The organism is Candidatus Paracaedibacteraceae bacterium, assembly GCA_019636055.1.
GTDB lineage: Bacteria > Pseudomonadota > Alphaproteobacteria > Paracaedibacterales > Paracaedibacteraceae > Paracaedibacter.
In genome coordinates, this window is sequence record JAHBYH010000001.1 from 57,672 (window position 1) to 115,342 (window position 57,671).

A 57,671-nucleotide genomic window follows, 5' to 3' on the forward strand; every position below is an offset into this window, starting at 1 on the left:
ATCTCGTCATCACTAACAAGACTTGCAGTCACATTTGTCAAAATCGGACAGCCAGGCGCACTTGATTGTACTAAATCCAAAGATTCAGTCATTGCTTCAGCAGCAGGATCCATCAACGGGCTGTGAAATGGTGCACTCACAGGAAGTGGAAGAGCACGTTTTGCCCCTCTTTCCAAAGCTAACGGAATAGCACGATCAATCGCATCTTTGTGACCACTGATGACAACCTGTCCATCAGAGTTGTCATTAGCAACAACACAAACTTGGCCTTGTGCGGCATCTTGTGCCAAGATTTCAACAGCCTCAATTGGCATATTCAGAATTGCTGCCATCGCCCCCTGCCCGACTGGCACAGCCTTTTGCATTGCTGCTCCTCGAATACGTAACAGTCTTGTTGTATCAGCCAAATTAAACGTACCAGCAGCGCAGTTTGCTGTGTACTCACCCAAAGAATGCCCAGCCATGAAGGCTGTTAGGCTGGACGCCTTAACACCAAGTTCTGATTCCATCGCCCGTATGATTGCCATACTCACAGCCATCAGAGCAGGCTGTGTATTTTCAGTCAACGTCAAATCTGCTTGTGAACCGTCAAAAATAATCTGGCTCAATTTCTGATTCAGTGTGCTGTCAACCTCTTCAAAAACCTGTTTAGATACAGAAAAATTATCATAGAAATCACGCCCCATACCAACGACCTGTGATCCTTGGCCAGGAAAAGTAAAAGCAATCTTCATTTGACTTCCTTTTTATTTATGATACTCAAGATACCATCTAACAAAATCTGGTACTCCATCGTCAATTGTTGTTTTTGGTAAATAGCCAAGATCTGCCTTAGCTTTATCGATATTAGCATAGGTTTCTTTTACGTCCCCTAACTGCATTGGCATTGAATTAATAATCGCTTTCTTACCGATCGTTTGTTCAATTAAGTCAATGACCCGTGGTAAATCTTCGCAACGATTATTCCCAAGGTTATAAATTGGATGACGCTCACCATGGGTATTCGTCGGATTACGTCGCACAGCGGCTACAACACCAGACACAATATCATCCACATAGGTAAAGTCGCGTTTCATCTTTCCGCCATTATATAAATCAAGAGGCTCACCCGCCAAAATTGCTTTAGTAAACTTGAATGCTGCCATATCAGGGCGCCCCCAAGGGCCATAGACAGTAAAGAAACGTAACCCTGTTGCCGGCATTCCATACAAGTAATTATAGGACTGAGCCATCAATTCATTCCCACTCTTCGTCGCAGCATACAAAGAAATCGGTGTCGCTGTCATCTGGTCTTCTGTAAACGGCATATTGGTGTTTGAACCATAGATTGAAGACGTACTCGCATATACAAGGTTTTCAAATCCCTTTTGATGACGACACAACTCTAAAACAACTAAGAATCCTGTGATATTGCTTGCAACATAAGCAAACGGATTCTCAATGGAATAACGAACCCCTGCCTGAGCTGCTAAGTTAATGGCACGCTTTGGCTCATACTGCGCCCATACCCTTGACATTGCCTCGCGATCACTAATATCAATTTCGTGAAAATGAAAATTTGGGTAGGCTGCAAGACGTTTTAGGCGATCTCTTTTAAGTTGAACTGAGTAATAATCATTAACATTATCAACACCAACAACTGTCTCACCTTCTTCGAGAAGGCGAACAGCCGTTGTCATCCCAATAAAACCAGCACAGCCAGTCAAAAAGATAGGAGAATTAGACATCTAATTTTTCTTAATTCGATTAAATATAAAAAAGTTTTACCACATTTGCCTAAATACAACAACTTGTTTAGTTTACCGACATCCGTGAAAGACTAAGCAAAAAATAGAAAAAATAAAAAAAAAGTATTGCATAGTATTTTTTAGCACCTATATCACATTTGTACTAAGAAAGACAGAAAAACTTTCTTAGAATAAAATACTGCGGATTCGAGATCATAACCCTCCGAAACCCTCCCCGAATCTGCAGTCTGGAAGTGGCTCGTCATAATCCCTCCTCCTTGAGAGTCACTTCCCCTCTAAAAATAAAATGGTGATGGAAATATTATAATTCCTCCTCCTTTAACCATCACCTAACTCAAAGCCCTCAGAAAAGAGGGCTTTTTTTATTTAATAACGGTAAAATTTAATTTAGTATAATTAATATTTCTGGAGGTATTTTAATGAAACTACATGTAATTATTGCAATATTTTCTTGCAACATTCTTTCTTATGCACATGACTTAACTCAAATGGTACATGATTCTACTGAAATACCAGAGGTTGCTAAAATTGGTTTAGGCACTCTGAGTTTTTGGTCAGAATTAAGAGAAAAATATCCAGATACAACAGTTATAGTCCCGGAACTCACCGATGAAGCCGCAAAAATAACAGCTGGTGCGAAAGAACAGATTGCTCGTTACTACCCTCTGGCCGATGCTGATTCTTTAACAAAAAAAATTATTCAGGTGTACGATAAATATAAGATTACACCTTATACACTGATGAAGTTTTATGAATTTATAGGCGAGTTATGTTGCGCTGCAAATCTATCTTATGAGAGTTCTTATAATGAAACTCTTGATTTTTGTAAAAAACTCCTAGATTCAGGGTACATTGTAGCCCCTATTTTCCCTGCACCCGGCACAGAAGATTTTGACGGAAAAATTGGGTATGCTGCTATTGTCGTAGGTTTAACTCAAAAGATTTGGCTAGCAGGCCTTTCATTCAAACCCAAAATTAGTGTTAGTGATTATTATATAACAAAACCCGAATATTCATCTCGACTCTACGCACCAACAACCCCTGCAACCCCCAGTCTATTTTGGTGGTATGAAGTAACAGCAGACGCATTCATTTTCATAATCCAACAAAAATTAACGCAAGAAAATACAGACCTTGAGACAATAAAGACTAGGCTAGCAGAATCGCCAACAACCGACACGTTTCAGCTATACTTTGCCCGATTTCGCAGGAATAATATCGGGGGAATCCCTTTTAATTTGCAATAAGATGACTATATATTGTATAGTCGCTATGATAATGCTGTACTGAAAACAATGACAAAAGAAACTATTCAATCCCCCGAGGTTGTCACCTTTGGCTGCCGTTTAAACACCTATGAATCCCAAGTCATGAAAGACTTGGCGATACAGGCTGGCCTCAATAATGCTATCATTATTAATACCTGTGCTGTGACTTCTGAGGCTGAGCGTCAAGCCCGTCAAACCATTCGCAAACTTCGCCGTGAAAACCCACAAGCTGAGATTATTGTCACAGGCTGTGGTGTTCAGATTAGTCCTGAAAAATATGCTGATATGCCAGAGGTTTCTCGTGTCATCGGAAACGATGAGAAAATGCAAGCAGCCAGCTATGCCAAAGACGTCAATCACGAACGCATTCTGGTCAATGATATTATGTCCGTCAAAGAAACGGCAGCGCATCTAATTTCAGGATTTGATGGCAAAGCCCGCGCCTTTGTCCAAATCCAAAATGGATGTGACCATCGTTGTACTTTTTGCACAATCCCTTATGGTCGTGGCAATTCACGCAGTGTTCCTGTTGGCGAGATTGTCAACCAAATCAAAATCCTGATCGAAAACGGTTATCCTGAAATCGCTCTAACCGGTGTCGATATCACAGCTTATGGTGCTGACCTTCCCGGAAAACCAACACTTGGCCAAATGGTGCGCCGTCTCTTGAATCTCGTTCCCGACTTAAAAAGATTAAGATTATCATCTCTAGACCCCGTCGAAATGGATGACGATTTATGGAATCTGATTGCAACAGAACCGCGTCTTTTACCGCATCTCCACATGAGCCTTCAGGCTGGTGATGACATGATTCTAAAGCGCATGAAGCGTCGCCATTTGCGTAATGATGCCATTGGTTTCTGCAAAAAAGCTCGGGAATTACGTCCTGACTGTGTTTTTGGCGTAGATCTGATCGCTGGTTTCCCAACTGAAACCGAAGAGATGTTTCAAAACACTCTCAACATTGTTGAGGATTGCGATCTTACATTCCTGCATGTTTTCCCGTATTCACCCCGCCCCGGAACACCAGCTGCTCGTATGCCTCAAGTTACCTCAAGTACCATCAAAGAACGCGCAGCATTACTCCGAGAAAAAGGCCAACACGCGATTGAGAAACATTTTGCTGCCATGGTTGGAAAAACCGTTAATTTCTTAGTAGAGAATAACGATAACGATCTCCTATCCGGCAAAACCGATCACTTTGCCCCAATCCAAGTCCAAGGTACAGGAAACGTCGCGGATGTCCTAACAGCAAAAATAACGGGCTATACAAAGGATTATTTGGTTGGTGAATTGGTGTAATTCTCCCCTGTATCTCTTCAGGGATTGCCCCCTCGACAACCCCAATATTCTCAGTTATAGTCAATGAATGCTAGCCTTATTATCCCGTCTTAATGCCATTAGTAAATGGCCTTTGTTCCTTGTCACGATTATTTCATCGATTGGCTTTGCTATGTTGTATTCAGCAGCAGACGGCAGTTTCTCACCGTGGGCCTATAAACAAATTATCCGCTTTATTGTTGGATTTCTCATCATGCTGGCAATTGCTTGCACCGATATTCGCACATGGATGTCTGTGGCCTACCCTTTTTATGCTCTATCCTTATTCCTATTAATTGGGGTGGAACTCATGGGGTTTGTTGGCATGGGTGCACAACGCTGGATCGACTTATACTTCATTCAGTTGCAACCGTCTGAACTTATGAAAATCGCTTTAATCATGGCACTCGCACGGTATTTTCACTTATCATCACTAAAAGATACCTATAAAATCAAAAACTTATTTATTCCAATTATATTGATTTTATTCCCGACAATCCTCGTGATGCGACAACCCGATCTTGGGACAGCCATGATTCTCATGATGTCTGGAGCTATCATTTTCTTTACCGCAGGTATCAGGATCTGGAAATTTCTTGTGGTTGGTGGTGGCGTCCTTGCTGCTATCCCTGTATTCTGGAGCATGCTGCATGAATATCAGCGCAAGAGAGTTCTTATTTTCCTTGATCCTGAAAGTGACCCCATGAAGTCAGGCTATCACGTCACTCAATCTAAGATTGCCTTGGGGTCTGGCGGTTGGTTTGGCCAAGGATTCATGCAAGGGTCCCAAAGTCACCTCAGTTTCCTACCTGAAAAACAAACAGACTTTATCTTTACTATGTTCAGTGAAGAATTTGGCTTCATTGGCGGACTTGTCCTCGTTAGCCTTTTTGTCATGTTGTTAGCCTATGGATTCCGCGTGGCCATCGACAGCCGCATGCACTTTGCACGTCTCATTGCTATCGGCATCAATTCAACATTCTTTTTATATGCCTTTATCAATATGTCGATGGTTATGGGAATGCTGCCCGTTGTTGGTGTTCCGCTCCCCCTCGTCTCTTATGGGGGCACAGCTTTATTAACCCTATTAATGGGGCAAGGATTGCTATTATCTGCTAGTCTTTACAACGAATCCAGAACAGGACGAATTTAATGACACACGGCTGGATCATCCTCGACAAACCCGAAGGAATTACATCAACCAAAGCGGGTTCTATTGTTAAACGTTTATTCAAACAAAAGAAGTTGGGGCATGCAGGAACGCTTGACCCCTTTGCCTCAGGTATTCTGCCACTAGCATTGGGCGAGGCAACAAAAGTTATGCCCTATGTCATGAGCGACACCAAAGAGTACGAGTTTGAAATTACGTTTGGTGAAGAACGAGACACAGGCGATCTTGAGGGGCAAACAACAATGACCTGCACGACAATTCCCACAGCGAACCAGATTCGATCAGTTTTACCTCAATTCACGGGACAAATTACTCAGATTCCCCCAAAATACTCCGCCTTAAAGATTAATGGTGAACGGGCTTATGATCTGGCGCGGCGCGGTGAAGTTATTGAGATGAAATCACGTCAAGTGATGATCTACGAACTCGAGTTTATGAAGAGCTATGATAACAAAGCGTATTTACGGGTTTTATGTGGAACTGGTACCTATGTCCGCACTCTTGGTCAAGATATTGCGCGTGCTGTAGGTAGTCTTGGCTACCTGAGCATTCTACGGAGAACAAAAGTAGGCAGATTTTCGTTGAAAGATTCAGTAAAATTGGATATTTTAAAGAATAGCGACTACATAAATCATGTAGACGATTATGTGTTGCCCATTAGGGCCGTTCTGGACGACATCCCGGCGGTTTCTGTATGCGCGCAACAAGCGATGTATATTCGCCAAGGTCGATCAATCGATCTTCTTGGTTTTTCTGGAACAGTTCTTGTTTTAGAAAATGGCATTGAACTTGCCTTGTGCGAGGGAGATGGCAAGGTATTACATCCAAAAAGAGTTTTTAATTTATAAAGAAAAGGAATAGTACGATGTCGATTACAGCAGAACGCAAGCAAGAGCTCATCAAAGACTTTGCAACAAAAGCCGGTGACACAGGTTCCCCTGACATCCAAGTTGCAATTTTGACAGAACGCATTCGCAATCTGACAGGACACATGTCCGATCACAAGAAAGACTTTCACTCTCGTCGCGGTTTGTTGATCATGGTTGGTCAACGTCGCCGCCTTCTTGACTACATCAAGAAGAAAGACGTAAAGCGTTATCAAGATTTGATCGCACGTTTGGGTCTACGTCGCTAAGGCGACACACCACCTCGTCGATGGATGGGGTGGTTTTTTATTAACATGGAGATAAATGGGGAACGCAGTAAGTTATAGTCATTCCATTTAACCTTGATACAGCTAAATTCGTCGCTCATCTAGATTTCTAGGCTTTACTCTTCAGTTAACTGTGTCAAACTTAACTAAAACGACTATAGATTTCGACAATCTACTTCCTCCGTTTTCCGTATCTTCAACATTTAGGAATTATATATGTCTAATTTTTTCTCAATCACAAAGGAAGAACTCGATTTTGGTGGACGCAAGTTAACACTTGAAACAGGTCGTGTTGCTCGTCAAGCCGAAGGATCAGTCCTTGCATCCTATGGTGATACATCTGTTTTGTGTACCGTTGTTGCTGCTAAGAAAGCTGCTCCGGGACAAAGCTTTTTCCCGTTATCTGTTCATTATCAAGAAAAAACTTTTGCTGTTGGCCGCATCCCTGGCGGATACAACAAACGTGAAGGCAAGCCGTCTGAAAAGGAAGTTTTGGCATCTCGTTTGATCGATCGTCCAATTCGCCCCCTCTTCCCCGAAGGTTTCTTTAATGAAGTCCAAGTTGTCTGTACAGTTTTAAGCCACGACTTGGTCAACGAACCAACCATCCCGGCAATGATTGGCGCCTCAGCAGCCTTGGCTTTGTCTGGTGTTCCGTTCATGGGTCCTGTTGCGTGTGCATCCATTGGTTATATTGATGGTGAATATGTTTTGAACCCAACGCTAGAACAATCCGCAGCATCAAAGCTAGACTTGATGGTTGCCGGTACAACCGAAGGCGTTTTGATGGTTGAATCCGAAGCAAAAGAACTTTCAGAAGAAATTATGCTCGGTGCTGTCGACTTTGGCCACAAAGCTTTCCAACCTGTTATCAAAGCTATTCTTAAGCTCAAGAAACAAGCCGGTAAGAAAGATTGGGAAGTAGCCGGTCTTGGTGATGATTATAAAGATCTACACAAGAAAATTAAAAAAGCCGTTGAAAAAGACCTTCAAAAAGCATACTCCATCACTACTAAAGCAGAACGCTATGCCGCCATTGATGCAGCCTACGACAAAGCCGTTGATAAGGTTGGCATTGCTGAAGGTCAAGAACTTAACTTTGATATGGCATTCGAAGCCTTGAAATCAGAAGTTGTTCGTACAGACATTCTTGACAAAGGAAGCCGCGTTGACGGACGCGATCTAAAGACAGTTCGCCCAATCGACGTCCAAGTTGGCGTGTTACCACGCACCCACGGTAGTGCCCTGTTCACCCGTGGTGAAACACAAGCCTTAGTTGTCTCAACTCTTGGAACAGCGCAAGACGAACAAATGATTGATGCGCTAGAAGGTGAATACCGTGAACGCTTTATGCTTCACTATAACTTCCCGCCATATTCCGTTAACGAGACAGGCCGTATGTCTGGCCCGGGTCGTCGTGAAATTGGTCACGGTAAGCTCGCATGGCGCGCAATTCGCCCATTGCTCCCAGCAAAGGATCAATTCCCATATACACTACGGACTGTTTCTGAAATCACAGAATCTAACGGTTCCTCTTCTATGGCGACTGTTTGTGGTACATCCCTTGCTCTTATGGATGCAGGTGTTCCAATGGCTCGCCCTGTTGCAGGGATTGCTATGGGCTTGGTCAAAGAAGGCAAAAAGTTTGCAGTTCTAACAGACATTTTAGGTGACGAAGACCACTTAGGTGATATGGACTTTAAAGTTGCAGGAACATCCGAAGGAATCACAGCCTTGCAAATGGATATTAAAATCACCAGCATCACCTCAGAAATCATGAAGGTTGCGCTTGAACAAGCCCGTGAAGGTCGCGTTCACATCCTTGGTGAAATGGCAAAAGCCTTGTCCGCATCCCGTGAATCTGTCAGTGACCACGCACCACAAATGATTTCCATGCCGGTCAATCGCGATAAAATCCGCGATATTATTGGCCCAGGTGGAAAAACAATTCGTGAAATTTGCGAAGTATCCGGTGCGCGCATCGACATCGATGATGAAGGTGTTGTCAATATCGCAGGATTCGACAGTAAATCTATTGAAACAGCAAAAGCCATGATCCGTAACATCGCTTGTGATCCGGTTGTTGGCGAAGTTTACACAGGTAAAGTTGTTAAGATCATGGAATTTGGTGCATTCGTTAACTTTATGGGCAATCGCGACGGTTTGGTTCATATCAGCGAACTTGCTGCTGAGCGCGTCGGCAAAGTCACAGACATCGTCCAAGTTGGCGACGAAGTCAACGTCAAGGTAGTTGGTTTTGACGACCGCGGTAAAGTTAAGCTCAGCATGAAAGCTCTTCTTCCCGCAAAAGAAGAAAAAGCAGATGTAGCTGCTGAAGCGTAAAACAAGCCTACAAAACAAAAACCCAGATCTTGCATCTGGGTTTTTTAATGGAATATTAACCTATTTGAACTAAAGTCTTTGTATCGTAATTAAAATATTCAGAGGGTGTTATGAAAAAAACATTGGGTCTTATATTCAGTATCGCATTATGGAATAGCACAGCAATAGCAGCAGGATCTGCTTGCCCGGTCTTAAATCTAAAAACATTACCGGCAGCCTCCTGCGCAACTCAGGGATCAGCCTTCAAAACGGGGCCTCTATCACAAATGAGTTATATATCCCAAACGCCTTGCCCTCGTCAAATTGGTATGAGAAAAAAACTCCAAGGAATTTTTAAAGGTAAAAAGGAATATCAAGGCAAAGAAATGAGACGTAATGATGGCGTCGTTGCCTGTGATTATAGACTAACCCCAGAGTGGCAAAAAGTGCTCGCAACAAAAAGCCCAATCTTGAGGTTGACTGCTCCCCTTCAATCAACAGCGCAAATTAATCATCTAGCCCAAGCCGTATGCCCAAAAATAACAAGCGATGATGTCAGTAACGTCGCACAGACAGGTGTTGTATCTGTAATGGAATCAACTCGTAATCAGGATGCTAAATTTACTTTTGAATCAGAACCGTTACAAAAAGCTGGGATTGGTGCAAACCTAAAATCCTTGTTTAGTAGCCATAAAAATCTTTCCGTCCTTCAAGGACAAATGTCTGTCGTTCGACCGTTCACACATTTATGTGAATATCAACATAATACAGGCGGATCACCTGTAAAGCTATTACTCGAAGGGCATCAGGACAATAGGCATATAGCTAGATAATTTTAATTCGGCTACAAAAAAAGGGACGAAGCGTACACTAAGTACGTGAGTGACACTGTTTTGCATAAAGAATCGGCTATAGTCAGCCCAATTGACTTGCTGATACGTAATGTTCTCCTGTTCTTAACCTCATTAAAATCCGTCATTCCCGGCTAGAAATTCTCGGTTTTCAAAGAAAACCGGAAGAGTTTCTTGATCGGGGATCCAGGAAACATACAGAAATGTTGGATCTCCAATCAATCATAGCCGGAGATGACGAACCCCCATACTTTTTGATGTTTTTTTACCTTAAATTAACAAATTTGGTCTATAGTCATAGAACCTATTCAAGATGGAGAAGTTCGTTCATGCAGAACAACATTAAATCAATCCTGTTCACAACCTTGTTGTTATCCACGGCAATAACCTCGCTGAATGCAATGGATCCGGCTTGGGCGTCATCAGCCTCGCATCAGCAAGCGCAGCAAGAAGCACAGTTGCCGCCCATATCTTATGATGATTTTATGGCATTTGTTTTGGCAGGACTTTATTCTGTTAAACTCAATGGGGAAGAAATTGCTACTCAAAGCCACTTTATCTCAGAGGGACTTCAGGGCAACCTTATTGATCTGTCACAAAAGGTACCTGCACTATATATGTACAATCAGCAAACAGTTAAAGAAAAGTTCAAAGTTCAACCAATAACTGGTTTAGTCCGTTTGAATCCTGGTCAAGAGCATAACGGGTACACGGCAGAAGGTAGAGAATGGGTGCAGTTGTATCATATAAACTTCCAAAATCCGTTTACTGATAGCGTATCTGATGAAAATGAACGCTTACAAGCCTTGCCTAATATAGACGGTTTTATGGCTCTGTCTTTCCCCAATACTGATCAGGACTTTTCACCACAGGCTCTGGCGGAGGAACCATTGCGTCTAACCGGACAAAATGTGCCGTTGCCGCTGCCTTCGGGTAGCAAGAAAGACGATTCGCGGATCCATCCGTTCGAAGGTGAGCTTGGGCTGAACACATTCTCAGGTTTCTTGAAGACATTTTTTGTGAAAAATGGTAATGCATTCCCAGAGCTTCGAGTCGAAGACAAAAAATCATTAAGGGATGGTTCAGATGTCATTCTAAAACTCGGTAATTCTGTGGGGGAAGGAATCCCTAACAATTTATTTGTTAGATTACGAGGAACGACGGCATTCCAGAATAGCTATGATATTCATAATCTTTTGCAAAATCCAGAGTATCATATGCCGGGAGATGATCCCGAGGTCCAGTGGGATGAGGCTCGCAAGCAATATTATGTAGATATTCCCGGTTTTGGGAACAGAGGTTATGCTGAAAGAGCTGGTCAAACCATTGGCTGGCCAGCGTTCCGTCAATACATCACTGTTGATGTGAAGGCATCTCCATCCTTTGATATGTTCATGAAAGCACGGAAGCTTGCGAAACAAGTTATGTCTCCTTCTATGGATTTAATCCTAAAAAAGCCAACAACAAATGAGAACAGAGAATCATTACGTAAAACTCTCACTCCCCTTTTAAACGATATTAAATCGGTAAAACTTAATGAACTTGAGAAAACATATGGTCGTTATGACATATTCGAGTGGTTAAAACAAAGAAAAGAAGCAATTGCAATGCGTCTCGAGGCGTTAGGGCCTGTTCCGGCGGAACCTCAGGCGCAGCAACAACCACCGCGCCAAGAACCTCAGGCTGGCCCGGCACCACAAACTCAGCCTCAACAACAAGGTGCATCCGATACCATGCCGGATATCAAAAATAATTATCCAGGGATGACTGTAATTGAGGACGTTTCCGGATTGTGGCAAGCAAAACCTGCTCAGATAACGGATGAGTATAAGAATGCCAGATACCAAAATGCTCAGGTTTTAGAACTCAACGGGAATATGAATTCTGGTGTTTATTATTCTCATTCAATTATTTTTCCTGAAAAAACTGAGGTCTTTAAAGTTAAATTATTCACTTCTAGCCTTTGGCAATCTTTTATATGCTCTTTGTTTGGGAGTCTGGGGAACAGTAATGGAGAAATCAATAATCCTAACTTAAAAGTTCTAGATATCCACGCATTATCTACTTTGAACGATATGCGTTGGGTTGCTCAGTTTATGAATGAACCTGAACAGATACAATATTTCCGGAATAGGAAGACACCATTCATTATCTATAATCACCCTAGTTTTAAGAATAGCCCTGAAAACGAACAAGTCCTGTACTTTGACCCGAGCACCAAGAAATTTAGTTTGATGTCTGTGACTACGTATATGACCCAGTACCGAAATACGATGTCTGGGACAACGCCTCCACAGTCAGGTCCGTCTCAAGAGCAAGCAAGATCTGAACGAGAGAGGTATGATCAAGAACAAGCGAGACGTGCTCAAGAACAGGCACGGCAAGCTCGAGAACGAGCTGAACGAGAGAGGTATGCTCAAGAACAAGCGAGACGTGCTCAAGAACAGGCACGGCAAGCTCGAGAACGAGCTGAACGAGAGAGGTATGCTCAAGAACAAGCGAGACGTGCTCAGGATCAAGCAAGGGCTGAGCGAGAGAGGTATGCTCAAGAACAAGCAAGACGTGCTCAAGAACAGGCACGGCAAGCTCGAGAACGAGCTGAACAGCAAGCAAGAGCTGAACAGGCAAGAGCTAATGCAGACCCTGCACCCGCACAGCAGGTTAATCTGGATGAAGCTCTAAATAAATTAAGCCCATATTTACGGGATGATATGAGGAATTTTACGATTAAGGGTATTAAGAATTCTTTGGCGTTAAAACTTGACCGTACTTCATTCAATGATACTGCCGTTGCTCAGTTCGGCGGCGCTGATGGTTTGCTTATAAAAGATGACGTATGGGCTATCATAGCACAGTTACCTCTTAAATCATTAACAATCGACCAATCAATCCAATTACCTAATGTTCAAGAACAGTATTATACTAGTGTTAATAGTATTTATCCCCCAATATACGAGGTACCACAGGCTATTTTACAGATGAAGACGCTTGAAAATCTCACGATTAATCGGAATGATAATGTGCTATTCCCAGATATTTCGGGATTGCCAAAGCTAAAGATTTTAAAGATAGGATCAAGCTACGAGGACACATCTATTTATCTGCTAAAGAAAAATGTGGATATCTTTATGACTAGATCAACGATGAATAAGGATCTGAACTTCTTAACAATCAAGGGTCCTATACATGGGATAAAGATATTTGGCCTTAAAAATCGGGATGATTTCTATGCTCTGGCTAGCTTTAAACAAAGATATGGACATAATACTTTTGGTATATTTCAGATTGTTGGTTTTGAATAATTGTGATTCCCTTCTTAAATGAAGACTTTTATTTGTCTATACTCTCAACTTAGCTAAAGGTACGGAATTCTCCCTGCGCATCTTCAACTAAGATGAGTATAGAATCCGTCATCCTCGACTAGAAATTCTAAGTTTTCCCCTGAAAACGCTAAGAATTTCTTGATCGAGGATGACGGGCGTGTCTGGTGTTTCTTATATCGAACTCACTTTAAAGATGCGGAATTCTGCAGACATTCCATTTGATAACAAGAAGGTGATTGAAAAATCACCTTTTTTTTATTAAATTATAAGCAAGATTAAATAACCAAGAGAACAAATATGCTAGTCGTTGCCGCCCTTTATCAATTTGCCAAGTTTGGCACCTATCAAGAGACTCAAAAACCCCTCCAAGATTTGTGCGACCAACATGGGGTCAAAGGAACGTTATTATTAGCAGAAGAAGGGATCAATGGGACAATTGCCGGGACTCGCGATGGGATTGATGCTGTTATTGGTTTTATTAAGTCGATTGGAATCTTTAATAATCTAGAATACAAAGAATCCCATGCCGAAGCTATGCCGTTTCACCGCATGAAAGTTCGCTTGAAAAAAGAAATTGTCACCCTGGGTGTACCAGATGTCAGCCCAACCAAAAAAGTTGGTACCTATTTAAATCCGGAACAATGGAATGAAATGATCCAGGATCCGGATGTGATTGTCATCGATACCCGTAATGACTACGAATATCATATGGGAACCTTTAAGGGGGCGCTAAATCCTGATACTCAAACCTTTACGCAATTCCCCAAGTTTGTTCAGGAAAATTGCGATGTCACAAAGCATAAAAAGGTTGCCATGTTCTGCACAGGTGGCATTCGTTGTGAAAAAGCTAGTTCTTACATGTTAGAACAAGGCTTTGAAGAAGTTTATCATCTTAAAGGCGGCATCTTGCAATACTTAGAAGACATGCCAGAGGAAAAATCTTTGTGGGATGGGGAATGCTTTGTGTTTGATGAACGCGTTGGTATTAAGCACGGCCTTGAAATTGGGGAATATGAATCCTGCCGCTCTTGCCGTTTCCCGGTCTCAAAGACAGATCGCATGAATCCAAAGTTCGAAGAAGGTGTCAGTTGCCCCCATTGTTATGATGATTTAACCGACAAAAAACGTGCTCGGGCACGCGCCCGTCATGAACAAGTTCAACTGGCTGAACAACGGGGATACAAACATATTGGACGATAGTCATAAATTACCCCATAAAATTACCCTCTTCACACGATCCTTAAACAAAGGCGGGGCGGAACGACAACTCTTGTATTTAGCACGTGGATTCCAAGAGCTTGGCCATAAAGTTACGGTACTAACACTCTATCCCCCTACCCTAGATTGGTACCCTCATGATGACCTTGACGTTCATCACTTGGGCAAGAAATCCCGCTGGGATATTATCGGATTCATCAAATCCTATTACTTATTCCTCAAACACGAAAAGCCCGATGTTCTGTATAGTTTTCTAACCGTACAAAATGTTATTGCATGCTTGTCAAATCCGTTTATACGAGCCAAAGTTGTGTGCGGTGTTCGAGCCTCTGACATGGACCTATCCCATTATTCTAAGGTTGATAAAATCCTAGATTGGCTGGAAAAAACCCTATTCAGCATCACAAACGTTCGCATCATCTCAAATTCCTATGCCGGTAAAAAATGGATTACAGATCATTATCCATCTCTGATTAGTAAAATTGATGTAATCCACAATGGACTTGACCTTAATACCTGTGTCTATTCTGAAGAAGGTCGATTAAAATACCGATCTCTATGGGACATTCAAGATGATGAAATTCTGATTGGCCATGTCGGACGCTATGATCCCATGAAAGATCACGGAACATTCATTCAGGCAGCAAAACTTGTCTTAGAGCAACTTCCAAAAGCCAGATTTGTTTGTTGGGGACATGGCTCGTCTGACTATACCAATCAAATCAAAGCACAAGCTGAACAGTTAAATGTCCCTATCATCTGGCATACAGAATCGAACAATCCCTGTTACAGTGCGTTTGATATCTATTGCTCCTCCTCAGCCTTTGGCGAAGGGCACAGCAATACCCTAACCGAAGCTATGGCCTTTGGCATCCCCTGTGTTGCAACGGATGTAGGAGATGCTCAGTATATTCTAGGCACCTTTGGCAGTGCCGTTCCAAAGTCCAATCCACAAGCTCTTGCCACTGAAATAGTTAACAAAATCTCAGCTGCGCCCAAAGAAATAAATACAAATCAAATCAATTGGATAAAAAATAAATTTGGTATAAAATCCCTTGTAAATTCAACTTTAGATAAAATTAGGTAAAATTTTATTTACCTTAATTAACGCTGTATTTTACCCTAAAAGAGTAACCTCAATTTTTCTTTTAGGAGAAAGTCATGGCAAATCTTTCCAAAAATATAACCCTCCTATTACTAACATGTTCGCTTATTACTCCATCTTTAGCGGCTGATACACGGAACTTTGACGAATCTTCTGAGGACTATTCAGGAATGGAATGCTATATAAAGAATCAACTATAGCCGATTCTTTATAAATCGGCTATGCAAAACAGTGTCACTCACGTACTTAACGTCAGTTTGACATAAGAAGGTCTATCCAGCAATAGAATCCGTCATCCTCGACTAGAAATTCTAAGTTTTCGTTAGAAAACGCTAAGGATTTTTTGATCGGGAATCCAGATAACCATAAAAAACGTAGATCTCCAATCAATCAAAGCTAAGGGTTTCTGGCGAAACCCTAGCTTTGCTAGTCGGAGATGACGAGCGTGTCTGATCTTTCTTATATCGAACTCACCTACTTAGTGTGCGCTTCGTTCCTTGTTTTTGTAGCCGAATTAAAATTATCTAGCTATATATTTCAGTATGCAATGGCGCCGCTACAAGTAAGTAATTTCCGAGCTACGCACTAAGTACTCATTCCCTAAGTCATCACAAATCACCACAGCACCATCTAAACTCAGCGTCAGAAAACGGCCATAAACTTCAAATCCGTTCTCTGCTCGCGCTGAAACAGGCTTACCCAAACCATAGGATACCATCAGCCATTCATTCCGAATTTTTTCAAACCCATCTTGAACCCAAAGATCATAAAGCAGATCGAATTCCACTAAGATATCCTTGGCAAAGGCCTCAAGTTCTGGCAGTTCTTTCGTAAATTCATATAAAGAACAAGCCGGGAAAATAACCATTTCCGGCGCAGACATAAAGTTAACGCCAATACCGATGATACAAGTCAGGTGATCCTGATTGGGGAATTGCTCTGTCTCAACCAGAATCCCACCAACTTTCATTTTATTTACCAAAATGTCATTCGGCCACTTCAGCGCGATTTGCCCTTTTTCACCTAAGATTTTTCTAACAGCCTTATAGACTGCCAGACCAACAACCAGCGAAATCTGCCCCAAAGAAGCCGGATTAACGGGGGGGGTTTTTGAAAACGAGAAGCATAAATTACCGGGCGGAGAATACCACCGTCTGCCTCGCCTCCCCCGTCCTTTTATCTGAGAACGAGCGATAACCACAACGTCTTGTGAGTTATCAACTGAGAATAAGTTTTTAACTTCATCATTTGTACTCTCTACTTGATCATAGTTATAGAACTGATAGGCCATTATTGAATAAACAGCGATGAAGCCGCCTCTGAATAGTAAGGAACAAAAACACCGGGTTTAATAAAAAATAAAATCAAAAGAACAACAGTTATCATAATAACGATTGATGCACCTGAATCGCGTTTATAAGAATCAGTTACTTTCCAGCGTGATTCATCCAAAGGATCCATCATAATAACTTTGATAATCCAAAGGTAATAAGCTGCAGAGACAACGGATGTTAAAACACCAACAATAGCAAGCCCAACCTGCCCCGCTTTAATCGCCTCATTAAAAACATATAATTTCCCAAGAAACCCTGCCAAGGGAGGAACCCCTGCCATAGAGAACAAGAGAAATGTCATCGCAAAAGCCGTTGTTGGAAATACACGATTAATCCCAGCAATGTCTTTAATATCTTCAAAATCAAAGCCTCGGCGATTTAAATTTGAAAGGCAAGAAAACATCGCAATCATTGCAATAATGTAAAGGGACACATAAATTAAAACTGACTGAACACCGCTTTGCCCACCAGCAATAAGCCCAATCATGGCATAGCCTCCATTAGCAATTGTACTGTATGCAAGGAACCGTTTGATGTTTTTTTGCGTTAAGGCTGCAAAGGAGCCAACCAACATGGATAGGATTGATATAACAACTAAGATTTGTGACCAAAATAAGTTTCCGTCTCCAAAAGATGTTATCAAGAGACGACTAATCAAGGCAAACGCAGCCAACTTAGGAACTGTTGCCAAAAATGTTGTAATACTGGTCGGTGTCCCCTGATAAACATCCGGTGTCCACATATGAAACGGTACAGAGGATATCTTAAATAACAAGCCAGCTATAATAAAAACCACACCGACAGATAAACTTAGAGTCATCCCATCTTTAGAAATCATAGCTGCTGTATCCGTAAATAACAGGCTGCCTGTTGCACCGTAAACAAAACTAATACCGAAAAGAAGTAACCCTGTTGATAGTGCTCCTAAAACAAAATACTTAATACCTGCTTCGGATGATTTGGCATCATCACGCTTTAAAGCTGTCATGATATATAGGGATAGGCTTTGTAATTCCAAACCGACAAATAGCGTTAGGTAACTATTGGCCGAAACCATTAACATCATCCCAATCACAGATAATAAAATTAGTGGGCTATATTCAGTTTGATGAATATGATCTTGATAGAGTGTAGAGCGGGTACTCAGCAAAACCAAGGCAGCACTGCCCAGTATCGCAATTTTAAGATACTGACTGAATGAATCGGTAATCAGTTGCCCTGAAAATAAACTTTCAGAATTATGAACAGAGCTTAGAGTCATTCCCAAAGCAAAGCAAAGGATAACCGCTGTAAGATTTGACGAGCGAATCACGGACAATTGCTTATTGAATGCACCATACATCAACATCAATAGCGAGCTTAATGCGATAAAAATTTCAGGTGTTAAGTAAATAAGGTTTGATAAGATCATGATAACTTAACCTCTTTAGACGAATCAATTTGTGCAATTTGAATAAGATCATTCTTAAGCGCCAACTGCTTTTTGTGCTTAACTAATAAATTCTCGACAGCGGGATTAATGATATTGGTAAATGTCGTTGGGTAAATCCCCATCCATAACACTAAGCCCCCTAAGAGGGCAAACGAGTATTTTTCACGGCCTGATAAGTCTGCCAGATTTTTTAAATCTTCATGGATTAATTCACCAAAAATAACGCGTCGATACAACCACAAAGCATAGGCAGCCCCTAAAATCATCCCAGTAGCCGCCAAGGTTGCAAAAATTGGACTAACTTTAAAACTGCCAATAATAACAAGAAATTCGCCAACAAACCCGCTTGTCCCAGGCAACCCAACAGACGCCATGGTAAATAGCATAAAAAATGCGGCATAAAATGGCATAATTTTGACAAGGCCACCATAACGAGAAATTTCACGGGTATGAAGACGGTCATAAACAACACCAACACACAAGAAAAGAGCCGCAGAAATAAGACCATGACTTAACATTTGGATCATGGCTCCTGTCATGCCTTGCGGAGTCATAACAAAAATACCAAGTGTTACAAACCCCATGTGAGCGACGGATGAATAAGCAATTAATTTCTTCATATCGTTTTGAACTAATGCCACAAGGGATGTGTAAATCACCGCAACCACACTTAAGATCATCACATACGGCGCAAACGTGATAGTTGCTTCTGGAAACAGTGGCACTGAAAATCGTAAAAAGCCATAGCCCCCCATTTTCAAAAGAACACCGGCAAGGATAACTGATCCTGCTGTTGGTGCCTCAACGTGGGCATCAGGCAGCCATGTGTGTACCGGCCACATTGGAACTTTTACCGCAAAAGATGCAAAGAAAGCTAACCACAGCCAATGTTGCAGATGGTTCGTAAAGGTATGCGCTTCGACCATTCCCAAATCTGTAGTTCCAACTTGTATGTACATGGTGATCATGGCCAATAACATAAGAACTGACCCTAAAAATGTGTACAAAAAGAATTTAAAGCTTGAGTATATGCGCCGTTCCCCACCCCATATACCAATAATGAGGAACATCGGAATCAAGACCCCCTCAAAAAAGACATAAAACAAGATAAGGTCCAAAGCACAAAACATGCCAATCATCAACACTTCTAAGACAAGAAATGCAATCATATATTCACGAATTCGTTTTGTGATACTGGTCCAACTTGCCAAAATACAAAGGGGCATTAAGAACGTTGACAAGAGGATAAATAACAAAGAAAAGCCATCAACCCCCATCTTGTAGACAATGCCCAACCCTTTAATCCAGGTATGTTGCTCGACCATCTGATAACCCAATTGATTCGGGTTATACTCAATAGCAATACCAAGGCTCAGAACAAACGTCAGGATTGTCGTCCATAATGCAACATATTTAGAATTACGGGCAACAGTCGCTTCATCACCCTTTATCAAAAGGATAAACAACACCCCAATCAAAGGAAAGAAAGTCGTTAACGACAATATTGGCAGTACAGATATCATTATTGACCTCTTACATAGTTGTGTAGATGACCCAGCTGACGAGTCCAAGTATTCCTAGAATCATCATCGTTGCATATTGGTAAACAAAACCGTTTTGAAAGGCACTCAGAACACGTGAAACGCCAATCGACACAGACGTAATACCATCTGGTCCATAGCGATCAATTAGTCCTGCATCTCCCCTTTTCCAAAGCAAACGCCCAATACCAAGGGCACGATTAACAAAAGCCACATCGTACAGTTCATCAAAGAACCATTTTCTGAATGATAGCGTGTATAAGGGGGACATAGCTTTTTTCAAAACATCAGCCAATCGACGTGTACCCCCATAAACTAAATAGGCAAAAAGAATTCCGCTTACAGCTGCGATTAATGGTGAATAAACAACCCATTGTGGAAGACTATGATGCTCTCCTGTTTTAAGGGCAATCGCCCCATTCCAGAATACCGACGCTAAATCACCAATAAAGTACGAATGCGCAACATATCCACTAAAAATTGCCCCCAAAGATAAGACAAACAAGGGGATCAGCATAATCATAGGAGATTCATGAACATGCGCCATTACCTTATCATCAGCTTTGGCTTGACCATGAAAACTTAAAAGCAACAGACGCCAAGAATAAAAGGCTGTTAAAAATGCAACGATTATACCAATCCAATACGCATAATCACCAATCCGAGTCCCTAAAAGAAAAGCTGATTCAATAATCGCATCTTTAGAAAAATACCCTGCAAACAGAGGTATTCCTGCCAAAGCTAGGCTTCCAATCCACATGACGGCATATGTCGTCGGGATCATTTTATAAATTCCCCCCATACGATTCATGTCTTGTTCATCAGACAAAGCATGAATGACTGACCCGGCGCCCAAGAATAATAACGCCTTAAAGAAAGCGTGCGTTACTAAATGAAACATCGCTGCATCATAAGCAGAACAACCCGCAGCAAAAAACATGTAACCTAACTGGCTGCAAGTAGAGTAAGCAATTACACGCTTAATATCAGTCTGAGTCAAGGCAACCGTAGCAGCAAAAAATGCTGTTGTCGCACCAACAATCGTAATTAAATCACGCGCCAATGGCGCAACTTCATACAATGGAGAAATACGACAGACCAGAAATACCCCGGCAGTCACCATGGTAGCAGCGTGAATTAAAGCAGACACGGGTGTCGGTCCTTCCATTGCATCAGGCAACCACGTATGAAGCCCCAACTGAGCAGACTTACCCATAGCGCCGACAAACAATAAAATACCGATCAGGGTGATTGCATCAAAAGAATGTCCCCAAAACATCATTTCAGGACGATTTTCGAGTGACAATTGAGTTATCATCGGCAAAAACGTGTCAAAATCAACCGAATTAGTCAGCATAAAAACCCCGGCAATACCAAGAGCTAAGCCAACATCGCCAACGCGGTTAACGATAAAGGCTTTCATCGCAGCAGCCCCAGCACTCTGCTTTTCATACCAAAAGCCAATAAGCAAATAAGATGCAACGCCAACCCCTTCCCAACCGAAAAACATTTGAACAAGATTAGATGATGTAACTAACATCAACATGGTAAAGGTAAAAAAGCTGAGATATCCCATAAATCGAGGAATTGAATTATCATGACTCATATATCCGACAGAATATAAGTGCACTAAAAACGAAACAACAGTTACGACACAAATCATTGTCGAACTGAGTGTGTCAATTTTTAAAGCCCAATCAGCCTTAAAACCACCAACATCGATCCAACTCAAAAGTTGATATGTCCCTGTAATGTGATCAAACGCGGTTAGTTTAAAGAGAAAAGCACCAGCCAACGTGGCAACACCCATCAGTAAACAGGTGATAATCTGAGCATAACGATCTCCCAAGGGTTTTATCCCTAGAGACGACAACAAAAAACCCACAAACGGTGAAAAAACCGCGATTAGCGCCAGCTGAAAACTCTCCATAACCCTGCCCTAAGTATTTAAGACTTTGTTAAAAGTTAACACGGTTTTAAGAATCACACTAGAGGGTATTTTTAGATTTTAAACACGCCAAGCACAACCTCACATCTTGAGACGTACCCCAAGCTCAACAACTCTTTTGTAAGGAATTTTATAAAACTCTGTGGCATTCATCGCATTTTTAGCAAGCCAAATAAAGAGTTTCTCTCGCCAAACACTCATGTGTGCTGTTGTGCTAGAAATAGGAATTCCTCGACTCATAAAAAATGATGTTTCTTGCAAATCGACACATAACCCTAACTCATCACAATGCTCAAAAATATTAGGAATATTAGGTTTTTCCATATAACCAACATGAACTATAACTTGATACACATTCATTCCAAAGTCAGCAATGGTTGTTCGCGAACTTTTATGTACTCGAGGAATATCCATCGTCAATATAGATAGCAGGACCACCTTTTCATGCAATATCTTGTTGTGTTTAAAATTAATTGTTAAGGATGTTGGTTCATTATCAGGACTCGATGACATGTAAACAGCTGCCCCCGGAACGCGCAGGGGCGGATCCTCTTTAATTTTTGCAACAAAATTTAAGAGTGTCTTTCCCGAGTTATGGATTTGATCGTTAAGGACAATCTTCCCCTGAACCCAAGTTGTCATAACCATCCAAAGGAATATACCGATCGTGAACGGAATCCACCCACCATCCGCAAACTTTAGCAAGTTAACACCAAAAAAACTTAAATCGACCAAGCCAAGAGTGCCAAAAACAAGGAACATGCGGCCCCACGACCAATTCCATGCGTTCTTTGCAAGGTGTGCTGTCAAGATTGTCGTAATCACCATAATCCCTGTCACTGCCATTCCATAAGCAGAGGCCAGATTTGTTGAGGATTTAAATGTCGCAACAAGCAAAATTGCGCATAACATTAGGGACCAATTCATGGTCGGAACAAACACCTGTCCTATGGTTGTTCGCGATGTGTGATTCACCAACATACGTGGCAGATACCCCAATTGAATTGCCTGCCACGTCATTGAGAAAATACCGGAAATAACTGCCTGAGAGGCAATAATTGTCGCTAAGGTTGAAACGCAAACAAGAGGGAGAGTTGCCCAAGACGGAACTAAAAAGAAAAAGGGATTTGATGCTGCATCCGGGTAATTCAGCAAAAGCGCGCCCTGCCCAAAATAGTTCAATATAAGCGATGGAAAAACAATCCACAGCCAAGCACGTCGAATAATACCTTTACCAAAATGCCCTAAATCTGTATAGAGCGCTTCGGCCCCCGTAATTGCTAAAACGACAGAGCCCAATATACCCATGGAATAGAAACCATGATCTATAAAAAAATGATAGGCATACCAAGGATTAAGAGCCATTAATATCGACGGCGTTTTTATGATTTGAATCCCCCCTAAAATGGCAAGCAATACAAACCAGAGCAGCATAGCCGGTCCAAAAAGATTACCGATTTTTTCCGTACCATTTTCTTGTAAGCAAAATAAAAGAACTAAAATAATAAGGGCAATAAATAAAATGTATGGCGCAAGCGCATCAGAAACAACAGCTAACCCCTCAACTGCACTCAGAACTGAAATTGCAGGAGTAATAACCGCATCGCCATAAAACAAAGCCGCACCAACAACACCCAAGCCGAATAAAAATCCTTTGCTCTTGGATGAGGCCGAACGCAAATTCAATGATAATAAAGATAGAACCCCACCCTCTCCATTATTATCTGCCATTAAAACAACACAGACGTATTTTAAAGTAACGACCAATGTAATTGCCCAAAAGATAAGCGAGAGAATTCCCATAATTAGTACATGATCCATGGGATAATGCGATTCACTTAAACAATCTTTTATTGTATAAAGCGGACTTGTACCGATGTCACCAAAAACAACACCAACTGCCCCGATTAGCATCATCTTTAGGCTATCTTGATTGCCTGAATGACCTGTCACTTTCATCTCCTCCTTATGGATTAAGACTAACAGACAACTCTTGCAAAATCATTAATGGTTCCCTTTCTGTCCAAATCGTTAAAATCTCACTCGACTTTATAAAAAGTATTTAAATTTTAACTGATTTCAGTATAATCTAGTACCAAGGTTATCTTACGAGTATGAACATTATGGCGAACAACTCTTCTGCACACAAACATCCGTTTCACCTTGTTGACCCAAGCCCGTGGCCTTTGACAACATCACTAGCTCTGTTCCTTGTGACGTTTGGTGCTGTTCATTTCTTTCACGATGGTTCGCCATTGACAATGATTATTGGCCTATTAATGGTTCTTACATCGGCGGCTTTGTGGTGGCGAGATGTTATTAAAGAATCAAACACCAAAGGCGTTTACACAGACAAAGTCAAAATTGGCCTTCGAGTCGGCATGGTTTTGTTCATTTGTTCTGAAGTTATGTTTTTTGTGGCATTTTTCTGGGCCTATTTTAATGCAGCCCTATTCCCAGTGGAAGCAACAGGTGGCGTTTGGCCACCAAAAGGCATTGAGACCATTGATCCATTTCACCTTCCCTACTTCAATACCCTATTGCTTCTTGCATCCGGCACCACAGTAACATGGGCACACCACGCTTTACTAGAAGGTGATCGCAAAGGCGTCCTTCAAGGGTTAGGGCTAACTATTATACTCGGATTAATTTTCACTTGTGTCCAAGCCTTAGAGTATTCACATGCAGCGTTTTCTTTAAATGGTGGGATCTACCCAACAACATTTTACCTAGCAACAGGGTTTCATGGTGCACACGTTATTATAGGAACAATATTTTTGATTGTTTGCTGGTTCCGTGCGTATAAAAATGAATTTACCCCAGAAGCCCATATCGGTTTTGAAGCTGCTGCTTGGTATTGGCATTTTGTTGACGTTGTTTGGTTGTTCCTGTTTGTATCAATTTATTGGTGGGGATACTCACCGTTTATGGGGTAATAACAATTGGTTTAGTAATAAGTCGCGACATTTGTCGCGTCTTTTTTATTGATTTTATACTGACACGACTATTGATTTTCAGTTAAATCAACTGTAACTTAGGGTGAAAGTTCTGAAAAATATAAACTATAATTGAGGAGAACCCCTAAATGACAAGGTCTGAATTAATTTCTAAATTGTCAAGTTTACACCGTGATTTAACTCAAGAACAAATTGATGCGATCGTCACCCAGATATTTGACGACATCGCAGCAACATTAAAAAACGGTGGTCGTGTGGAATTAAGAGGGTTTGGGACATTCTCACTCCGCCATAGAAGTCCACGCACTGGGCGCAACCCCAGAACCGGTGAATCTGTTTATGTTGAGGGTAAGTCAGTCCCCTTTTTCAAAGCTGGCAAAGAATTAAAGCAACTATTAAACGCAAGTTAGAGTTTTACTATGAATTGGCTTACAAATTTTGTCCGTCCTAAAATTAAGGCATTAATGCGAAAAGAAGAAGTGCCGGATAATTTGTGGGCAAAATGCCCTTCTTGTGATCACATGTTATTTCACCGTGACCTAACGGAAAACATGCACGTTTGCCATCACTGTGGGCATCACATGCGTATTGGCGTCTCTAAACGACTAGAATACTTGTTTGACGATGGTGCCTTTACTAAAGTCCCCGTTCCCGATGTCGCAACTGATCCTTTGAAATTTAAGGACACAAAAAAGTATACAGACAGGTTAAAGGAATATCGTACAAAAACCGGAGCCCAAGATGTTATCGATGTCGCCTATGGCCAAATTGGCGGGAAATCTGCAGTTGTTGCGGCATTTAACTTTGCATTTATGGGCGGATCTATGGGGATGGCTGTTGGAGAAGCAATTCTCACCGCAGCAGAACTTGCAGTGAAATCCCGTTGCGCACTCATTGTGATACCTGCTTCGGGCGGAGCACGCATGCAAGAAGGCATACTATCTTTGATGCAAATGCCACGATCCATTATTGCCGTTGAGAAAGTTAAAAAAGCAGGACTGCCTTATATCACCCTGTTAACAGACCCAACAACGGGCGGTGTTTCTGCATCCTTTGCAATGCTTGGTGATGTATCGATTGCTGAACCCGGTGCAATCATCGGTTTTGCCGGGGCTCGCGTAATTGAAGAAACGATTCGCCAAAAACTTCCCGAAGGGTTCCAAAAGGCTGAATACCTCCTTGAACACGGAATGATTGATATGGTCGTCCCACGCAAGGAACTTAATGAGAAAATTGGGATTTTATTGAATCATTTGGGATAAATATAGATCAAAGCAATTTTAAACACCCCATAACGAGAGCCGGCTAAAAAAATCGGCTCTCGTTTTATGTATAGCTAGATAATGTTATTTCAGCTATAAAAACGAGGAGCGAAACGCGCAGTAAGCACATTTTTGACACTGTTTTGTATAAGCTGATTTATAAAGAATCAGCTATACAACTCGGTGATAACATTGATCCCCTTAGAGATCAGCTGCTCAAGGTCCTTCTGATTCCCCCCTCCCCCAACAATCTTAAGGGTTACCAAAGACTCAAACATCATAAGTGGGGTAAGAGATTTTATATGATTACAGAATATAAGCTCTAGGGTTTCTAAATGCGGCAGCAAAGCAAGACAACTGATGTCAACAATCATTGTGTTTTGCAGCGATAAATGGTGGAGTTTAGAGAGCATTGTAATTTCACCAACACGGGTAATCTCCCGTCCGGCTATTTTTAAAACCTCTATATTGGGAAAATTATAAGAAATAAAAGCAATATCATCATCAGAAATTGATTTAAAATCAAACTGCTCAGAACTTACCCCTAACACAAGTTTTCGCAGTTTATTTCGAGATCGGGTAGTGATCATAAAATTCAATGCCAAGTTATCAGATAATGGTATTGGCAATTCTAATTCACGAACCCTGAATTTAAACATAACGCCACTCTGAAAAATACTGCCAAGTCTTAAGCCCATATTATTAAAATCGATAGGTCGATAACTATGTTTCAACGTACAAATACTACGCCCTAAACTTTCAATTCGAAAAACTGAGGTTAAATGCGAAAGTATCCCTATATATTGATTGCGAAACAAAACATCAAGGCAAGCATCCCCGTGATAAGTCAGACAAAATAGGCTCAACCCCTTTATAAATAAATCCTCATCTATACCTTTTAAACGAGGCAGAATCTCTTCTAAAAATGATGATGTTACGCCTCTTAAAACCAAATCAAATCGCCTCCCTTTTAGAGTTTTACCAATATCCGATAAAACACAAAGCATCGGGTAAAAATCTGAGCGGGAGATTGGCATCTCTAAAAAATTTCCAGATGATGGATCACCTAAAGCAGGATTAATTTTTGCCAGCAAATTAAAATAGATTCCTCGCCTCGCCCAATTACTCAGTACCCTTGGATAGATGTTATCATTCATTAAAGCATCTGGATTACCAAATGCAATTTTAAGGTTTATAAGATCTTTGGAGTCCAAATATGAGACAATAGGCGTCTCTCTTAAGCAGAATAAAAAATGACTAGGATTATTATTTTGCTCAGGTATATCAGAAGCAGCTAGGGGAAGAATATAAACATAAAATAAAAACAGTCGAAATAAGACTATCACTGACAAGTATATCCAATAGAAATAAATATTAATATATAATTAAATATACAGATTCTATATTCAATATTTTTATACATAAAATATTTATAGTTATTCGAATTGGAAATCAGGCATTTATAGTCATAAACAAATCTGGCTGAAGTATGTGATCGTCATCTCCGACTAACAAAGCTAGGGTTTCGCTAGAAAGCCTTAGCTTTGGTTGATTGGAAATCCACGCTTTCTTATGGTTTCCTAGACCCCCGATCAAGAAACTCGTACGGTTTTCTTCTAAAACCGAGTTTCGAGCCGAGAATAATGGATCTTGATAAAGAAAAAAGCATACACTCAATAAGTATCAGAAATTCAATTTGAACAACTATAATTATAAGACAATCGCCGTTTATTCACTAAAAATCTTGATATAGATTGCAATACATTTAAACTAGGCAGATTCCTTTGCAGACTCTTCAGCAAAATTATCTCGCCACCAAGGGCGAATCCCCAACATAACGACAAGCAATTTGGAGTATTCAAGAGCGCATTTTCCAAAGATCTCAAAGTTTTTATACCAATGACGATGATTAAATCGCTTTACGTTAACGGGATGAGGGATCACCTTAACATCAGGCATAGCTAAACGATATTCAACCAATGATCTGGGCAGATGAATAGAAGTTGTCACCAAACGGATTGATTTCACGTTATGTTTCTGCGCCCAAATTGATGTCTCAATTGCATTGCCCATGGTCGATAAAGCAGCATGACCATAGTTAATTTTATGCCTTAAACGCTCAAGAGTCTCGGGCGATAAGTCAGACTTACACCTCTTCCCAAGCAAAGCGGGTTTTGCCGCCTGTACCCCGGAAACAAACAATCGATCACTCAACCCCACGGATAAAAGCTCAACGCCTGTCGTAATCCGACACGGTCCCCCTGTCCACACAACAATAGCGTCAGTTTTGGTAATCGCATCCGTCGGAATCTTGGGAATACCATAGATAAAGATTAAAAAACCTAAAAACCAGGCTGACATAAGCACACCGAAAAACTTAAACAATGATTTGAGAGATCTAGTCAACACTAAGGGTTCTCAATACCGCAAAGCGTGATACACAGATACTTAACAAAACAACGAACAAGGGAACAATAGCCATAGCAAGCATAAGGATTGGATCAATTTGTGGGCGCAACATTTCAGGAACCCCCAAACTGACACTGGCCAAATTTAAAAGCCATGCAACGGGAATTGCCAAAACAAACCCCATAATTGCCCCGCGCGTACTCAATCTAAACGCATGATTTTGGAACTTGGTTGCGATATACCCGTTACTGGCACCAATCAACCTAAGAATCGAAATACTTTCATGGTGAGCTGCAAGACCAGCCTTTGTAATCAAAGTAATCATAACAATGACTGTAAAAGCAATCAACATAACGAAAATATAACCAATAATCTGAAGTGATTTTCTCAACAGTTGAAGCATATCGTGCCACTGGCCATAGGTTTCAATACGAACCCCCGGTGACACCTGTTGTAATTGACTCAATATATTCGAAACAGAATCGACTTGGTTTTGTTTCAGATCAGCCTCAATAAGAATCGGCAGAATATAATCGGGGTACTGAATTGCTTGCTGAGGTGTCACACCAAAGATAGAAAACAACCGCGTTTTATCTGCAACTTCGATATGATCAATAGCTGGATTCACCTGTAAATACTGGGCAACTGCTGTTGTGATACGATCCCGATCCAATTCATGCTGCAATGGAATTTCAATGGTAATTCGATGGCTAATCCCCACTTGCCAGCGTTGGACAGACATCCCGATTGAAGATGCGCCGACAAGAACAAGACACAATAAAAACACAAGTAACGCAATAATCCACGGCACTATCCGTGTCATCGGATCTTTTGTGATTGGAACTTCTTCGATATCAGTACGTTCAGCCATGGGTCACCTTAGAGTGTTCGGAAGTAACATTGACTAATCGCCCTTGATACAGCTCTAACTCCGGATACGGAAATTCAGAAATCAAAGCCTTGTTGTGAGTCGCAAGGACAACTGTCGTCCCGATTTTATTAAGTTCTTCAAATAAACGCAACAAACGATAGCCTGCTTCATGATCCAGATTTCCGGTTGGCTCATCAGCCAGCAACAAAAGCGGCCGCGTAATCACAGCCCGAGCAATTGCAACGCGCTGTTTCTGCCCATCAGATAATGTATAAGGCATTTCCAGCAAATGTTGCCCTAGACCAACCCATTGAAGCAATTCTTTTGCATGCGTACGTGCCGTTTTAACATCTGTCCCCGTAACCTTAAGAGCCAAAGCCACATTGTCCAATACATTTAGATGGGGGAAAAGTTTACAGTCTTGGAAAACAATCCCAATACGCTGACGGTATTGAGGGAGTTCGTTATTGGATATGCGGTTAACATCCTTACCGAATACACGCACTGTACCCTCAGTGGAACGAACCCCGCGGTAAATAAGCTTTAAAAGCGATGTTTTACCAGCACCAGACACCCCAGTTAGAAATGTAAATGACCCAACGGTAAAGGATTGAGTTAAGCCATGCAAAACTCGATGCCCTCCCGAATAGGAAAGTCCCACCTGATCAAAACGAACTATTTCAATAGGTTGTCTACGCTGGGTAACCAATGAGCCCTCACTCTATAAGAAATCCCGATGCCCCTTAAAGCATCTCTTAAAATAATATTGCCTGTTTTTTCCAAACAATACTAGTCCCTCTTAATTATTTTTTGGCGCAATCCAGTCTGGCTCCCACGGGAAAACAAGCCATTCTCCCTGAGGAACCTTCTTAGCAAAGATATCTGCGGCAGACTCACCTGCTGGTTTTGCATACAAAACTGCAAATTTTGCCTTAGGGTACATCACCCTAATTTTACGCAGAGTCTCACCTGAATCCACTAAATCATCAATAAAGACAAATCCTTCGCCCTGATTTTCCAACTTAGGATCTGTAATAATCTTAAGCTCGCCGCGTTTGCAATCCTCACCATAACTGGAAACGCTGATTGTTCGAATATCTTTGACGGGTGAATTTTGCGAAATAAGTAATGTAGGAGCAAGCCCACCACGGGTAATAGCAACCAACCCTTTGACTCTTGCAAAATCAATTTTATCCGCAATATCCCTGGATAACGTTCTTATTTCATTATCAGATAAATAGTTCTTAGACACAACAGCCCCTTCTTTCACAAGCACATCCGCTGGCAAACACGTTCTTTTCTCAATCTTAGCGTCAGCCTGATTAAAATTCAAAGAAAACACGGCTAATAATAATAGTTTTTTCATGCCCCCCTATCCCTAGTAAAAATTATTTCGACCACATTACTTAAGGTAAAGCCCTAAATCAAGGGAAATTAATCTATTTTTAACCTATTTTCCCTAGAATTAATTACACCATGAACGAGGAGAACTCATGATGAGGACAATTCGATATATCACCCTATTGGTTTTAGGCTTAATCAGCATTGAAAAATCAGAAGCCAGAACGAAAGATCAACAAATCCAGGAAAAACTGGCCATGATCGATCATTTTGATACGCCAAACATAAGCCTCAAATATAAAATCGGAATGGATGCCCTCAGAAAAATGGTCACTGAAGTCTATATTCATATTATGCCGGATTTAGATGAGAATGATCCGAATTATCCAGATGCCCTTTTTGATAATTACAAGAACAAAAAAATCCCCATACTGACAGAGTATGTGAATCGCGATCTCACCCGATTCAGAGGCGGTATTTGGAAAGCTTATGAGAAGTCCCCCGAAATTAGAGATAGAATTCAAAAGCGTCTCGTTGAAATTTCTAAGAAATATAGCAATAAACAACTAACGTTATTAGAGTATCTAGAATTCACGGCAGAACTTACGATGGGTACAAACGAAGGAAAACAAACGGATAAAGATTTTCTGACCAGTGAAATTAAATACATTCGAAATTTTCAATCATCTCCGGATAATGTTTTTGGCTTTATGGTTCCAGTCCCCCTTCACACAGGTCAATTTAATTTTGATGGTATGTTTGGCGAGGCAACTATTACTGCAGCCATGCTGATTGGATTGATGCCTATAATGTACGTAACAAAACCGGATGTCATGGCAGACAATGTTTTTTGCGGGCCAGATGCATGTTATAAACATGATATAATGGCACATTACTCTCAGTACCGAGACTTCTCTTTGCGGAGCTATTTTGTCAGTCACGATTTACCCCAAATCATAAAAGAAATTCCCCTGAATGATTGGTATACGGAAAAATTCTTCAAAATCATCCATGAACGAGACATGATTTATTGGAATATAACCAACAAGGATGACCTAGAAAAACTGGCACCAATTTATTTAAGTTACCTCAATTTGAACTTTAAATACCTAAGCAAAAAACTAAACAGACCTTTAAGCAAAGAAATTGTTTTATCTGACATCAGATCATTATTGCAAAGCCCAGATTTGTTAAAGTTTTTTGAACTAATACCAGGATATTTTTATCTAGACAGAATTGCATTAGCCTTAATCTTAGATATTTCAAGCAACCCGGAAAACTTAAACGTCTTAGACCAAGTATTCACGGATTATGATGACACAGCTAATAACATTAAACTGCATCCCAGCATGGATATTCCAAGTATTTTTGGACCAATCAATTGGGAATTAGCTTATAAAATCAAGAACTGGCACTTGTATATAAAACCTAAAGAGTTTAAATCTCTAATTTACGAAAACCAAGGACAGAGGACTCCCCCGAATCTACCTCAGTTTTAGTGTCGACAGTCCAATAAGAGCCAAGATTGTCGCGATGATCCAGAATCGGATGACAATGGTTGGCTCTGCCCATCCTTTTTTCTCAAAATGGTGATGGATAGGCGCCATTAGAAAGATACGTTTCTTGGTCAGTTTATAGTATCCGACCTGCAAGATAACAGAAACCGCCTCTAGGACAAACAATCCACCAATAATTGCCAAGACAATCTCATGCTTTGTGATAACAGCAATAGTCCCCAAGGCACCCCCTGCCGCAAGAGATCCTGTATCCCCCATGAATACCTTGGCGGGCGGCGCATTATACCACAAGAACCCAAGACCAGCCCCGATCATCGCCCCACAAAAAACCGATAACTCGCCGACATTTGCAATATGATGAATCTGGAGATAATTGGAAAAAACCGCATTCCCCACAAGATAGGCAATCAAAGCAAAGCACGCACTCGCCAGCACCACCGGCACAATAGCAAGACCGTCCAACCCGTCTGTCAAGTTCACGGCATTCGACGCTCCAACAATCACCAGAAACGTGAACACATAGTAAAACAACCCCAGATCAAGCACATAATCCTTAACAAACGGGAACGCCACGCCTGTCGCAACGGCGTCCTTGGTATTGACCTGAATGATATAAGTCGCAAGAATTGTCATCCCACCCTGCAACAGCAATTTAGCCTTCCCCGACAACCCCTTAGAGGACCGTTTCGTCAATTTCAGGTAATCATCATAGGCACCGATACAGCCAAAGCCTAAGGTAATCCCCAAGACAACCCATAGATATGGATTCGTCAAATCCCCCCATAACAAGGTACTGAATGTCAGTGAGATCAGAATCAGAACGCCCCCCATGGTCGGCGTCCCCTTTTTCGTCAACAAATGCCCTTCTGGACCATCCTCTCGAATTGGCTGACCATGGATTTGAACACTCTTCAACCAACGGATGAACATACCCCCAAAGGCAAAGCTAATTAAAAGAGAAGTGAGAATTGCACCACCTGTTCTGAATGTTAAATACTTAAAAACATTCAAAAAACCAACTTGGGTCGCCAAATTTGGCAACACGTGATACAACATAGTTAACCTCTCTTTTGATTTTGTTTCAATATAGATTCAGCCACACAACTGACCCGACTTCCTTTGGACCCCTTCACAAGAACAATGTCCCCATCGCCCACATCCCTCAAGACGATAGGAATAAGATCTTGCGCCGTTCTAAAATAGGCACCCCGATTTTCTTCCGGGACAATAGCATAAGCTTGCTCCATAACTGAACCACCACACAAATAGATTTTATCAACATTCATTGAGAGGCAAGATTTAATTAACTGAGCATGATGATCTAGCGCAAAACTTCCCAATTCTAACATCTCTCCCAAAACAGCAATACGGCGCCCCTCCTTATCCGGAGATATCGTCGATAGTGTTTTAACGGCTGCTAAGGCAGAACTCAAGTTTGCATTATAAGAATCATCAAACAAACTTACCTCACGGTTTTCAAGAAGCACCTTATGGATACGCCCTCGACCTTCAATCTGCTGAATCTCAGATAATTTTGCAATCGTTTTCTGAACATCTAAACGCAGAGCCTTGCTAACAGCTAAGGCAATTAAGGCAGAATTTGCCAAGTGCTGCCCCAGCAAAGCAAAATTAACATTCACCTTATCTTTTTGCCCTAAGCCAATCGTAAGTTTAGCCTGCCCATTGACAAGATCATACCCCACTAATTTAACATCAGAGCTATCTTGATTCCCAAAAATATAAACGCGTTCGGGATGACGCGCCATGGCCTTTTGCCTTAACAACGACGTAAATTCAGATGAGTCTGGGATAATAGCAACACCGTCTTCTGCTAAGCCATCAAAAATACAAGCTTTTTCCTTGGCGATATTCTCAAGATTTCCCATCTGACCAATATGCGCAGGAGCGATGGCCGTAATAATAGCAACATGAGGATTAACCATCTGTGCAAGCGGTGTGATTTCACCCGGATGATTCATCCCAATCTCAAAGATTCCAAATTTTGCATCCTTGGGAAGACGCGCCAAACTTAAGGGCACCCCCCAATGGTTATTATAGCTCGCTACAGAGGCAGATACTGAACCAAATGCAGCCAGAGTTTGGAGCAAAACCTCTTTAGCCGTTGTTTTACCCACACTGCCTGTAATAGCGATAATTTTTGCCTTAGACCTTAAGCGACCATAACGCCCCAGATCATTAAGCGCTTTAAACGTATCATCAACCAAAATCTGAGAGCACGGGCAATTTGGAATCAAGTGAGAAACAACAACAGCACTTGCCCCTTTTGACGCTGCATCCAAGACATAATTATGCCCATCAGACTGCCCCGCTTTTAACGCAAAAAACAGATCCCCAGAAACAAGTGTCCTTGAGTCAATCGAAATGCCCTCGACTGAAAAATTATCCGGTAATTTACAGGTAAATATTTCTTGTAATTCTTTTCTTGACCAAAGACTCATAAAAACTCAATACATAACAACAAAACATATATCCAAGTATGTCACAAAACCCCGACAACACAAAAGAATTTAATATTGCATAACCCCCTAATTTTAGTATATCATGTGATTCATGCGAACGTTTTGACGTGAGGTATACCCATGTCAACACTGTTGTTTAAACCATACACGGAGAGTATAAATGAGTTCTATTCACGCTATTGAAGCACAGAACCGCACAGCAAATGGTACGGGTGGCGCAAGAGCAACACGTCGCGAAGGTCTAGTTCCAGGTGTCGTTTACGGGAACAAACAAGAAAATCAATACATTTCTATCGACCCTCGCTCCATTTCAAAAGAATTGTACAAGCCAGGTTTCTTTAGCCGCTTGTTCGCCCTTGTTGTTGACGGAAAAACCCAACACGTTTTGGCAAAGGATATTCAGTTGCACCCAGTAACAGATGCACCAATGCACATTGACTTTTTGCGCGTTGCTAAAGACGCCAAGATTCACGTTAACATTCCAGTTCATGTTATCAATGACGATAAAGCACCTGGCGTTAAAAAAGGTGGTATCGTTAACATCGTTCACCATACATTAGAAGTTATCTGCCCAGCAGATTCTATCCCAAGCGAAATCACAGTTGATTTAGCTGGCCTAGAAGCCGGTCACGCTGTTCACTTGACAGACATCAAATTGCCAAAAGGCGTTTCTGCTGCTCATCCTGACCGCGACAATACACTCGTTTCGATCGTTGCTCCTGGTGGCGGCGTTAAAGAAGAAGCTGAGGAATCAGCAGAGTAATTTAGGTGGAATCCAACACCTACATATTTGTTGGTTTAGGGAATCCTGGATCCCAGTATTCCCTAAATCGACATAATATCGGATTTATGGCGATTGATCTGATCGCTAATGAGCAGAATTTCCCCTCCTTCAAATCTAAATTTTCCGCCCACGTATCCGAGGGTCGCTTTGGTTCAAACAAAGTTGTTTTAATTAAGCCTCAGACCTATATGAATTTATCCGGCCGCTCTGTTGCTGAGGCCATGAAATTCTATAAAGTACCACTTGATAATATTTTTGTCTTTCATGACGATCTTGATTTGCAACCCGGCAAAGTCAAACTAAAACAGGGCGGTGGTGCCGGCGGACACAATGGACTCAAAAGCCTCGATCAGTGTATAGGCCAAAACTATTGGCGTATTCGCTTAGGTATTGGTCACCCGGGTTTTAAAGATGCAGTCAGCGGCTATGTCCTTGGGAATTTTCACAAAGACGACGAAAATTGGCTTATTGATCTATTATCCCGCCTCAGCAAAACTATCCCTGACATCCTTAAGCAAGAACCAGCAGATTGGCTAAATCAGTATTATAATGGGTGAGATTAACGATTTCTGCCCACAAATATGAACAGAAATCGTTTTATGGATAGTTTTTACATTCCCATACTAAAGAGCGTTATCATCGTAGCAGCCATAAAATCGCCCTGCGCAGCAGCCTTATTCAGATATTCTAAACCACGATCTTTGTTAACAGCCAACCTTTGTCCTTTGTATAATCTCACCCCCAACACACGCTGAGCCTCTGCACTCCCAGAGTCCGCCGCTGCCGTCAGCAATTGTTCAGCACGTACTAAATTAGGCTCCCTCCCCTGATTATTAAAAAGAATCTGCGCTAAATTAAGTTGGTACTGAAAATGTTCAGGCTCCTTTTCCAGCGCTTTTTCATAATATTTTTCAGCCTCTAGATAATTTTGTACCGTTCCCTCACCACCGTGATACATAACAGCAACCATACCATCAGCATAAGAATAATCTCCTTCATCAGAAGCTTTCTTAAAATAGTTAAAAGCACGAACCAAGTCAGAGTCGATAAAATCAGCTTCCCTTAAAAGAATTGCGTAGTAATAATATCCTGCTAGATCTTCGGCTGCTATTGACTTCTCTAATAAATCAACGACAACGTTGGGCTGATCACAGGTTAAATCGTCAGAAACTAATTGTTGAGCTAATCTTGCATAGGCATTTGCGACCTTTTTATCCACAGCACGCTGAAAGTATTTTTTTGCTTTCTCTTTATCAACTTGAACCCCATAATGCCCCTCTGCATAAACAATACCAACCATCAGACAAGCATCCCCTTGCCCTGCATCAGCAGCCTTTATCAAGTAAGCAACTCCCTCAGCATATTTCTCCCTCCCTTCTGTAGGATTAGCAACAAAGCCTACAAGGTAACTTCCATAAGAAAGACAAGATCCAATATCTCCTCCGTCAGCTTTTTCTTTAATTTCATTAAAAATCATATCACTAAAGCTTAGCTGTTCAGACGCCATTGGGTTAGAGTCAAGAGCAGGAGCTTCTGCCGAATACAATCTAGCCGACAACACCAATAGGCTCAGGGTTAATCTCTTCATATTATTTCCTTTCAGTTCAAAATAAAAAATATTCAACAAAATATCGTTTTCTAAATACTTCGTTTAACGTGTTATATAACGTTTTTATTTAAATTCCCACCAAAATTTAAGATAGATAGCTTTCATTTTAGCTAAAGCCTCTTGAATCACAAGCAGATCAATGTCAGTATTGGTCTAGGAGGATCGTCGTGCTCACTATTCCAAACATACTTACATTCATCAGAATTCTATTAATCCCAGTTGTTGTCTTGGCCTTTTATCTTGATACAACTGTGTGGAAATGGATTGCAGTCCTAGCATTTTCCAGCGCCTGCGCCACAGATTATTTGGACGGATACCTCGCACGCGTCCTTAAGCAAACAAGTAAGCTAGGAACATTCTTAGACCCCCTTGCAGATAAATTATTGGTCGCAACGACTCTGTTGTATATGGCAGGTTTTGATAAAATATCCAGAATATCCCTCATCCCTGCAGCTATTATTCTCTGCCGTGAGATTATGGTATCCGGCCTTCGCGAACATCTCAGCGATATGAACATCGGCCTTCCCGTGAGCAATCTAGCAAAATGGAAAACAGCTACCCAAATGCTGGCAATCACTATTTTATTAATTGGTGACGTTTCAAAGCGCCCTATTGCTTGGGTTGGTGAATTATTTTTATGGGCAGCCGGCCTACTGACAGTTTTAACAGCCTACTCTTATGTAGCAAAAACAATCAAAAACTTTGAGGATTGAGGGTTTCGCCATCTCTCCCCTTGTGGGAGAGGTGAAAAATCTACCGTAGCGTATCCCACTTTCCTTCGCCGGACACATCAACGATCACATTGGCAAACATGTCGATAAAGTGACGGTTGTGCGATACAATACAGCAAGTTCCTTTATATTCCTCAAGCATTTTTGCCAGAATTTCACAAGACAACATATCCAAATGGTTTGTTGGTTCGTCAAATACCAATAAATTAGGGCGTTGAGCAATTAAACCAGCCATTACTAAGCGAGATTTTTCACCGCCGGACAACACCTTAACTTTCTTCATCGGGTCTTGCCCTTTAAATAAAAAGCACCCCAGAATACCACGATGTTCTTGCTCACTTAAAGCCGGAGCATAATGCTGGATCGTCTCAAGTACCGACAGCTTTCCATCAAGAAGCTCAGCACTTTCCTGAGCATAATAGCCAATCTGAATCCCCTCACCCATCTTACACGCGCCAGACAAAGTCGGAATCTCACCACAAATTGTCTTAAGGAATGTTGTTTTACCAATGCCGTTCCGCCCAACGATAGCAATCTTTTCCCCCTTATTAAACTTAAGTTTAATCTTTTTAGACAAGGGTTTATCATAACCGATAACCATATCATCACAAACAAGGACATCTTTAGGCGAATTCGGAATTGTAATCCGCGGGAAATGGATTTTATCAACACCTTGATCCAATGTTACGCCTGACAATACCTCATCCAAACGTTCAATCATCTTCATCCTTGATTGCGCTTGCTTTGCCTTACTCGCCTTAGCCTTAAAGCGATCGACGAAACTTTGCATATGAGCCTTTTGCGCCTCAATCTTCCTGACAGCGGCCATGGTCGTTTGTTCTTGCTGTTCTTTCTGTTTGAGGAAATCATCAAAGTTCCCAGCAAATTGACGCAAGACACCTTTATTCAGATACAATGTAATCGTTGATACATTATTCAGGAATTCCTGGTCATGGGATACAAAAACAATAGTACGGGGATACGATTTCAAATATCCTTCCAACCATTCAATACTTGGCAAGTCTAAATGGTTTGTCGGCTCATCTAAGATCATAAAATCTGGGTTACTTAATAATATCTTTCCAAGCTCGATACGCATACGCCATCCACCGGACAACGACAAAGGATCTTGATCTAACTGTTCACGAGAAAAACCTAAGCCCAGCAAAATTTGTTCAGCTTTTCCTTCAAGTTCATAGCCACCAAGATTTTCAAATTGAGTCAATGAATTAGTATACTCTTCAAGATCATGCTCGTTATAATCTGTTTCCATTTTTTTAAGCAACGCATCCATTTTGACCTTTAGTTTATGAGCTGCTTCATGTCCTGACAGACATTCAGTCAAGATACTATCGGCGGGTTTAGAATTCGGCGATTGAGGAAGATAAGCAATCACTGCTTCTTTGGGTTTTGTAATCTCACCTGAATCAGCATAATCACGCCCTGTCATAATATTAAGGAGTGTCGTTTTCCCTTGACCATTTGCCCCGACAAGAGCCACCTTCTCCCCTTCAGGGAAATGGTAAGATATTGCATTAAATAGGACTTTATCTCCAAATGCCTTGGATAAATTTTGAATTCTTAACATTTTTGAAATACCATATATTATATTGCGAGCAATGCTCAAACAAACCGCGCAGAAATCCATAAAGAATGGGGATAGGTACGCGGCGGATCATTTAACTATAGAGCCTAAATCCACCGACGCTACCCGCATCTGAAAAAAAATTTTTTAGTTCTGTATATCATAGGCATATAATAAGGCTGATTTTCTGCGATCGTCAACAATGTTTACAACAAAAACATTATTATTTTTACGATTCTACTTGCTCTTTTAGACAAAATAAGTTAGAAAAATTGTAAGGTATTTTTTTTCTATATAATTTTTTGAGGTCTTTAAAATGGCAGTTCCAAAGAAAAAAACATCGCAATCACGCCGTAACATGCGCCGTGCGCACCACGCACTCAAGCCAGTTAACAGCAATGAATGCTCTAACTGTGGTTCACGCAAACTACCACATCACGTTTGTCCATCTTGCGGTCACTACAATGGTCGACAAGTATTTGCTCAGGACGTAGCTACAGAAGAAACGACTGCTGCTGAATAAGCTATTAGGAGCACGAGAGATGTCTTTGTGTGTATCCCTAGATGTTATGGGGGGCGATCAAGCCCCCTCAATCGTTCTTGATGGCGCAGAACTTGCCCTTCAGGAAGTAAAAGATGTTCGCTTTCACTTGTATGGCGATAAAAATCTAATTAAGTCTCAGCTTTCTAAACACCCCTTCCTTTCCAGCAAATCAGAAATATTCCATTGTACTGAAGTTGTTACCAGCGACACAAAACCTGTTGATGCGTTACGACGACTTAAAGATTCGAGCATGCGCCGAGCCATTGAGGCTGTAGCAGAGGGCAAATGCGATGCAGTGGTTTCAGCCGGAAATACAGGCGCCTATATGGCACTGTCCAAAATCACATTAAAATCACTTGATGGTATTGATCGTCCGGCTATTGCTGCACTGTTACCGACAGTTCACGGATATTGCATTGGTTTAGATATGGGAGCAAACCTTGAATGTACAGCCGAAAACCTAATGCAGTTTGCCGTTATGGGCGATGTTATGGCACGTCGCATGCTTGGCGTTAAAAATCCAACAATCGGACTTTTAAATGTCGGAACAGAAGAAGTCAAAGGACACGCAATCGTCCAACACGCCTCCCAACTCATGAAAGAAATCCCAGACATCAACTATGTTGGCTTTGTCGAGGGCGATGACATTAATCATGGTGTTGCGGATGTTGTTGTAACAGATGGGTTTACCGGTAATGTTTCCCTAAAAACCCTTGAAGGTGCTGCTCAATTTATCTTCAGTACAATTCGAAACACGATGGAATCCTCTATACTCGGGAAATTGAGTTATCTTGTTGGTCATAAATCATTCAAAAATATTAAAAATAGGCTTGACCCACGTAAATATAATGGCGCCACGTTTCTTGGCCTAAAAGGGATAGCCGTGAAAAGTCATGGCGGGGCAGATGCCGTTGCTTTTGCCAACGCCATAAAAGTTGCCATTAATCTTGCAAAGAATTCAGACACGCTCAATCTTGGGCAAGAAATTGAAGAAAAAATCAAAGAACTATAGGAATAGTATATGACCGTAAGCTCTGTTATCGTCAGTACAGGTGGATATTTGCCTGAAAAAGTTGTAACAAATGCCGAGCTTGCTGCTCAGATTGAAACGACTGATGACTGGATTACAACCCGTGTTGGCGTCAAAGAGCGTCGATTTGCACAAGATGGTGAAATGGCCTCTGATTTAGGTGCAAAGGCTGCGCTCGATGCCCTGAGCAGAGGAAAAACCTGTGCCGAGGATATTGACTTAATCGTCGTTGCGACAACAACAGCAGATCAAACTTTTCCATCAACTGCCACAATTATCCAAGCAAAAATCGGCGCAACTAAAGCTTTTGCTTTTGATGTTCAAGCTGTGTGCAGCGGGTTCTTGTATGCACTAGATGTTGCAGATTCAATGATTAAAGCTAGGAAGATCAAAAAGGCACTCGTCATTGGCACAGAAACCATGTCTAGAATCGTTGATCCAAAAGACCGGGCAACGGCTGTCATCTTTGGAGATGGTGCCGGTGCTGTCTTAGTCGAAGCTCAAGAAAATACCAACCAAGGCATTTTATCCACCCACCTGTTTTCCGATGGAACGTTTAAAGATCTGCTGTATGTCAATGGTGGACCCGGTTGTGGCCAATTCGGTTATATGTACATGGCCGGCAAAGAAATCTTTAAACTTGCCGTGGAAAAACTAGGATCTGCAATTGAAACAGCACTGGATCATAATAAAATCGCAAAAGACCAAATTGACTGGTTCATCCCTCACCAAGCTAACTATCGTATCATTAATGCCCTTGCAGAACATTTTGATTTGCCCCCTGAAAAAGTTGTCGTCACCATTGACACTCATGGCAACACATCCGCAGCGTCGATTCCCCTAGCACTTCACACAGCCGTGAGCGATGGACGCATCAAACGTGGCGACCTGCTGGTCTTTGAAGCCATGGGTGGTGGATTAACCTGGGGATCAGCCTTAATTCGCTGGTAACAATACCCCTCCTCTATAGGAGAGGGATGAGAAGCTGACATACAATACAGGTTCCCGCCTAAACTTTATACTCTCTCCCCCAAAACTTCACGGTAATATCGTGTGTTGGCCCTGTATCATACGGCAACTCAAGATGCTCATAAATAGCACGACGATATTTACGATCGTCATGGGCTTTTGGCCATAAATACCAAGGATCGTCATAATGAGGTAAGGTTATCGTATCACCCAAGTATGTCAAGCCATAACCGGATGGATTTGCAGGGCTCAGATCCGTCTCACGCATAAATGATTTAGTAGTAACAGCTCTATCCTTCAGCCATTGGTTATAATCTTCACCCCCAACTTTTGGTGAACCAAACATTCGCAAGGACATATATTGAAATGGAAAGCGTTGACGCATAAAGGGGATTGAGGTAGCAGCAACAGATCCACCCAAACTGTGACCAGTAATCGCAACATGGACGTCATCTTGGATGGAGATCGGCAAATCCTCTGTTAACTCAGTTATACATCTTGCTAAGGATTGAAGACTGCTCTCAAACACATCCAGATATCCTGCATGAAGATTGATTCTGTCGTCCATATGTTCTGGTTTGCGTCGATTGAAATTAGCATTGTTCCACCAATCTTGGTACTCACGCGTACCTCGGAACGATACAACAAGCAAATTCTCTTGGGGATGATAACCAACCATCCCCAAGAAAGTTTCTTGTCTTTGATCCCCTGTCCACGAATGATCAAGACCTGTTTTCCCATAAACTGGTAATAATTCCCCCCAATCTTTAAAATAATCAGGCGTTGTAGACCGATCGATTCGAACAGGGACAGCCCTAAAAAAACACCCATCATACGTTGATGATTTATTTAAATCAATTCGATAAGCGTCAGGTCTTCCATCATTCAAATAACTTTGATGTGCCTGAAAAACAGCAACAGACATATCAATGCAATGTTTATCAATGCTATCAACTTGTGCTGCATTGACTTTAAAGATTAACAGGTAAAATAATACTATACGCTTAAACACGATGCCTCCTTTTTCAAGAGAGACATCCTGTCAAATAATATTATAGTCAATTTGAATGGCTCTAGTCATTTAGATTAGTTATTGGATAAGCAATTAGGCGCAAAGCGTATACTGAGTACGTGAGCAACGCAGTTGTGATGCCTAATGACTAAAATGACTGTATATTAAGCAACGGCACGTTGTGGATCTAAGAACTCTACACCTAAATCACGGGCAACCACCGGATGAGTGATCTGGCCTTGGTAAACATTAAGCCCATTACGCAAATGCAAATCATCACGCATCGCTTGGAGCGCACCTTTTTGAGCTAATGCCCCAATAAATGGCAAAGTTGCATTATTCAAAGCTAATGTTGATGTACGAGCAACAGCACCCGGCATGTTCGTCACGCAATAATGGACAATCCCATCTTCAATATAAACAGGATCTGTATGCGTTGTCGGGCGGCTAGACTCAAAACACCCTCCTTGATCAATTGCAACGTCAACAAGGACAGCTCCTTTTTTCATATGCGTTAACATCTCTCGGGAAACTAATTTTGGCGCAGCAGCACCCGTAACTAACACAGCACCAACCACAAGATCAGCCTGAGTCACATATTCTTCGATGGTATCCTTTGTTGAATAAATCGTTTGAACACGCCCATCAAACAACCAATCGAGCTCATTCAGACGACGCGGGCTTTTATCAAAAATGGCAACCTTTGCGCCAAGGCCAACAGCCATCTTTGCAGCATTAGCACCAACAACACCCCCCCCAAGAATGGTAACTTTGGCCGGTTCAACCCCGGCAACCCCACCCAACAGAACGCCGCGTCCCCCTTTTGTTTTTTCCAGAAAGTTTGCCCCCGCTTGAATTGACATTCGTCCTGCAACCTCACTCATTGGAGCCAATAGTGGCAATCCACCAAAGTTGTCTGTTACAGTTTCATAGGCAATGGCCGTACATCCAGACTCCATCAAGCCACGTGCTTGAGCCGGATCTGGAGCCAAATGCAAAAATGTAAACAAAATTTGATCAGGGCGCAACATTTTCCATTCTGATTCTTGTGGTTCTTTAACCTTAACAACCATATCAGATTCCGCAAAAACATCCTTGGCAGAAGGGAGAATTTGTGCACCAGCTTTAATATAAGCCTCATCCGTAAAACTAATAGCCGTACCAGCTTGCTTTTCGACAAAAACTGTGTGACCATGAGAGGTCAATTCTCGCACCGAAGATGGTGTCATACCAACTCTATATTCATGGATCTTAATTTCTTTTGGTACACCTATTTTCATAGTGACTCCCCCCTTGCACGAAATAAAATTACCCTTCCACCAACCCTAAAGACACATTAACGCACTTTTTTACAGATAGCACGAAATTTTTGTACCCTTAAGAAAGTTTAAACGGCAGGCTTTGTCCCCCCAATTCCTAGAAATCGCATCAAAGCAACTAGATCTTCGGGCGAGGAACCAAGTTCATTAAAAATTTCCATCAAAGATTTATTTTGCCAAGCAATGACTTTCCGCAAAATCTGAGGCGCTGGGCTATGGGGTTCAATCTTTTCAAGTGTATCCGCAATACCACTCAGTTGGCGGTAAATTTGCTCCCGATCTTGCCCCGCATTGGGTTGACTTGCCAATCCCGGAATTACAGGAGCAGATGTCGCATGCCCCCCACCCCCACTTTGATCGGCAAGGCCCGGGATCTCGGGTGCAGATGTTGAATGATCACCAAAATTATCCGCATGGGAATTATCATCCGGTAATGCCGGATGCTGAGGCACAGTCAAGGTCAAAGAATCATCAGAGACCATTTCTTGAGGACGTTCTCTTCCTGACACCTCTGTTTTATAAATTCGGGACATCTCATCCAAATAGTTCCCCAACTCATCAAAAGCTAACGTATTTTCGGGGTAATGATTGTCCAGAACCTCTTTTAGATCATGCAAAGCATTTTGTGCGGAATAGATGCTCTGAAGGTAATTATCACCAAATTCTGTTGTAATTCGTGACAACAAAGTATGACATTGCTTAAAACTTACTTGACCTCGCTCTTCGGCCTTTTTAACCCATTTTTCCGAATTGGGCGTTCGCTTTACAGTATCCAATCGCTGTGCAGCCAACCAATCCGCATAGCTTATCCCCTCGCCTAATTCATTCGGCACAAACTGTAATTTGACCAGACGATCAGCTACAGCTTTATTTAACCAGTCAAAAAATTGTGACCGATACTCCAGATCACCTGATCGAATAGTCGGATGAATTCCGGACCAAAAAGTATCAGTCAACTTTCGGATCAGACTAAGTCCACGGCTAAGTCCGTCAATACCATCAAGTTGAACCCAAGCTTCAGTCAACCATCCTGCAATCTGGAGATCCTTCGTTTGTTGGGATAAAGCTTCGCAGCACAAAGCCTCAACCTTAAACCAATCAGCCCGTTTTAAATCATGCTGCCAAATCCCATACGAAATCGTATCATCGTCTTCACGGCGCGCATCGCGGATTTGATCATAAATCTGTTCATATCTCAACGAGATTCCACACGGATTGTCCCCTGCTATTGGATTGATAAGGTTATCAATATCAAGAAAACCATTACGATTTGGATTATCAGACATCATGACCCCACTGTTACTGTTGTTGCGCCAGAATTTATAATCGAAATTGTTCCAGAAGCGTAATTACACGTAAGTGTTGAAGAACTTGTCAACGCACCAATACTACTGATTTGCACTGTTGTTGACCCTGGCGTCCACGGTGACCCAAAAGTTGGGGTACAACCTGTTGAACTGACTGTCCCACCGCTTCCCGAAATTACAGGATTTGACGGGCTGGTACACGTAGAAAAACCAGAAATATCAGAATAAGCTGTGTCGGTTAGAATGTTCGCAGCCATATTATTAACACCTTGAGCTGTTGTTACATTTGTGACTGTTAACGAACAAGGTGACGCCCCATAAGAACATTGAAGGGTCGCCGTTTGGGTTGTCATGTTAGCCATTGTTCTTTTCCTCTTGTGCATTTTAATTAATCTTTGCATACTAAAAAGGAAACGTAAATTTTTAATTAACTTTTTTGAGGATTTTAACATGTCGCGAAATCTTCGTTTGGTGCCAGCAATCCAATGGTATGAAGGAATGCTGCTGTCTCCACAACATTTTCAGCAACTCGAGTTAAGATCTCAGCAACTCTTAACAACACATATGCACGCCCTATCTCATCACCACTGGGGCGTGCTCAGTCTAGAATTTGATCAAGTGACTGTTGCAACAGGACTCGTCACCGTTTTACAAGTACACGCAATCATGCCGGATGGTTTGGTCGTTGATTATAGCCAAGCCCCTGATTCAACACCACTTTCGCTTGATTTAACCCCTTATACAGATGCTCTAGAAAATCGGGTTCACACACTCTACCTGTGTGTTCCGGAGTTAGTTTCAGGAACATCACCCATAACTGGTGACTGGCAACGCTATATAGCGACTGATGGCGATGACGTAACAGATGATAATGTTGCCGACAATGTTATCCATGTTCCACGCCTTCAACCAAAAATAATGCTTATTCTGAGCGACTCTCCACCGCCACGTTATAGTTCCATCCCAATTGCAAAACTTGAGTATATTGATGAAGTTTTTGGCTTTGTCTCTTATATGCCACCTTGTTTTGAAGTTCATGGAAAAACCCCGCTAGCTGATGGAATAACTAAACTCCTTCGTCGGTTCCGTGAGAAAGCGGGATTCTTAGCCGAAAAGTGGCAAACACAAATTGGCACTCCCTTGTTGATGGAAACGTCCCAACAACTCAAGCCAATCGTTGAAAGCCTGCCGGTTCTTGAACCTATATTTCACACAGGAAAGGCGCATCCGGCTGAAATTCATCGTTTACTATGTGTTGTCGCCGGTAAAATGTCAACCTTAAGACTGGGTCAGGTACCACCTGTGTTTCCAACTTATAATCATAACGAAATCATGAATTCGTGTCTTCCTATGCTTGATTGGATTCATATGATCACGGATAGCATCGAAAAGGCATTTAGCGTCTTAATGTTTTCCTTTCAAGATGGATATTTCTCGGTAAAACTTCAGCCAGAAATTATAACACAACGCGTCATGATTGGCCTTAGAACCAGCGCGACCATGACCGAACCTGAAATGATTGACTGGATGAAAGATGCAATCGTCGTTAGTGAATCCATGTTAGAGGCCGTTCGTGTACGACGCATCACCGGTGCCCCGCGTCGCCTCATGGATGAAGCTGAAACCTTAGATTTAATGGCTGGCCGTGGTGTTTGCCTCTTTGCTATAAAAACGGACAATGCCTTTATCAAACCCGATGAACGTTTATACATATTTAACCCCGCAGATACTCCAGACAAACGCCCCATGGAAGCCGTTCTATACCTGCGCCATGCGGAACTTGAAACATCTGTTGTTGAATCACTTAAAAGAGATGATTAATTATGGCCATTGATGCTTCTGCTGCTACATCGACATTCCTAATGCAATACTTCCAAGAGTTTTACCGTGAACTCTTAATCCAAAAGGAAATCGCCCTTAGAACGCTGGAAGACGGGATTGCATTCACCCCACCGCCCGAAGTTCATACAGAAACGCAATCTGACAATATTGTCGAACAAGATCAAGCTGAACATGATGAGGCACAGGGCCAAGAAACTGTTGAAATTACAACAATTACGGATACAATTCAGCATAAATTTCGCAGTATGTTTGAGCGTTTCTCACTTGAGGCTCAAAACCAGGTTGGCGAATTTGCCGTGAGTCATTTTCAGGATGCTTTGTATGCCATGGTTGCCTTACTCGATGAAACGTTTCTATCTTTTAGCTGGGTCGGCAAAACACGCTGGGAAAATAACCTAATCGAAAAACAATTTTTCCACACCCAAATCGCGGGTGAACTTGTTTTTCGTAAGATCGATGATTTACTCGAAAACAATGATCCAATGCGTAATGATGTGGCTAATATCTATATGATGATCTTGTCCCTAGGATTCAAAGGACGATACCGTGATCTCGGTGAAGACCAACAGATTGATTGGTATCGTCATGAACTCTATAAGATGATCAACCGTCATGCGCCTCTTCTCTTTACAACAGGACGAGAATATTTAGTTCCTGAATGTTATGACCATATTATATCCATACCCGCCGGCAAAGGTATTCCTGATGTCCGCAACTGGGTAACTGCCTTTGCAGCAATCCTATTCGTGTTCATTACTGTATCATCATTTTTATGGTTTAAACTTGTACGCGACATGGATGATGCACTTGGACAAATTTTGACTCAAGCACAAAAGTTAGGCTTATCATGAAGACCATAATGGACTTTATCTCTGGATTAAACGCATACATTCACATCATTGTGATCGTTGGATCAATTATCGCGTTGATTTTGATGTTGCTTTTCCTCTATTACACCTCTAGTCGCGTCAAAAAAGAAGTGGACAAGCGCGTTCCGCCTAATACACCAGAACCGGAAAAACTTCCGCCGGCTGAAGATAAAACACCACCTTGGGGCGGACTTTTATCGCGGTATCTAACGTTAAAGGGATATTTTAAAGTTGGTGATCTAAGTCTTATTTTCTTAAGAGCTCTTGACTTACTGCGCGAACGTCTTGATACAATAAATTATAAATATTTCTTGCCATGGTACCTTATGATCGGAACCTCAGGATCTGGGAAAACCAGTCTGATTGAACGGTCTGAAATCCCACTTCCTATTGGTAAACCAACATTTGGAATCAATGAAGATAACCCCGGATTAAAATGGTGGTTTCTTAATCGCGGGGTTATCCTTGATATTCGCGGTGATTTCTTAATCAAATCTCGGGGAACCGATGCGGATGAAAAAGGGTGGCAGACCATTGTTAACCTGTTAACACGATATCGCCATCGCCGCCCGATTGATGGTATAATTTTGACGATACCTGCAACGGAACTCTATGGGAAAAACAAATTATCTCCAGAAGAGATATCAGACCGTGCGCGATATTTATCACAAAAATTGATCGCGACTCAAAACTTTATGGGACTCAGAATTCCCGTGTATGTTGTCGTAACAAAGACAGATATTGTTCCGGGATTTAAAAATTTATGTAGTGCCATTCCCTTTGACAACCGCAACAATATGATTGGCTGGTCATCTCCCTACACTCCGGGGACTGCCTATAACGCATCTTGGATTTCAGAAGCATTTGGTCATGTCAAAAACGCCCTTACCCGCGTCAAATTAGAAGTCTTAGGACAAGGGGCTGATGAACTTGCCCGTGATGGCATATTTGTTTTTCCATCAGAGCTAATGCACTTGCAAAAACCACTTTCTCTCTATATGAATCAAATCTTTAAGATTACATCTTATGATGAATCGTTGATGTTAAGAGGTATTTATTTCTGCGGGGATAGCGGGGCAAAACTTTCCGTTGATCAATTGTCAGCTATGGAACAACAAGAATCAGAGCCGACGATAAAAACTCAGGTTGGCGACCTTGAAACAGACCCAATTCACGAAGAACGACCAAGTCCGGTCTTCTTTTTCCGAGATATTTTGACGGATAAAGTTTTCAAGGAAACAGGGCTTGCCCAACCGATTCGCCAACGATTAATCTCATCCAATCGAAATCTAAATTATGCAAAAGCTGGTATTATTGGTTTTCTCGGGATTGGGACATACGGCATCTTAAAGACCTATGACAACTTTAAAGAAAATCGCGACTATCTATTACCAGTGCTGGGTAAAGTTAACTCGATCTTGTATCAAATCCCGGCAACACGAATGGACCAGAACCGAATCACAGCTCAAATTTTTGACCAACAAACCCGTGAATTGTTGGATATGATGGATAATTTACATAAGGCAAATTTCTTTTCTATTTTTATGCCTTCGTCTTGGTTTAGTCCCATTGACGATAACTTAAGGACATCTCTAAAGGTTTCCTACAACCAGATTATTGTTCGCACCATTTATATGGACCTCCTTTTGAAAGCTCGAGATCTATTAACCTTTAGGGTTGGCCCTGATGACTTCACCAAAGATCTTGGTGAAATGTTAACCCCAACTAATACAGTTGAATATCAGCTCTTCAAGGGATTTGTTCAACGTTTTATCGATCTTAGCAATAATATTGATAAGTACAATCGATTGCAAGATAGCTCTGACCCGGATCTATTAAAAGACCTTGTCATTTACACGTTAGGCATCGATTTGCCAAAGGAATTCTTGAAAGACTACACCCATTTCAGACATGATCTAAAAGATGTTATTTATCCGAAAATCGATTTAAACCCTTATGAACAAACAGCTCGACAAACGCTATCCCATCTCTTTGATCATTTTACAACAAATCTGTTTTCCCCCCGCAATGAACATTCAATCATTGGGAAATTGAATTTCTTAATGAAAGAATATGGGAATCGTTCTGATGAAAAGATCCCTGATCTTGATCCGTTGCGGAAAATTGTTCAAAGTCTGCATGAAACCGTGCCTCACATGGGCGAACCTGGGAAAACGTGGATCGATGGCGAGTATTTTGATGCAGGGGCAGATTTTTCCGATGTCATGAGTCAGATTACCGGATTCAACTTATTTGGCTCGGATATGGTTAACCTGTTTGCAAGTCAAACTGCAGCTGCTTTCCGTCAATTCCAACAAAGCCTAACACAACTAAATAAGTTATTGGCGCCGAAAAAAGCAATTAATGATCCGAAAAAAGCTTATCCGTCAGATGGGATATTCAATCTAGAAAAGAGCTTAACTCTCTTGTTTAACGAAAGTTTTATGGCTGAGCCAACGGGTGAGATGTTTGTCTCGAAGATTCCGGAAACCCATGTGGTCTTTTGGAATTCCAAACTCATTGATATGGCAACGGACGAGGTCAAAGATTATGAAAAGTTTGCTGAAAAACACCTTGACGATGTTCCACCTGGAATTCGTGGTACCTTGAAAGAAGCCATCCGTGCAAATCTACAAAAGAATATTGTCAGCCTAATTGCTAAGGCTCAAACAATTACGCCGCGTCCGATGTCCTCATCGACGTTGGCTTCCGCCGAAGAAACCTTGCGCAACAAAATTGATGATGTGAAAACTATTGTGCCAAAATTCCTAAAGCTCTTAGAAGTTATGGATGATGGCAATGTCGGTACAGGTTTCGTTGACCTTAGAACGCTCTTGGGCATGCTGTCGACCCGCCTGTTAGAACAAGTAGATGAAGTTCTAGAAGGTTATGGTCTTTATAAAGTTAAGGACAATAATTTTGATTGGTGGAATGGTGTTAATTCGCCTATTTTCGAAGGTTATAACGTCAAGGATTCCATCGATTTAAATAACTTTTTGGAAAAACAACGCGCCCTTGTTCGCCGTCTGGCAGACGAGTATGCAGCGTTTATGATCCAATTCTTAACAGCGCCAATCATGAAAGAATTCCAAGGTAAAGACGATTTAGTCTTTAAATGGAAACGACTCATTGATGATGTCGATGGTTACGAGAAGAAAAAACCTGGCAACTCGCTTCATACTTTAGAAGATGCAATCACGAAAGACCTTGCTGACGTTGACTTGGATAAGTGCTTTACAAAAATCCCACTCAAGGATTTACGTTCCGGATCTGGGGATTACTTTCTTGACCGTCGCGATCAGCTAAAACGCAAGATTCTATCCCGTTGCGAAGTGATTCGACGCAAAGAAAGCATTGATAACTATAAAAAGCTGGCACAATACTTTAATGATAACATTCGCGACAAATTCCCCTTCTTGGCGAATCCACAACCGGATTCTCCGGAAGCAGAACCCGATGATATCAAAGAATTTTTCCGCCTGTATAAGGATGCCGGAAATGACCCTAAAAAGATCTATGACCAAGTCTATCAGCTTGGATCAGAAGCCGATGATTCTTATGCTTTCTTAACGGCCATGGAAAAACTCAAAGGTTTTTTCTCAGCCTTTTTGAATTCTCCTGTTCCGGCTGAAGTCCCAAGTTTTGATCTTGATGTTGCCTTCCGTGTTAATCGAGACAAGGAATTAAGAGCAAACGTTATTATTGACTGGACATTGACACCGAATGATACATCGGTCATTACCAACCACGACAAGTCAAAAGTTGGAAAATGGAGTTTTGGCAATGAGATTCAAGTTAGTTTCCGTTGGCCCCCAACCTCACGGATGCAACCGTACAAAGACCCGAATCAAGCCAACATGGAAGTTGAAGAAGGCACTGTTACATACAAATATCCTGGTCGCTGGTCTTTATTCTGGATGATCCGTCAGCAACAAGCCTTACAAAGTGAATACAGCCAACTGCAAGAACCGGTACCTTATATCCTGAAGTATGAAATTCCCAATGGTCCTGAAGATAAAACCCTAGCCTTTATTCGGGTAACGATTTTATCTGCCTCAAAGGGTAAGAAATCAGGTAAACCTGTTAGGATCCCACCGTTCCCAACATTGGCGCCGGATCTTCCTGACTTAATCATGCAAAAGGAAAATGAACCTGTTTTGACCATGGGATCACAAAAACCCATAGAACCTCAGGCTGAAGAAGAGGAACCACTACCGGATGCGGCAACAGATGATCAACCAACAGATAATGATCAAGCGGCTGCAGCCCCGGCAGATGATGCTGGTGCTGACGCAGGAGGACAATAATGATCCGCCGTCAGGATTTAGAAAAAGGTGATGTATTGGCAACGCCAATGCACGATGCAACACCCTTTTCTTTTACTATAGAAACGCACCGTCAGGTTATCCCCACGGACGAACCTTTTGAGTCGGGCGGGAATGATCATGGCATGAATCCCTATGATCTGTTGGCATCAAGCTTAGCTTCTTGCACAGCAATGACTTTACGGTATTACGCTCGCCACAAAGGCATAGAATTAGGATTCTTCCAAGTTAAAGTCGGTATAACAAAGCGGATAGATCCAGAGACAGGCAAAACCGCCCATGTATTTACCCGTGAACTCTATTTTGATGAGATGTTAACCCCAGAACAACAAGAAAAATACAAAGAAATCGCCTCAAAATGCCCAGTTCACCGCGCCTTAACAGGGGAAATCCAAATAGCTACCACTGTGAATGTGAAAAGATAATTGGAATTTGCTAAAATTTCATAGGATTAGATAGAATAAATATATAGCTAGATAATTTTAAATCAGCATAAGATATATGGTACAAAAATGAAAAATACTGGGGTTAATAATGGTAACGGCATTGAATAATAATAACCTTATTATTAATTTTGTAAACGAGTCTATACTCTTGATTGATTCTTCTCGACAACATTCCTGCAAGATTCAATTTTATAGTTATTCCAATTGAAAATCAGACATTAAAAGCAAATGTGAGTTCGATATAAGAAAGACCAGACACGCTCGTCATCTCCGACGAGCAAAGCTAGGGTTTCGCTAGAAACCCTAGCTTTGATTGATTGGAGATCTACGTTTTTTATGGTTATCTGGATCCCCGATCAAGAAATCCTTAGCGTTTTCTAACGAAAACTTAGAATTTCTAGTCGAGGATGACGAATTCTATTGCTAGATAGACCTTCCTATGTCCAACTCACGTTATTTAGGTTCTAAAGTTCTCTAGACCCTTAAGTTTTAATAGTATTATCAACACCATAAATCATTAACTTAGAGGTCATGTTATAAATCACCCTATATTTAATAGGGTGATTTTATTTGAGAAGTAATATCAAGAAAACAAGATTCCCCTTCATTTAACCTAAAGTTAATGCCGAGAATTCCTTTTTTCCAACTCTTTGGCCAATTGTTGATTGAGGGCGTGAGCTTGCGGTGATGGCGGTGTTGAATTTTTCCTTGATGTTGGACTAGAGCTACCTGCTTCTGGCAGTGAGCTACTTGAGCTAGAACTCGAAGTTCTTTTAAAGATTCGTCCTAATTTTTTTAGAGGGCTACTACTGCCTTTTTGTGTTATTGGTAACTTTATAGAAGAGGTAGGAGATGAAGATGTTGAAACAGGGGCAGCCTCAGGTGTTGTAGAATCTTGTGGAACTACCGTTTCATTTTGTTCTTCTTTAAATTGGGGTACGGCTGAATCACTTACCAAACCTTGGACAATATGTTTTATAGTTGTTGATCCTTGTTTATCAACAGTAAGGGATAACGTTCCTTTTTCTGTAAGCGATTTAGTGTTTCCCACTCCGTTAATTATATAGATCGTATTGCAATCACCATCTACTTGTATGTTACTAAGGTCGGTTTTATAAGAGTAAAACTGGCCGAAAGCAACAGCATCATTTCCGTTACCAATGATTGCTTTAATATGTGTACTGTCTATCTGAGCTGTATGGCGAGGATGAGCACTTGTTGCTGTGGTGCTTCTGTGAAGATCATTTTCTAAAAAGGTTCTAACGCTTTCCGGATCTAGATTGATGATTCCTTTGCCTCTGACTGCTCCTGTCAAAATATCTTGAAGTCTGATTAATTCAGTTGTTCCTGTTTGATGTGCTGCACTATCCTCTGCAGAAATAGCGGGGGATTGGATAATGATACTTGTTACAAGAAGAATATTTTTTAGCATAGCTTAAATTTACCGTTATTAGTTTTTGGATTTATAAATATTATGTGGATGCTAATGATATAATTTTCAACATGAAAATAGGTTTTAAAATGGCAGTTCATACAACGGTTATTACTGCGTTCCTCAATCTTAGATTATTCAATCTCCTAAGCTATTTTATATATAGCTTAGACAAGAATCTTATGAAAATGTTATTGTCTTCCGATGATGGACTCCTGTATAATGAGCATGAATTCGATATATAAAAATAAAAAACATCAGATAAAATATATAAGATGCCTTGTAATTGCAAGATTCCAAAACATTTCACCCAAGGGGAGAGATGACTCTTATATCAAATTCACATTATATAACAAAATCGAAGCTAATCACAAAAAAGGATAACACAGTGATTAAAAAATTTTTTATGTTGGCAATGTCTTTATGTTCATTAAATATAGATTCACAGGCAAATGATAATCCAGGCATTTTATTATCAGGAGCTAGAGATATTAGTTCTTACCAAGATCCGTCTTCGGATATTCCTCAAGATTATGCAATGGCAGCTACTAAAATCGATGAGATTTTCCGAAAAGAAAACAGACTAACGAACGCGCTATCCAAAAAAATAGAATCGTATGCCACTGGGGACGTGCCACGCCCTGATATAACTTTATTTCTAATAATCCATATGGCAAAAAAAGTGGCACTGTGGGATCATCCCTATATCTTTGGTCAACTTGTTGATACGACTAAAAATACTGTAAGAAAGGATATCTGCGACTACTTAGATAAACATTTTGATGTAAATTCAGTTAGTTATTTCATGCCGCAGATAGATAGAAGTCATGATTCTCTTTGCGAAGAGTTAAAAGAATGTGTGGCGTTTTTAAGTGGTAGACATGGCTTCTTAATGGGTATGAATACGCCAGGCTATAAAGATACCGTTGATAACGAGGCTGATAGAGAAATATACTCCCAATTTTTAGATATCGAAGAAGAGCTTCTTGATTTCCTGATAAATTATAATATGCTTAGAGGGTTTATGATTTCTAATGTAAATTTTAAGGGTGTTTTACAAAATTTACCCTTCAACCAGCGACATTTGATGGGGGAAAACAAGAGTTCATTTGTGCGCTATTATCCCGATCTAAAATTCTTTTCTATTGGGTTTGATGCTGTAAAGTATAGTGATTTTCTATATTCATTTTTATATGATTCCTCTCCTGATAATCGATCAACTTTTTTCTTTATGCATGAATTCTTGCAAAAAAAACGTAGAGTATATGAACAGGCTGAGGAGCTTGAAGAATCTAAGATCGAGCGCCTTAGACTTAAGTTAGCAGATTTGACAGGAAAAGAAGAGAATAGTTCTTTTGACAGTACCTATGCAGCTTTATTGGAACAATACGGTCTTTCACAACAACAAAGACTTTCTCAAGACGTGATAGAAAAAGAAAAAAGCAAATACGTATTAAAATTAGCTTTGGCAATATCGGCATCTGAAAAATTAAAAGAAAAAAGTAGAGATCTACAAGAACAACTGGAAATACTAAACATTATCAAAGATAAACTTACTGTACTCTTGACACAAGATCATAGTTTTCGCAATAAGCAGTATTACAAAAGTTATAATCCAAGACCTACGAACTTAATGACTATGATCGTGGGAGCTAAGTTGTTTTTTTAGACTTACTAGACTCTAAGGGGCTTCTGATTCGCCTTAGACACGATGGGGCAATTAGCTCTAGCAGCTCTAAAGAGTCTCTTCTTTGTTAAGTAGTGAATGTTCCTCATATAGCTGGTCATTTTAAATCGGCTATAAAAGCAAGGAATGAAGCATACACTTAGTACATGAGTAATGCTGTTAAAGAATCCCCCCCCTCAAAAAAAGGGGGGAGACAAGCATTATTTCATCGAATAGTCGTTAGGCTTAATAACCCAACCAGCTCCATACACTCGATGAAGCACTTTTGGCACTGGAAAATGTAGCACTACCAAGGGATAATCCTGCATCGCAACCATGTTTCACAAGATACGCGCCCGTATTATAAGCCACATTACCCCCTGCTTTTGCTACATACTTGAGATCCTCATAAAGCCCACAACCAAGTTTTCCTAAACCATAGCCCAAAACACTTGAGGTTGTTCCCAATGCACCTTGTACAATTGACGAGTTTGCAAACTGCATCCCTGCATTAATTGCGGCTGGATGCGTTACCAAATAGTATGTCGCTAGACTTTGATGTGGCATCATATAGCTAGCCAATGCAAGGCTTCCCTCATAAGCAGCTGTGGCTGCAAGCGCTGAGCCATAAAAATATGTAGCAGCGGCACCCAAAGCAACACCACCCGCAACAAGCCCGTACTTAATGGCGGAATCAAGATAATTTGCTTTTGTTGTGACATCAGCTTTAAGGTCTTCTAGTTTTCGCTCTGCTGTCTTAGGCACGTCAACGGCCTTAACCGCCTCTATTTCTTGTTGAGTCAGTGATGCCGCAATGGCAGTCTGTAATTCAGGCGCGTCTGTTGCAACTGAAACATTAGCCAGGGCGAGATGGCTGATCGCTGCAAGAGTTAAAATCTTTACTGAAAATAATTGTTTTGTGATCATCTTTAAACCCTCAAATGTTAACGTAATACTTTTCTTCAACTCATATAAGGATCAAAGTATCTATTTTCAATAATAATTAATTGTTTTTTATTTATTTTTTTCGTAAACAATCAAATATCTCTCTTCCCCCAGAACGCTTCCAATCTTGTGTCTAAAATGGCATACTAGGGGAAAGTCAATCAGGTCATTATTATCAATGCTGCCATCGTTTATTCACCTTCGCGTTCACAGCGCCTACTCTCTAGCGGAGGGAGCCGTTAAAGTTAAGGATTTGGTTAAACTTTGTCAGAAATTGAATATGCCGGCAGTCGCAGTGACCGACAGCTGCAATCTTTTTGGCGCGCTAGAATTTAGTGTAGCGGCAGCAGACTCAGGGATTCAACCCATTACGGGTGCTATTTTAAATATCGCCCAAGACTTACCCAAAGGTCACATTGGACTAATACCGGAACCTGATCAATTAGTTCTCTTGGTTCAAAATGAACAGGGTTATATGAACCTGATGCGCCTCATTAGCGATGCCTATACACAAAGCCCCACAGGTGTCACACCTCAGGTTTCAAAAGACCATTTACGTCAATTCAGTGGTGGACTGATTGCGTTAACAGCCGGCACAAAAGGAATTGTAGCGCGTCATCTTCTCAATGAAAGTTCAGAGATGGCAACTGCAGCTTTGCTGGATCTAAAAGATATCTTTGGGGAT

At 41.3% G+C, this 57,671-nt stretch carries 50 protein-coding genes (2 of these 50 cut by a window edge); 27 read left to right on the plus strand and 23 right to left on the minus strand.

What is annotated here, in order from left to right:
* Together fabD and KF820_00305 are read right to left on the minus strand one after the other, a co-directional pair.
* Positions 1–734, minus strand: the 5' portion of a protein-coding gene (gene fabD / locus KF820_00300) for an ACP S-malonyltransferase (GenBank protein ID MBX3456788.1). Its footprint begins 226 nt before the window's first position; the window shows 734 of its 960 coding nt (coding positions 1–734); the start codon lies at positions 732–734; its stop codon lies off the left edge, out of view.
* Positions 735–746: 12 nt separating this feature from the next.
* Entirely contained in the window at positions 747–1,727 is a 981-nt protein-coding gene (locus tag KF820_00305) for a GDP-mannose 4,6-dehydratase (GenBank protein MBX3456789.1), read from the minus strand.
* A 440-nt stretch (positions 1,728–2,167) separates the two neighbouring features.
* On the opposite strand from KF820_00305, the gene KF820_00310 reads away from it, so the two are divergent.
* The 11 genes from KF820_00310 to KF820_00360 all read left to right on the plus strand — a co-directional run bounded on the left by KF820_00310 (position 2,168) and on the right by KF820_00360 (position 15,679).
* A complete protein-coding gene (locus KF820_00310) occupies positions 2,168–2,995 on the plus strand; it encodes a hypothetical protein (protein ID MBX3456790.1) in 828 nt (275 codons plus the stop codon).
* Positions 2,996–3,043: 48 nt separating this feature from the next.
* Positions 3,044–4,318, plus strand: coding sequence for a tRNA (N(6)-L-threonylcarbamoyladenosine(37)-C(2))-methylthiotransferase MtaB (gene mtaB, locus KF820_00315; protein ID MBX3456791.1), 1,275 nt, complete (start codon positions 3,044–3,046; stop codon positions 4,316–4,318).
* A 67-nt stretch (positions 4,319–4,385) separates the two neighbouring features.
* A complete protein-coding gene (gene rodA, locus KF820_00320) occupies positions 4,386–5,489 on the plus strand; it encodes a rod shape-determining protein RodA (GenBank protein ID MBX3456792.1) in 1,104 nt (367 codons plus the stop codon).
* Positions 5,489–6,355 carry a tRNA pseudouridine(55) synthase TruB gene (truB, locus tag KF820_00325; protein MBX3456793.1) on the plus strand — a complete coding sequence of 289 codons (867 nt, stop codon included), beginning with the start codon at positions 5,489–5,491 and terminating at the stop codon, positions 6,353–6,355. The genes rodA and truB overlap by 1 nt, the downstream gene beginning before the upstream one ends.
* Before the next feature lie 17 nt (positions 6,356–6,372).
* A complete protein-coding gene (rpsO, locus tag KF820_00330) occupies positions 6,373–6,642 on the plus strand; it encodes a 30S ribosomal protein S15 (GenBank protein ID MBX3456794.1) in 270 nt (89 codons plus the stop codon).
* 234 nt (positions 6,643–6,876) lie between these two features.
* Positions 6,877–9,003 carry a polyribonucleotide nucleotidyltransferase gene (gene pnp, locus KF820_00335; protein ID MBX3456795.1) on the plus strand — a complete coding sequence of 709 codons (2,127 nt, stop codon included), beginning with the start codon at positions 6,877–6,879 and terminating at the stop codon, positions 9,001–9,003.
* A 110-nt stretch (positions 9,004–9,113) separates the two neighbouring features.
* Positions 9,114–9,815, plus strand: a complete 702-nt coding sequence (locus tag KF820_00340) for a hypothetical protein (GenBank protein MBX3456796.1) — start codon at positions 9,114–9,116, stop codon at positions 9,813–9,815.
* 347 nt (positions 9,816–10,162) lie between these two features.
* Entirely contained in the window at positions 10,163–13,135 is a 2,973-nt protein-coding gene (locus KF820_00345) for a hypothetical protein (GenBank protein MBX3456797.1), read from the plus strand.
* 318 nt (positions 13,136–13,453) lie between these two features.
* Positions 13,454–14,356, plus strand: a complete 903-nt coding sequence (locus KF820_00350) for a rhodanese-related sulfurtransferase (protein ID MBX3456798.1) — start codon at positions 13,454–13,456, stop codon at positions 14,354–14,356.
* Positions 14,304–15,461 (plus strand): glycosyltransferase, encoded by a 1,158-nt coding sequence (locus KF820_00355; GenBank protein ID MBX3456799.1) that lies wholly within the window; start codon positions 14,304–14,306, stop codon positions 15,459–15,461. Before KF820_00350 ends, KF820_00355 begins: the two co-directional genes overlap by 53 nt.
* A 74-nt stretch (positions 15,462–15,535) precedes the next feature.
* Positions 15,536–15,679 (plus strand): hypothetical protein, encoded by a 144-nt coding sequence (locus tag KF820_00360; GenBank protein MBX3456800.1) that lies wholly within the window; start codon positions 15,536–15,538, stop codon positions 15,677–15,679.
* Between the two features lie 356 nt (positions 15,680–16,035).
* Here KF820_00360 and KF820_00365 read toward each other — a convergent pair whose 3' ends face one another.
* The 5 genes from KF820_00365 to KF820_00385 all read right to left on the minus strand — a co-directional run bounded on the left by KF820_00365 (position 16,036) and on the right by KF820_00385 (position 23,651).
* On the minus strand, positions 16,036–16,770 hold the full coding sequence (locus KF820_00365) for a biotin--[acetyl-CoA-carboxylase] ligase (protein MBX3456801.1): 735 nt from the start codon (positions 16,768–16,770) through the stop codon (positions 16,036–16,038).
* Entirely contained in the window at positions 16,770–18,224 is a 1,455-nt protein-coding gene (locus KF820_00370) for an NADH-quinone oxidoreductase subunit N (GenBank protein ID MBX3456802.1), read from the minus strand. The genes KF820_00365 and KF820_00370 overlap by 1 nt, the downstream gene beginning before the upstream one ends.
* Entirely contained in the window at positions 18,221–19,768 is a 1,548-nt protein-coding gene (locus KF820_00375; GenBank protein MBX3456803.1) for an NADH-quinone oxidoreductase subunit M, read from the minus strand. The genes KF820_00370 and KF820_00375 overlap by 4 nt, the downstream gene beginning before the upstream one ends.
* A gap of 10 nt (positions 19,769–19,778) precedes the next feature.
* Complete coding sequence (gene nuoL / locus KF820_00380) at positions 19,779–21,716, minus strand: NADH-quinone oxidoreductase subunit L (GenBank protein MBX3456804.1); 1,938 nt, start codon at positions 21,714–21,716, stop codon at positions 19,779–19,781.
* 99 nt (positions 21,717–21,815) lie between these two features.
* Complete coding sequence (locus tag KF820_00385) at positions 21,816–23,651, minus strand: potassium transporter Kup (GenBank protein MBX3456805.1); 1,836 nt, start codon at positions 23,649–23,651, stop codon at positions 21,816–21,818.
* Between the two features lie 206 nt (positions 23,652–23,857).
* On the opposite strand from KF820_00385, the gene KF820_00390 reads away from it, so the two are divergent.
* The 3 genes from KF820_00390 (at position 23,858) to accD (ending at position 25,953) form a co-directional block, all read left to right on the plus strand.
* A complete protein-coding gene (locus tag KF820_00390; protein MBX3456806.1) occupies positions 23,858–24,670 on the plus strand; it encodes a cytochrome c oxidase subunit 3 in 813 nt (270 codons plus the stop codon).
* A 149-nt stretch (positions 24,671–24,819) separates the two neighbouring features.
* Positions 24,820–25,101, plus strand: a complete 282-nt coding sequence (locus KF820_00395) for an integration host factor subunit beta (GenBank protein MBX3456807.1) — start codon at positions 24,820–24,822, stop codon at positions 25,099–25,101.
* A gap of 9 nt (positions 25,102–25,110) precedes the next feature.
* Positions 25,111–25,953 (plus strand): acetyl-CoA carboxylase, carboxyltransferase subunit beta, encoded by an 843-nt coding sequence (gene accD, locus KF820_00400; GenBank protein MBX3456808.1) that lies wholly within the window; start codon positions 25,111–25,113, stop codon positions 25,951–25,953.
* Positions 25,954–26,120: 167 nt separating this feature from the next.
* On the opposite strand, the gene KF820_00405 is transcribed toward accD, so the two are convergent.
* From KF820_00405 to KF820_00425, 5 genes are all read right to left on the minus strand, one after another.
* Positions 26,121–27,110, minus strand: coding sequence for a hypothetical protein (locus KF820_00405; protein MBX3456809.1), 990 nt, complete (start codon positions 27,108–27,110; stop codon positions 26,121–26,123).
* 613 nt (positions 27,111–27,723) lie between these two features.
* On the minus strand, positions 27,724–28,314 hold the full coding sequence (locus KF820_00410) for a YdcF family protein (GenBank protein MBX3456810.1): 591 nt from the start codon (positions 28,312–28,314) through the stop codon (positions 27,724–27,726).
* 37 nt (positions 28,315–28,351) lie between these two features.
* Positions 28,352–29,233, minus strand: coding sequence for an FtsX-like permease family protein (locus tag KF820_00415; protein ID MBX3456811.1), 882 nt, complete (start codon positions 29,231–29,233; stop codon positions 28,352–28,354).
* Positions 29,226–29,942 carry an ATP-binding cassette domain-containing protein gene (locus KF820_00420; protein ID MBX3456812.1) on the minus strand — a complete coding sequence of 239 codons (717 nt, stop codon included), beginning with the start codon at positions 29,940–29,942 and terminating at the stop codon, positions 29,226–29,228. Before KF820_00420 ends, KF820_00415 begins: the two co-directional genes overlap by 8 nt.
* A 90-nt stretch (positions 29,943–30,032) precedes the next feature.
* On the minus strand, positions 30,033–30,599 hold the full coding sequence (locus KF820_00425; protein ID MBX3456813.1) for a hypothetical protein: 567 nt from the start codon (positions 30,597–30,599) through the stop codon (positions 30,033–30,035).
* A gap of 127 nt (positions 30,600–30,726) precedes the next feature.
* Here KF820_00425 and KF820_00430 point away from each other — a divergent pair, with 127 nt between their 5' ends.
* The gene (locus tag KF820_00430) at positions 30,727–32,073 is read left to right on the plus strand and encodes a hypothetical protein (GenBank protein MBX3456814.1); all 1,347 of its coding nucleotides are present in this window, start codon (positions 30,727–30,729) and stop codon (positions 32,071–32,073) included.
* Here the strand turns inward: KF820_00430 and mraY are convergent.
* Together mraY and KF820_00440 are read right to left on the minus strand one after the other, a co-directional pair.
* A complete protein-coding gene (gene mraY, locus KF820_00435) occupies positions 32,059–33,147 on the minus strand; it encodes a phospho-N-acetylmuramoyl-pentapeptide-transferase (protein MBX3456815.1) in 1,089 nt (362 codons plus the stop codon). The two genes, KF820_00430 and mraY, sit on opposite strands and share 15 nt — an antisense overlap.
* Before the next feature lie 2 nt (positions 33,148–33,149).
* Complete coding sequence (locus KF820_00440; protein ID MBX3456816.1) at positions 33,150–34,550, minus strand: UDP-N-acetylmuramoyl-tripeptide--D-alanyl-D-alanine ligase; 1,401 nt, start codon at positions 34,548–34,550, stop codon at positions 33,150–33,152.
* Positions 34,551–34,731: 181 nt separating this feature from the next.
* On the opposite strand from KF820_00440, the gene KF820_00445 reads away from it, so the two are divergent.
* Together KF820_00445 and pth are read left to right on the plus strand one after the other, a co-directional pair.
* Positions 34,732–35,334 (plus strand): 50S ribosomal protein L25/general stress protein Ctc, encoded by a 603-nt coding sequence (locus KF820_00445; GenBank protein MBX3456817.1) that lies wholly within the window; start codon positions 34,732–34,734, stop codon positions 35,332–35,334.
* Positions 35,335–35,339: 5 nt separating this feature from the next.
* The gene (gene pth / locus KF820_00450) at positions 35,340–35,912 is read left to right on the plus strand and encodes an aminoacyl-tRNA hydrolase (protein ID MBX3456818.1); all 573 of its coding nucleotides are present in this window, start codon (positions 35,340–35,342) and stop codon (positions 35,910–35,912) included.
* 53 nt (positions 35,913–35,965) lie between these two features.
* On the opposite strand, the gene KF820_00455 is transcribed toward pth, so the two are convergent.
* Positions 35,966–36,943 (minus strand): sel1 repeat family protein, encoded by a 978-nt coding sequence (locus KF820_00455; GenBank protein MBX3456819.1) that lies wholly within the window; start codon positions 36,941–36,943, stop codon positions 35,966–35,968.
* A 188-nt stretch (positions 36,944–37,131) separates the two neighbouring features.
* On the opposite strand from KF820_00455, the gene pgsA reads away from it, so the two are divergent.
* Entirely contained in the window at positions 37,132–37,677 is a 546-nt protein-coding gene (gene pgsA / locus KF820_00460) for a CDP-diacylglycerol--glycerol-3-phosphate 3-phosphatidyltransferase (protein ID MBX3456820.1), read from the plus strand.
* Between the two features lie 40 nt (positions 37,678–37,717).
* On the opposite strand, the gene KF820_00465 is transcribed toward pgsA, so the two are convergent.
* The gene (locus KF820_00465) at positions 37,718–39,283 is read right to left on the minus strand and encodes an ABC-F family ATP-binding cassette domain-containing protein (protein ID MBX3456821.1); all 1,566 of its coding nucleotides are present in this window, start codon (positions 39,281–39,283) and stop codon (positions 37,718–37,720) included.
* A gap of 313 nt (positions 39,284–39,596) precedes the next feature.
* On the opposite strand from KF820_00465, the gene rpmF reads away from it, so the two are divergent.
* The 3 genes from rpmF to KF820_00480 are packed head-to-tail and all read left to right on the plus strand — an operon-like array spanning position 39,597 to position 41,805.
* Positions 39,597–39,803 carry a 50S ribosomal protein L32 gene (rpmF, locus tag KF820_00470; GenBank protein ID MBX3456822.1) on the plus strand — a complete coding sequence of 69 codons (207 nt, stop codon included), beginning with the start codon at positions 39,597–39,599 and terminating at the stop codon, positions 39,801–39,803.
* Between the two features lie 19 nt (positions 39,804–39,822).
* Positions 39,823–40,836, plus strand: coding sequence for a phosphate acyltransferase PlsX (gene plsX / locus KF820_00475; protein MBX3456823.1), 1,014 nt, complete (start codon positions 39,823–39,825; stop codon positions 40,834–40,836).
* Between the two features lie 9 nt (positions 40,837–40,845).
* Entirely contained in the window at positions 40,846–41,805 is a 960-nt protein-coding gene (locus KF820_00480) for a ketoacyl-ACP synthase III (protein ID MBX3456824.1), read from the plus strand.
* Between the two features lie 58 nt (positions 41,806–41,863).
* Here the strand turns inward: KF820_00480 and KF820_00485 are convergent, their stop codons facing one another.
* The 4 genes from KF820_00485 to KF820_00500 all read right to left on the minus strand — a co-directional run bounded on the left by KF820_00485 (position 41,864) and on the right by KF820_00500 (position 45,823).
* Positions 41,864–42,835 carry a hypothetical protein gene (locus KF820_00485; GenBank protein MBX3456825.1) on the minus strand — a complete coding sequence of 324 codons (972 nt, stop codon included), beginning with the start codon at positions 42,833–42,835 and terminating at the stop codon, positions 41,864–41,866.
* Between the two features lie 164 nt (positions 42,836–42,999).
* Positions 43,000–44,115, minus strand: coding sequence for an alanine dehydrogenase (ald, locus tag KF820_00490; GenBank protein ID MBX3456826.1), 1,116 nt, complete (start codon positions 44,113–44,115; stop codon positions 43,000–43,002).
* Between the two features lie 107 nt (positions 44,116–44,222).
* Positions 44,223–45,440, minus strand: coding sequence for a type VI secretion system protein TssA (gene tssA, locus KF820_00495; protein ID MBX3456827.1), 1,218 nt, complete (start codon positions 45,438–45,440; stop codon positions 44,223–44,225).
* Positions 45,440–45,823 (minus strand): DUF4280 domain-containing protein, encoded by a 384-nt coding sequence (locus tag KF820_00500; GenBank protein MBX3456828.1) that lies wholly within the window; start codon positions 45,821–45,823, stop codon positions 45,440–45,442. The genes tssA and KF820_00500 overlap by 1 nt, the downstream gene beginning before the upstream one ends.
* An 88-nt stretch (positions 45,824–45,911) precedes the next feature.
* On the opposite strand from KF820_00500, the gene tssK reads away from it, so the two are divergent.
* Genes tssK through KF820_00520 form a run of 4 tightly spaced genes read left to right on the plus strand, consistent with a single transcriptional unit; the run spans position 45,912 to position 52,922 of the window.
* Positions 45,912–47,282 (plus strand): type VI secretion system baseplate subunit TssK, encoded by a 1,371-nt coding sequence (gene tssK, locus KF820_00505; protein MBX3456829.1) that lies wholly within the window; start codon positions 45,912–45,914, stop codon positions 47,280–47,282.
* A gap of 2 nt (positions 47,283–47,284) precedes the next feature.
* Positions 47,285–48,154 carry a DotU family type IV/VI secretion system protein gene (locus KF820_00510; GenBank protein MBX3456830.1) on the plus strand — a complete coding sequence of 290 codons (870 nt, stop codon included), beginning with the start codon at positions 47,285–47,287 and terminating at the stop codon, positions 48,152–48,154.
* The gene (locus tag KF820_00515) at positions 48,151–52,479 is read left to right on the plus strand and encodes a hypothetical protein (GenBank protein ID MBX3456831.1); all 4,329 of its coding nucleotides are present in this window, start codon (positions 48,151–48,153) and stop codon (positions 52,477–52,479) included. The genes KF820_00510 and KF820_00515 overlap by 4 nt, the downstream gene beginning before the upstream one ends.
* Positions 52,479–52,922, plus strand: a complete 444-nt coding sequence (locus KF820_00520) for an OsmC family protein (GenBank protein ID MBX3456832.1) — start codon at positions 52,479–52,481, stop codon at positions 52,920–52,922. Before KF820_00515 ends, KF820_00520 begins: the two co-directional genes overlap by 1 nt.
* Positions 52,923–53,025: 103 nt before the next feature.
* Here the strand turns inward: KF820_00520 and KF820_00525 are convergent, their stop codons facing one another.
* Positions 53,026–53,115, minus strand: coding sequence for a type II toxin-antitoxin system YoeB family toxin (locus KF820_00525; GenBank protein MBX3456833.1), 90 nt, complete (start codon positions 53,113–53,115; stop codon positions 53,026–53,028).
* Positions 53,116–53,562: 447 nt separating this feature from the next.
* Entirely contained in the window at positions 53,563–54,375 is an 813-nt protein-coding gene (locus KF820_00530; GenBank protein ID MBX3456834.1) for a hypothetical protein, read from the minus strand.
* A gap of 388 nt (positions 54,376–54,763) precedes the next feature.
* On the opposite strand from KF820_00530, the gene KF820_00535 reads away from it, so the two are divergent.
* Positions 54,764–56,044, plus strand: a complete 1,281-nt coding sequence (locus KF820_00535; GenBank protein ID MBX3456835.1) for a hypothetical protein — start codon at positions 54,764–54,766, stop codon at positions 56,042–56,044.
* 243 nt (positions 56,045–56,287) lie between these two features.
* Here KF820_00535 and KF820_00540 read toward each other — a convergent pair whose 3' ends face one another.
* Positions 56,288–56,968, minus strand: a complete 681-nt coding sequence (locus KF820_00540; GenBank protein MBX3456836.1) for a hypothetical protein — start codon at positions 56,966–56,968, stop codon at positions 56,288–56,290.
* 196 nt (positions 56,969–57,164) lie between these two features.
* Here KF820_00540 and dnaE point away from each other — a divergent pair, with 196 nt between their 5' ends.
* Positions 57,165–57,671, plus strand: the beginning of a protein-coding gene (dnaE, locus tag KF820_00545) for a DNA polymerase III subunit alpha (GenBank protein MBX3456837.1). The gene runs 2,931 nt beyond the window's last position; the window shows 507 of its 3,438 coding nt (coding positions 1–507); it begins with the start codon at positions 57,165–57,167; the stop codon falls past the right edge of the window.

Bases quoted from the DNA above. Each gene is read 5' to 3' on its own strand.
- KF820_00310 (MBX3456790.1), top strand. From the start codon at position 2,168: ATGAAACTACATGTAATTATTGCAATATTTTCTTGCAACATTCTTTCT.
- KF820_00415 (MBX3456811.1), bottom strand. From the start codon at position 29,233: ATGGCTGAACGTACTGATATCGAAGAAGTTCCAATCACAAAAGATCCG.
- KF820_00385 (MBX3456805.1), bottom strand. From the start codon at position 23,651: ATGATGCTAATCGGGGCAGTTGGTGTTGTTTTTGGTGACATCGGTACA.
- KF820_00360 (MBX3456800.1), top strand. From the start codon at position 15,536: ATGGCAAATCTTTCCAAAAATATAACCCTCCTATTACTAACATGTTCG.
- KF820_00455 (MBX3456819.1), bottom strand. From the start codon at position 36,943: ATGAAGAGATTAACCCTGAGCCTATTGGTGTTGTCGGCTAGATTGTAT.
- KF820_00405 (MBX3456809.1), bottom strand. From the start codon at position 27,110: ATGAATGATAACATCTATCCAAGGGTACTGAGTAATTGGGCGAGGCGA.
- pnp (MBX3456795.1), top strand. From the start codon at position 6,877: ATGTCTAATTTTTTCTCAATCACAAAGGAAGAACTCGATTTTGGTGGA.
- KF820_00365 (MBX3456801.1), bottom strand. From the start codon at position 16,770: ATGGCCTATCAGTTCTATAACTATGATCAAGTAGAGAGTACAAATGAT.
- KF820_00370 (MBX3456802.1), bottom strand. From the start codon at position 18,224: ATGATCTTATCAAACCTTATTTACTTAACACCTGAAATTTTTATCGCA.
- KF820_00375 (MBX3456803.1), bottom strand. From the start codon at position 19,768: ATGATATCTGTACTGCCAATATTGTCGTTAACGACTTTCTTTCCTTTG.
- KF820_00500 (MBX3456828.1), bottom strand. From the start codon at position 45,823: ATGGCTAACATGACAACCCAAACGGCGACCCTTCAATGTTCTTATGGG.
- KF820_00520 (MBX3456832.1), top strand. From the start codon at position 52,479: ATGATCCGCCGTCAGGATTTAGAAAAAGGTGATGTATTGGCAACGCCA.
- plsX (MBX3456823.1), top strand. From the start codon at position 39,823: ATGTCTTTGTGTGTATCCCTAGATGTTATGGGGGGCGATCAAGCCCCC.
- KF820_00525 (MBX3456833.1), bottom strand. From the start codon at position 53,115: ATGTTGTCGAGAAGAATCAATCAAGAGTATAGACTCGTTTACAAAATT.
- KF820_00440 (MBX3456816.1), bottom strand. From the start codon at position 34,550: ATGAGTCTTTGGTCAAGAAAAGAATTACAAGAAATATTTACCTGTAAA.
- KF820_00305 (MBX3456789.1), bottom strand. From the start codon at position 1,727: ATGTCTAATTCTCCTATCTTTTTGACTGGCTGTGCTGGTTTTATTGGG.
- KF820_00345 (MBX3456797.1), top strand. From the start codon at position 10,163: ATGCAGAACAACATTAAATCAATCCTGTTCACAACCTTGTTGTTATCC.
- truB (MBX3456793.1), top strand. From the start codon at position 5,489: ATGACACACGGCTGGATCATCCTCGACAAACCCGAAGGAATTACATCA.
- KF820_00340 (MBX3456796.1), top strand. From the start codon at position 9,114: ATGAAAAAAACATTGGGTCTTATATTCAGTATCGCATTATGGAATAGC.
- KF820_00445 (MBX3456817.1), top strand. From the start codon at position 34,732: ATGAGTTCTATTCACGCTATTGAAGCACAGAACCGCACAGCAAATGGT.
- tssK (MBX3456829.1), top strand. From the start codon at position 45,912: ATGTCGCGAAATCTTCGTTTGGTGCCAGCAATCCAATGGTATGAAGGA.
- tssA (MBX3456827.1), bottom strand. From the start codon at position 45,440: ATGTCTGATAATCCAAATCGTAATGGTTTTCTTGATATTGATAACCTT.
- mtaB (MBX3456791.1), top strand. From the start codon at position 3,044: ATGACAAAAGAAACTATTCAATCCCCCGAGGTTGTCACCTTTGGCTGC.
- KF820_00425 (MBX3456813.1), bottom strand. From the start codon at position 30,599: ATGAAAAAACTATTATTATTAGCCGTGTTTTCTTTGAATTTTAATCAG.
- KF820_00465 (MBX3456821.1), bottom strand. From the start codon at position 39,283: ATGTTAAGAATTCAAAATTTATCCAAGGCATTTGGAGATAAAGTCCTA.
- nuoL (MBX3456804.1), bottom strand. From the start codon at position 21,716: ATGGAGAGTTTTCAGCTGGCGCTAATCGCGGTTTTTTCACCGTTTGTG.
- KF820_00410 (MBX3456810.1), bottom strand. From the start codon at position 28,314: ATGTCAGCCTGGTTTTTAGGTTTTTTAATCTTTATCTATGGTATTCCC.
- KF820_00355 (MBX3456799.1), top strand. From the start codon at position 14,304: ATGAACAAGTTCAACTGGCTGAACAACGGGGATACAAACATATTGGAC.
- KF820_00530 (MBX3456834.1), bottom strand. From the start codon at position 54,375: ATGCTAAAAAATATTCTTCTTGTAACAAGTATCATTATCCAATCCCCC.
- ald (MBX3456826.1), bottom strand. From the start codon at position 44,115: ATGAAAATAGGTGTACCAAAAGAAATTAAGATCCATGAATATAGAGTT.
- KF820_00515 (MBX3456831.1), top strand. From the start codon at position 48,151: ATGAAGACCATAATGGACTTTATCTCTGGATTAAACGCATACATTCAC.
- KF820_00430 (MBX3456814.1), top strand. From the start codon at position 30,727: ATGATGAGGACAATTCGATATATCACCCTATTGGTTTTAGGCTTAATC.
- KF820_00390 (MBX3456806.1), top strand. From the start codon at position 23,858: ATGGCGAACAACTCTTCTGCACACAAACATCCGTTTCACCTTGTTGAC.
- rpmF (MBX3456822.1), top strand. From the start codon at position 39,597: ATGGCAGTTCCAAAGAAAAAAACATCGCAATCACGCCGTAACATGCGC.
- KF820_00510 (MBX3456830.1), top strand. From the start codon at position 47,285: ATGGCCATTGATGCTTCTGCTGCTACATCGACATTCCTAATGCAATAC.
- KF820_00395 (MBX3456807.1), top strand. From the start codon at position 24,820: ATGACAAGGTCTGAATTAATTTCTAAATTGTCAAGTTTACACCGTGAT.
- accD (MBX3456808.1), top strand. From the start codon at position 25,111: ATGAATTGGCTTACAAATTTTGTCCGTCCTAAAATTAAGGCATTAATG.
- rpsO (MBX3456794.1), top strand. From the start codon at position 6,373: ATGTCGATTACAGCAGAACGCAAGCAAGAGCTCATCAAAGACTTTGCA.
- KF820_00540 (MBX3456836.1), bottom strand. From the start codon at position 56,968: ATGATCACAAAACAATTATTTTCAGTAAAGATTTTAACTCTTGCAGCG.
- mraY (MBX3456815.1), bottom strand. From the start codon at position 33,147: ATGTTGTATCACGTGTTGCCAAATTTGGCGACCCAAGTTGGTTTTTTG.
- rodA (MBX3456792.1), top strand. From the start codon at position 4,386: ATGCTAGCCTTATTATCCCGTCTTAATGCCATTAGTAAATGGCCTTTG.
- KF820_00350 (MBX3456798.1), top strand. From the start codon at position 13,454: ATGCTAGTCGTTGCCGCCCTTTATCAATTTGCCAAGTTTGGCACCTAT.
- KF820_00480 (MBX3456824.1), top strand. From the start codon at position 40,846: ATGACCGTAAGCTCTGTTATCGTCAGTACAGGTGGATATTTGCCTGAA.